Genomic DNA, 56403 nt, shown 5'->3' on the forward strand with positions numbered 1-56403 from the left:
TTAGTTAGTTGCATTAGACCCGAAACCGAGTGATCTAGCCATGAGCAGGTTGAAGGTTGGGTAACACCAACTGGAGGACCGAACCCGCATCTGTTGCAATAGATTGGGATGACTTGTGGCTAGGGGTGAAAGGCCAATCAAACTCGGAGATAGCTGGTTCTCCGCGAAATCTATTTAGGTAGAGCGTCGACCGAATACCCTCGGGGGTAGAGCACTGGATGGGCTATGGGGACTCACCGTCTTACTGATCCTAACCAAACTCCGAATACCGAGGAGTACTAGTCGGCAGACACACGGCGGGTGCTAACGTCCGTCGTGAAGAGGGCAACAACCCTGACCTCCAGCTAAGGTCCCCAAGTCATGGCTAAGTGGGAAAGGATGTGAGGATCCCAAAACAACCAGGATGTTGGCTTAGAAGCAGCCATCATTTAAAGAAAGCGTAACAGCTCACTGGTCTAAATAAGGGTCTTTGCGCCGAAAATGTAACGGGGCTAAAGCCATGCACCGAAGCTGAGGATGTGGATTTATCCACGTGGTAGCGGAGCGTTCCGTAAGTCTGTGAAGGCATATCCGTGAGGAGTGCTGGAGATATCGGAAGTGCGAATGTTGACATGAGTAACGATAAAGAGGGTGAGAGACCCTCTCGCCGAAAGACCAAGGGTTCCTGCTTAAAGTTAATCTGAGCAGGGTTAGCCGGCCCCTAAGCCGAGGCGGAAACGCGTAGGTGATGGGAACCACGTTAATATTCGTGGGCCTGGTGGTAGTGACGGATTGCGTAACTTGTTCACTCTTATTGGATTGAGTGGGCGGGGAAGCGGTTCCAGGAAATAGCTCCACCGTACAGACCGTACCCGAAACCGACACAGGTGGTCAGGTAGAGTATACCAAGGCGCTTGAGAGAACTATGTTGAAGGAACTCGGCAAATTGCACGCGTAACTTCGGAAGAAGCGTGACCCCTTTTTACGCAAGTATGAAGGGGTGGCACAGACCAGGGGGTAGCGACTGTTTATCAAAAACACAGGGCTCTGCGAAGTCTAAAGACGACGTATAGGGTCTGACGCCTGCCCGGTGCTGGAAGGTTAAGAGGAGAGGTGCAAGCTTTGAATCGAAGCCCCAGTAAACGGCGGCCGTAACTATAACGGTCCTAAGGTAGCGAAATTCCTTGTCGGGTAAGTTCCGACCTGCACGAATGGCGTAACGACTTCCCCGCTGTCTCCAACATAGACTCAGTGAAATTGAATTCCCCGTGAAGATGCGGGGTTCCTGCGGTTAGACGGAAAGACCCCGTGCACCTTTACTATAGCTTTACACTGGCATTCGTGTCGGCATGTGTAGGATAGGTGGTAGGCTTTGAAGCGGGGACGCCAGTTCTCGTGGAGCCATCCTTGAAATACCACCCTTATCGTCATGGATGTCTAACCGCGGTCCGTTATCCGGATCCGGGACAGTGTATGGTGGGTAGTTTGACTGGGGCGGTCGCCTCCGAAAGAGTAACGGAGGCGCGCGATGGTGGGCTCAGACCGGTCGGAAATCGGTCGTCGAGTGCAATGGCATAAGCCCGCCTGACTGCGAGACTGACAAGTCGAGCAGAGACGAAAGTCGGTCATAGTGATCCGGTGGTCCCGCGTGGAAGGGCCATCGCTCAACGGATAAAAGGTACGCCGGGGATAACAGGCTGATGACCCCCAAGAGTCCATATCGACGGGGTTGTTTGGCACCTCGATGTCGGCTCATCGCATCCTGGGGCTGGAGCAGGTCCCAAGGGTTTGGCTGTTCGCCAATTAAAGCGGTACGTGAGCTGGGTTCAGAACGTCGTGAGACAGTTCGGTCCCTATCTGCCGTGGGTGTAGGAATATTGACAGGATCTGTCCCTAGTACGAGAGGACCGGGATGGACATATCTCTGGTGGACCTGTTGTCCTGCCAAGGGCATAGCAGGGTAGCTATATATGGAATGGATAACCGCTGAAGGCATCTAAGCGGGAAACCAACCTGAAAACGAGTATTCCCTATCAGGGCCGTGGAAGACGACCACGTTGATAGGCCGGGTGTGGACGTGCAGCAATGCATGAAGCTTACCGGTACTAATAGCCCGATCGACTTCATCGTTCCCATTGACCATGCTCATCACGCGTCACAAGACGCGACGATGAAGCCAGACGTGTTCAATCAAGACCATCGCCAGCTTGTCTGGCTCCCGTGCTCAACAGAGCGCCGGGCAGCCATACAGGCCAAAGGCCGTCGCCAAGCATTTGGCGGGCCGTCCGCAGGGCAGCAGCCGGCAGGCTGCGATCAGCCCGCCAGGACAAGATCAGGCGATGAACAAATCCAGCTTCTCAACACATGCCAACAGAAATGTTGGTTCATTGCCCTTAATTGACCTGGTGGTCATGGCGGGGCGGCCGCACCCGTTCCCATTCCGAACACGGCCGTGAAACGCCCCAGCGCCAATGGTACTTCGTCTCAAGACGCGGGAGAGTAGGTCGCTGCCAGGTCTATTAAAGGCAATGCCATCACAAAAAGATGGATCCCAATCTTCTCGAACACCAACACTCCCTCACGGGCCATAAACCCGAAACAAAACAATATCGCGGGGTGGAGCAGCCCGGTAGCTCGTCAGGCTCATAACCTGAAGGCCGCAGGTTCAAATCCTGCCCCCGCAACCAATCTCAAAAAACAACTCCCGGACCAAATCGCACGCGTAGATGCGTGACGGCCGCTGTGCAGGCAAACTCCTCAGGCGCAGAACCTGAAGGGTTCAAACGTGCCGGACTAAAAATGAGAGACACCTCATCAGCCCCTTATGGGGCTTTCTGCGTTTCGGCTAGCGCTTCCGATATCCCAGTACGGGTCTAGGCGCCCTGAGTGGCGGACCGAGTCCAACCTTGATGTCATCACCGTGCTGCGCCTCACCCTCGCATCGAGTCTCTCGTGGGTGCTCGCCGGACCTAACGGTAGTTCAAGCCGGCGGCCGGGTGCCCGCGGAAAAGGTTGCTGCAGGGCAGCCGATGTTGTCGAGATAGAACAGATGATCTGCAGCGAGGCAGTAATGCCGGTAGCCAGCTTCGATATCACGTACGGCTAACGACGTCGTCACCTTGAGCCGCATGCTTCGCCTCGTTAGGCTGCCACTTCCGCCAGCAGGCACGGGAGGAGCAAGGCATTGAACGGGTTCATCTTCAACACCACAAAAAGCATCATCTTTCGCGCAGGCGCGGCTGGGGAGATCGGGGACCTCTGCCGGCCGGTTCTTGGCGCTCGCGTGCTTGTTGTCACGGATGCGGGAATCCGGCGGCTAGGGTTGCTTGACCCGGCACTGGAGTCAATGAGGAAGCAAGGTGCCGAGGTCACGGTGTTCGATGCGGTAGAAGCCGATCCTTCGCTGCAGACGCTGATGAACGCCGTTGCGGCAGGACGCGAGTTTGGCGCCACCGCGGTCGTTGGTTTCGGCGGCGGGTCATCCATGGACGTAGCCAAGCTCGTGGCGCTGCTGCTCGGCTCGGGTGAGACGCTGGATGATGCCTGGGGTGTGGGAGATGCCAAGGGCCCGCGACTTCCGCTGGTTCTCGTGCCGACAACCGCGGGAACTGGATCTGAAGTAACCCCGGTCGCCATCATCACCGTGGGCGATGAAGAAAAACGCGGTGTCTCCAGTCCTCTCCTGCTGCCTGATGTCGCGCTGCTTGATCCTGACCTGACGCTTGGCCTGCCGGCGGCAATCACCGCGGCAACCGGCGTTGATGCCATGGTGCATGCGATCGAGGCTTTTGCCTCAATCAACCCCAACAACAACCCCCTGTCCAAGATGCTGGCCCGTGAGGCGCTGCGGCTTCTCGGCGCCCATATCGAGAAGGCTGTCCTTGATGGCCGGGACCGGCACGCGCGCGGCGCGATGCTGCTCGGTTCGATGCTGGCAGGCCAGGCCTTTGCGAATTCGCCCGTGGCTGCCGTGCATGCGCTTGCTTACCCGATCGGCGGCAGCTTCCACATCCCGCATGGCTTGTCGAACGCGCTTGTGCTCCCGCACGTGCTACGCTTTAACGCGGAAGTCGCATCGCAAGTCTATGCGCAGATCGCGGCGGACGCCTTTCCGTCGCTCGCAGAGGTATCCTTGAGTGCCCGCTGCGGGGCCTTCATCAACGAACTCCGGCAACTCGGTGCTCGGCTTGGATTGCCGCCGCGGCTGCGGGATGTTGGTATCCCCGAAGACGCGCTTCCCAAGATGGCGACCGATGCGATGAAGCAGCAGCGCCTGCTCGTCAACAATCCCCGCCCGGTCGGCGAAGAGGACGCGCTGGCGATCTATCGCGCCGCCTGGTGAGAGGAAGACCCGGCTCCGTCTCGTAAATTGGTCTATGTTGGCGTTCTTTGGTTTCCTCCGCAGCCTTCAGGCGCTAGATAAACCTCAAGCGAGCACCGGGAGTGATCATGCGCGCAGTTCTGGGTGAAGTAGAAAAGCGTCGTGCCGAGGCGCGGCTTGGCGGCGGCAAGCGCCGGATTGATGCACAACATGCCAAGGGCAAGCTGACGGCGCGCGAGCGCATTGAAGTGCTGCTGGACGAAGGTTCCTTCGAAGAGTTCGACATGTATGTCACCCACCGTGCGGTGGACTTTGGCATGGCCGAACAGAAAGTCGCCGGCGATGGCGTGGTGACCGGATGGGGCACGATCAACGGCCGCCAGGTCTATGTCTTCTCGCAGGATTTCACCGTTCTCGGCGGCTCGCTGTCTGAGACCCACGCGCAGAAGATCTGCAAGATCATGGACATGGCGGTGCGGGTCGGGGCGCCGGTGATCGGGCTCAACGACTCCGGTGGCGCGCGCATCCAGGAAGGTGTCGCGTCGCTTGCCGGTTATGCCGAAGTGTTCCGGCGCAATGCCGAAGCCTCGGGCGTCATCCCGCAGATCTCGGTGATCATGGGGCCTTGCGCCGGCGGCGCGGTATATTCGCCCGCCATGACCGACTTCATCTTCATGGTGCGTGACAGCTCCTACATGTTCGTGACCGGTCCGGATGTGGTGAAGACGGTCACCAATGAAGTGGTTACCGCGGAAGAGCTGGGCGGTGCGCGTACGCATACCCAGAAATCCTCGGTGGCCGATGCTGCCTTCGAAAATGATATCGAAGCACTGGAAGCAGTGCGCCAGCTTTTCGATTTCCTGCCGGCAAACAATCGGGCCAAGGCCCCTGTGCGTCCCTTCTACGATGATCCGGCGCGGATCGAGAACCGTCTCGACAGCCTGATCCCGGACAGCGCCGCCAAGCCCTACGACATGAAGGAACTGATCCTGGCGATCGCCGATGAAGGTGACTTCTTCGAGATCCAGGAAGCCTATGCCAAGAACATCATCACCGGCTTCATCCGGCTCGAGGGCGAAACGATCGGTGTCGTCGCCAACCAGCCGATGGTACTGGCTGGCTGCCTGGACATCGATTCTTCGCGCAAAGCAGCCCGCTTCGTGCGCTTCTGCGATGCCTTCTCGATCCCGATCCTGACGCTCGTCGATGTCCCCGGCTTCCTGCCGGGCGTGGCGCAGGAATATGGAGGCGTCATCAAGCACGGTGCCAAACTGCTTTTCGCTTATTCGGAAGCGACCGTGCCGATGGTGACGTTGATCACCCGCAAGGCCTATGGCGGCGCGTATGACGTCATGGCGTCGAAGCATATTGGCGCCGACATCAACTATGCCTGGCCGACGGCCGAGATCGCCGTGATGGGGGCCAAGGGCGCAACCGAGATCCTTTACCGCTCTGAACTTGGTGATCCGGAAAAGATCGCCGCGCGCACCAAGGAATATGAGGAGCGGTTCGCTAATCCGTTTGTCGCCGCTGAGCGTGGCTTCATCGATGAAGTCATCATGCCGCATTCCTCACGCCGCCGCATTGCCCGCGCCTTTGCTTCGCTCCGCAACAAGCAGGTGACGACGCACTGGAAGAAACACGATACGATTCCCTTGTAAGGGATGGAGAAGCATTCATGGCCAATCTTCCCGAGATGACCAAGCATCGCGGCTTTCCGGGCGGCATGCCGGGGACGGGCATCCAGTTCACCATCCGCCGCGCCAATCCCAAAGGTGTGACGCCACTCAAGGCCCTGCCGCGCCGCTCGCGTCCCGGCTCAAAGGAACATCTGGTCGATACGGCATTCCTGCATGCGCTCTGGCATCATTTCGGTGACGAGCCCTTCGAGCGAGGCAATCTGGATGCCGCGCGGCTGAACCTTCTTTTCGGACGCGAGGTCATTCCGGCGGAGAAGGATTTCGATCCGCTGTCCTACCAGGCGCTGCTGGTCATCAACGAAAAGGTTGCGCGCCAAAGCTTCCCCGAAGCCTTTGAAGACGTGCTGGAGGTCTGAGCATGGCGATCCGCAAAATCCTCATTGCCAATCGTGGCGAAATCGCCTGCCGGGTGATCAAGACGGCAAAGAAGATGGGGATCGCAACCGTTGCGGTCTATTCCGATGCGGACCGCGACGCACTGCATGTGCGCATGGCCGACGAGGCGGTGCATATCGGTCCCGCGCCGTCGAACCAGTCCTATATCGTCATCGACAAGATCCTCGACGCCATTCGCCAGACGGGCGCGGATGCGGTGCATCCCGGTTACGGCTTCCTGTCGGAGAATGCGGCCTTTGCGCAGGCGCTTGAGAAGGAGGGCGTCGCCTTCATCGGGCCTCCGGTCAAGGCCATCGAGGCGATGGGTGACAAGATCACCTCCAAGAAGCTTGCCGCGGAAGCCGGTGTCAGCACCGTGCCGGGGCATATGGGGCTGATCGAAGATGCCGAGGAGGCGGTCAGGATTTCCGCCTCGATCGGTTACCCGGTGATGATCAAGGCGTCGGCAGGCGGCGGCGGCAAGGGCATGCGCATTGCCTGGAACGACGAGGAAGCCCGCGAAGGTTTCCAGTCGTCGCGCAATGAAGCCAAGAGCTCCTTTGGTGACGACCGTATCTTCATCGAAAAATTCGTCACGCAGCCGCGCCATATCGAAATCCAGGTGCTGGGCGACCAGCACGGCAACACGTTCTATCTCGGCGAACGCGAATGTTCGATCCAGCGGCGGAACCAGAAGGTCATTGAAGAAGCGCCATCGCCGTTCCTGGATGAGGCGACCCGCAAGGCGATGGGTGAGCAGGCCGTCGCGCTTGCGAAAGCCGTTGGTTACTTCTCCGCCGGCACGGTGGAGTTCATCGTCGATGGCGAGCGCAACTTTTACTTCCTCGAAATGAACACCCGCCTGCAGGTGGAGCATCCGGTCACCGAACTCATCACCGGCATCGATCTTGTCGAACAGATGATCCGGGTTGCCGCCGGCGAGGCGCTTTCGTTTGGCCAGGCGGATGTGAAGCTCAACGGCTGGGCGATCGAAAGCCGGCTTTATGCCGAAGATCCCTATCGCAGCTTCCTGCCGTCGATCGGGCGGCTCACGCGATATCGCCCGCCGAAGGAAGGTAACCGTCCCGACGGCCAAGGGAGAGAGGTCATCGTTCGCAACGACACCGGCGTCTTCGAAGGCGGCGAGATCTCGATGTATTACGACCCGATGATCGCCAAGCTCTGCACCTGGGCCGAAAACCGCACGGCGGCGATCGATGCCATGGGCCGGGCGCTTGATGATTTCGAAGTCGAAGGCATCGGCCATAACCTGCCGTTCCTGTCGGCGGTCATGCACCAGGAACGCTTCCGCTCCGGGAATCTCACCACCGCCTATATCGCCGAAGAGTTTCCGGATGGCTTTTCCGGTGTTTCGGTGGACGAGGCGGCGGGGCACAAGCTGGCGGCCATCGCTGTGTTCGCCAACCAAGTAATCCAGGAACGGGCGGTGCAGATCTCCGGCACCATCGGCAACCACCGTCGGGTCGTGGGCAAGGATTGGGTGGTAACGCTCGCAGGCTCCGAGCATGCTGTTTCGCTGGAACGTGGGCCTGCCGGCGCTGATGCCGTGTTTGCCGACGGAACGCGGATCTCGATCGGCAGCGGCTGGTTGCCGGGCCAAAGCCATGCCTCCTTCCGTGTCGGGGACGAAACGATTGGCGTGAAGATCGACCTGATCGGCTCTGCCATCCGGCTCCGCTGGCGCGGTACGGATGTCACTGCACGGGTCCGCTCGCCGCGTGTCGCCGAACTGGCGCGCCTGATGCCGGTGAAGTTGCCGCCGGATACGTCGAAGATGCTGCTTTGCCCGATGCCGGGTGTTATCACCTCGGTCGCCGTCAAGGCAGGCGACCGTGTCGAAGCGGGCCAGACGCTCGCGACCGTCGAAGCGATGAAGATGGAAAACGTGCTGAAGGCGGAAAAGCAGGGCGTGGTGAAGCACGTGGCGGCCGCAGCCGGCCAGAGCCTGGCGGTCGACGAACTGATCATGGAGTTCGAATAGAGGCGGGAAGACGCGGAAGATGCAACGCAGCTTCCGCGCTCCGCTAACGTGGATTCCAAGCCACCGCGGAGCAATTCGCGTGTGAACAGAGGCGTATCGAGGAGCGACCGATGTCGGAGAAGACCCTGAAGGATTGGGAACAACTGGCCGAGAAGGAACTCAAGGCCTCTCCCGAGACCCTGACCTGGCACACGGCGGAAGGGATAGACATCAAGCCGCTCTATACGGCGACCGATCTCGAAAGCGTTGATCATCTCGATTCGTTACCGGGCATGAAGCCTTTCGTGCGCGGCCCGCGCGCCACCATGTATGCGGGCCGGCCCTGGACGATCCGCCAATATGCCGGCTTCTCCACGGCGCAGGAATCGAACGCGTTCTACCGCCGCAATCTCGCAGCGGGGCAAAAGGGCCTTTCGGTCGCCTTCGACCTTGCGACCCATCGCGGTTATGATTCCGACCATCCCCGTGTCGAAGGTGATGTCGGCAAGGCCGGCGTGGCGATTGATTCGGTCGAGGACATGAAGATCCTGTTCGACGGCATCCCGCTGAAGGAGATGTCGGTGTCGATGACCATGAATGGTGCGGTCATCCCGATCCTCGCCTCCTTCATCGTTGCCGGTGAGGAACAAGGCTGTTCGCGGGCCGAGCTCTCTGGCACCATCCAGAACGACATCCTCAAGGAGTTCATGGTCCGCAACACCTATATCTATCCGCCCGAGCCTTCAATGCGGATCGTTGCCGACATCATCGAATATACGGCAAAGGAAATGCCGCGCTTCAACTCCATCTCGATCTCCGGTTACCATATGCAGGAGGCAGGTGCGACGCTGGTGCAGGAACTGGCTTTCACATTGGCAGACGGACGCGAGTACGTGCGCGCGGCGCTCGCCAAGGGGCTGAATGTTGATGACTTCGCCGGCCGGCTGTCCTTCTTCTTTGCGATCGGCATGAACTTCTTCATGGAAGCGGCAAAGCTGCGCGCTGCGCGCCTCCTTTGGGCGCGGATCATGGAAGAGTTCAAGCCGCAGAAGCCCGGCTCGCTGATGCTGCGCACGCACTGCCAAACCTCCGGCGTCTCGCTGCAGGAGCAGGATCCTTATAACAACGTCATCCGCACCGCTTATGAAGCGATGTCCGCGGTGCTCGGCGGCACGCAGTCGCTGCATACCAATGCGCTCGACGAAGCCATGGCCCTGCCAACGGACTTCTCTGCGCGTATCGCCCGCAATACGCAGCTCATCCTGCAGCACGAGACCGGCGTCACAAAGGTCGTGGATCCGCTTGCTGGGTCCTATTACGTCGAGAGCCTCACAAAGGAGCTTGCCGACAAGGCCTGGGCTCTAATCGAGGAAGTGGAAGCCATGGGCGGCATGACCAAGTCCGTGGCCGAAGGTTTGCCGAAGCGTCTGATCGAAGAGGCCGCGACGCTGCGACAGGCGAAGGTCGACCGCGGCGAGGAGATCATCGTCGGCGTCAACAAGTACCGGCTGGAAAACGAGGAGCCGATCGACATCCTGGCAATCGACAATACCGCGGTCCGCAATGCTCAAATCAGGCGGCTTGAGGAAGTTCGCAGGCAGCGTGATCCGAAGCGCGTCGCGGCAGCACTCTCCGTTCTTGAACAGGCAGCGGAAACCGGCGAGGGCAATCTGCTGGAAGTCGCAATCGAGGCAGCACGCGCCCGCGCTACCGTCGGCGAGATTTCCGATGCCATGCGCCAGGCCTTCGGCAGTCACTCAGCCCAGCCGACGGTGGTGGGCGATATCTACGGCACGGCTTACGAGGACGATCCGGAATACCAGACGATCGTGAGCCGGCTGAAGACTTACAGCGCCGCATCCAGCAAGCCGAAGGTCATGGTCGCCAAGCTCGGCCAGGACGGCCACGACCGCGGCGCTAAGGTCATTGCCTCGGCTTTCGGTGATATCGGTTTTGAGGTTCTGGCCGGTCCCCTGTTTCAGACGCCGGAAGAGGCGGCTGACCTTGCCATTCGCGAACAGGTGCAGGTGGTCGGCATGTCCTCGCTTGCCGCGGGCCACAAGACGCTGGCACCCCAGCTTGTCGAGGCACTGAAGGCCCGTGGCGCCGGCCACATCATTGTCGTGGTCGGTGGAGTCATCCCGCGGCAGGATTACGATTACCTGCTGCAAAATGGCGTCGCCGCCGTTTTCGGTCCCGGCACCAATGTGCTCGATGCCGCAAACTCGATCATCGATATCCTCGAAGGCAAGCGACGCAATATCTGAGCGTTGGCGCCCGCAGCTAGATCTTGAGCAGCCTGCGGGCGTTTTCCTTGAGGATCAGCGGGCGAACCTCATCCTTGATCGCAATGCCAGCAAAGTCTGTGAGCCAACGATCCGGCGTGATCGCCGGCCAGTCGGAGCCGAACAGCATTTTATGCTTCAGCAGCGAATTGGCGTACTGCACGAGGATCGGCGGGAAATACTTCGGCGACCACCCGGACATGTCGATATAGACGTTCGGCTTGTGGGTGGCGACCGATAGCGCCTCTTCCTGCCAGGGGAAGGAAGGATGCGCCAGGATGATCGGCATGTCGGGGAAATCCGCAGCGACATCGTCCAGGTAGATCGGGTTTGAATATTTAAGCCGCATGTTCATTCCGCCGCGCATGCCGGCACCAACCCCTGTCTGGCCGGTGTGGAAGAGCGTGATCGCGCCTTCTTCGGCAATCGCTTCGTAAAGCGGGTAGGCCATCCTGTCGTTCGGGTAGAAGGCCTGCATGGTCGGGTGGAACTTGAAACCCTTGACGCCAAACTCCCGCACGAGCCGCCGCGCTTCCCGCGCACCCATCTTGCCCTTGGCGGGGTCGATCGAGGCAAAGGGGATCATGATGTCGCTGTTTTCAGCAGCGATCATCGCCACTTCTTCGTTGTTGTAGCGGCGAAAGCCGGTCTCGCGTTCGGCATCGACCGGGAAGATAACGCAGCCGATCTTGCGTTCCCGGTAGTAGACGGCTGTCTCGTTTACCGTCGGCAGCATACCCTTGTGGCCGGCCGGGTTCTTGAAATATTTGGCCATGCCGGCCTGGAAGTCGTCATAACCATCGTCGCGCGGCCCGCAGCACGGCTCCTCGGCATGGGTATGGATGTCGATCGCGATCAGCTCGTCGATGTTCAAGATGGCTCCTCCCGGCTGGTTTCAGTTCAGTCCGACAATCTTCCTGAGCAGCAAGGTCAGCTGCTTCTGTTCGGCCGATGAAAGGTTGTTGCCGACAGCATCCTCGAAATCGAAGAACCATTCTGCGGCTTTTTCCACCCGCGCCGCCGCTTCCGGCGTCAGCGTGATCTCGACCGCGCGACGGTCTTCATCCGGCACACGTCGCGTCACCAGACCCCTGTCCTCAAAACCGCGGATCAGCTTGGTCATGTGGGCCCGCTTGATCATCAGCCGCTGGCCTAGCACGCTCTGGCGGATGCCGGGATTGCGGGAGATGACCCAAAGCACTGAAAACTCACCGGGCTTCAGGTCCTTGTCGCCAAGCGTCTCGAAGAAGCGCTCATAAACCTTCAACTGGGCCATGCGCAGAAGGAAACCAAGCGCCGAGTCCAATCGTCCCAGATCTACGTCATCTGCCACTCGGACCGGCATATCCATCTTCGCATGCTCCTCAACTTGAACCAGGCGCCTTCAGGCGCGCAGCGCGCTTCTCGAGGAAGGCGCGCAGGCGCTCTTCTGCCTCAGGGCTCGTCGCAGTGAAAGAGGAGATGAAGGATTCAACGAACAGGCCGTCCTCCTTCGCCATGTCCTGGATGCGCGGCAGCGCATTGATGACAGCGTAGTTCGAGATTTCGGCATTGCTGGCCGCAGCTTCCGCCAGCTGGTGCGCCTTTTCGCGCGCCTGGCCGGCATCGACGATGTACTGCACCAGGTTCCAGCGCTCTGCCTCTTCGGCAGAGGCGACACGGCCGGTCAGCATCATGTCGGTCATGCGGGCCGTACCGGTCAGGCGCGCAACGCGCACCGAGCCGCCGCCGCCAACGAAGATGCCGCGCTGGCCCTCGGGAAGCGCAAAGAAAGCAGACTTTTCCGCAACGCGGATATGGGTGGATGCCGCAAGCTCAAGGCCGCCGCCAACAACAGCGCCATGCAGCGCGGAAATCCAAGGGATCGTGCCATGCTCGATACCGCCAAACACTGCATGCCAGCGCCGTGAACCGCGAACGCCTTCGATCGGTGTCTTCTTCACGTGTTCGGCAAGGTCCAGCCCGGCGCAGAAGTGATCGCCGTGGCCAAACAGGACAACGGCCTTTGCCTCGGCTTCCGCACGTGTCACGGCTTCGGCGATCATCTCGATGAAGCGGTCGCTGATCGCGTTGCGCTTTTCCGGACGGTTGAGGCCGATATGCGCGATCTTGCCGCGGAGTTCATAGGTGACGAAGCTGCTTGCCGCCTGATCGGCCATGGTTTGTGTCTCCTCCGAAAAGAGCAGGCGTCGAGAAAGAAGCGGTTTGCCCGCCTTCTTGGTCCTTTGGCGGCCGCTCCCATCGGCTACCTGAAGTGATTGATCGTTTACAGAGAGATTGTTTCTTTGTAAACAAAATTTGGGAGCTGAGGATGCTGCATCTGGGAGGATGGTATGGCTGGCAAAGCCGTGCGTGATGTAAAGCTATGGTCGCCAACCGTGCGATGGGAGGAGCGGCCGAATGGCGAATTCGTCATCTGGCGCGAAGATCCGTTGGGGCCTTACCCCGACAAGATGAACGAGCGTCTTCTGCACTGGGCAAGGGTGGCGCCGGACCGGACTTGGATGGCAGACCGCGAGGGAACCGGCGAGTGGCGCCGGGTGAGCTACCGCGAAGCGGTCGATGCCGTCGAACGGATTGCGCAATTCCTGCTCGATCTTGGCCTGTCACCGGAAAACCCGCTGGTCATCCTCTCCGAAAACTCGATCGAACACGCCTTGATGGCGCTGGGCGCCCAGCATGTCGGCGTTCCTTCCGCAGCGGTGGCCCCGACCTATGCCACGATCTCCGCAGACTTCGGCAAGCTCCACGACATTGCGCGTCAGATCACGCCTGGTCTTGTCTTCGCGGACGACGCGGCCGCCTTCCGCAAGGCGGTCGATACGGCATTTGGCGCTGATATGCCGTTCGCGGCGATGCGCAACATCCCGGACGACCGCGCGCAGATGTTCCGCTTCGATGACATCCTGAAGACCACGCCCACGGATGCCGTGACCGCAGCCTTCGATGCCGTTGGGCCCGACACCGTCGCGAAATTTCTCTTCACCTCCGGCACGACCGGTTCGCCGAAGGCGGTCATCCAGACGCAACGCATGCTGTGTTCGAACCAGGAACAGGTGGCGGATTGTTACGCCTATTTCCGCGACGAGCCGCCGATCCTGGTGGATTGGGCGCCCTGGAACCACACGGCGGCAGGCAGCAAGTGCTTCAACCTCGTCATCTACAACGGCGGCACCTACTATATCGACCGCGGCAAGCCATCGCCGGCGTTGATCGGCCAGACCATCGCCAACCTGCGCGATGTAGCCCCCACTTGGTACTTCAACGTGCCGGCCGGCTACGAGATGCTGATCCAGGCGATGCGCGAGGATGAAGCGCTCCGCAAGAACTTCTTCAAGGACCTGAAGATGCTGATGTATGCCGGTGCCGGCATGGCCCAGCATACGTGGGATGCGTTGCTCGACCTCTCAGAGATGACGATCGGCGAGCATGTGCCGCTCGCAACCGGCATCGGATCGACGGAAACCGCGCCTTTTGCGCTGTTCTGCACCGATCCGCAGGACAAGCCGGGCAATATCGGTATTCCCGGCCAGGGCGTGATCATGAAGCTGGTGCCGATCGACGAGAAATACGAGCTGCGCCTGAAGGGACCAAACGTCACCCCCGGTTACTGGCGCAACGAAAAGCTGACGCGCGAAGCCTTCGATGACGAAGGGTTCTATCGCATCGGGGACGCGGTAAAATTCGCCGTGCCTTACGACCCACGCAAGGGCTTTTACTTCGACGGCCGCATTGCCGAGAATTTCAAGCTGCAGACAGGCACCTGGGTCGCGGTCGGCGTGTTGCGCGCCCAGATCGTCAACCAGTTCGGCGGCCTGATCCGTGACGCGGTGATCACAGGCGAAAACCGCGCCGAGCTCGGGGCACTTGCGGTGCCGTTCATGCCGGCGCTGCGCAAGCTCTTGGGCGGTGCGGATGACCTGACGGATGAGCAGGTCGTTGCCCATCCCCAGGTTCGCGCCGCCATTGCCGAGCGCCTGAAGGAACACCAGGCGCAGGCGAGTGGCTCGGCAACGCGCGTCATGCGCATCATGCTGATGACCGATCCGCTGCGTTTCGAAAAGGGCGAGGTCACGGACAAGGGGTCCATCAACCAGCGGGCGGTTCTGGCGCATCGTGGGGATCTGGTGGAGGCGCTTTATGCCGATGTGCAGGGCGTGATCAAGGTTGGAAAGGAACTGGCGGCATGAGGATAGAGGGTTCGAGCGCGCTCGTGACCGGTGGCGGATCCGGGCTGGGAGAGGCGACGGCACGGCTCCTGGCCAGTCGCGGCGCCGTCGTCCATATCTTCGACAGGAACAAGGAGGCGGCCGAAAAGGTGGCGGCCGAGATCGGCGGTGTGGCACTCGCGGGTGACGTGGCGAGTGAAGACGATGCATCGTCTGCTTTGGATGTCGCGGCAAAGGCCGGCGACGGCCTGCGGATACTCGTCAATTGCGCCGGCATCGCCACCGCCGGCCGCATCCTCGGTCGCGAGGGGCCGCTGCCGCTCGCGGAATTCGAGAAGGCGATCCGCGTCAACCTGATCGGCACCTTCAACATGATGCGGCTTGGCGCGGAGCGCATGGCGCACGCTCCGGAGCGCGAAGACAAGGCGCGGGGCGTCATCATCAACACGGCATCGGTGGCGGCCTTCGAAGGCCAGATCGGCCAGGCAGCCTATTCGGCTTCCAAGGGCGGCATCGTCTCGCTCGGGTTGCCGGCGGCACGCGAGTTCTCCCGCTTCGGCATCCGGGTCAACACCATCGCACCGGGCCTATTCTTTACCCCGCTGCTCAAGGCCCTGCCACAGGAGGCGCAGGACAGTCTGGCGGTTGCAATTCCCTATCCGGCCAGGCTCGGGGATCCGGCGGAGTTTGCCGAAACGGTGCGCTTCCTGGTCGAGAACAGTTACGTGAACGGCGAGGTTATCCGGCTCGACGGGGCGCTCCGGATGCAGCCGAAGTAGTCGCATGTCGTTTACAGATCAGGCACGGCGGACGCTTGATATCCTGGCTCTGACGCCAGGATGGCAGGAGTTGAAGACGCTCCGAAGCGATTGCGACGACGAAATGGTTGCGGCGATCCTCGAAGAGGCGGCGTCCTTTGCCGAAGGTGTACTTGCGCCGCTGAACACGGTCGGCGATCGCATCGGCGCGAGCGTCGTGAATGGTCGGGTCAGGACACCGCATGGGTTCGCAGATGCCTTCCGGCGTTATGGCGAAGCTGGCTGGCTCGGCATGGATGTCGCCGATCATCTGGGCGGCCAGGCCTTGCCACTGACACTGCATGCCGCCTGTGCTCCACTTTTCGAACGCGCTTGCGTGGCGCTGATGATGGCTGCGGGCTCCACGCGCGCGGCGGCGCATCTTCTCGCCGAAGCGGCCGACGAGGCGGTGGCGGGCGAGTGGGTGCCGAAACTTGCATCCGGCGAATGGGCGGCGACGATCTGCATCTCCGAGCCCGACGCCGGTTCCGATGTCGGGCGTCTGCGCACACGGGCGACAGGGCAGGGCGACCAGTGGCTGGTCAGCGGCCAGAAGATCTGGATCTCGTTTGGTGACCACGACATGGCAGGCCGCATCGGCCATTGCCTCTTGGCTCGCACCGATGATGCGCCGGGCACCCGCGGGATCAGCCTGTTCCTCGTGCCGAACCATATCGACGGTGTGGCGAACCATATCGACGGTGTGGCGAACGGCATCACGCTGGAGCGGATCGAGGAGAAGATGGGCTTGTACGGTTCGCCTACCTGCGCGCTCCGATTCGAAAACGCTCGCGGCATCCTGATCGGGCAGGAGGGGCGGGGGTTGCCGCAACTCTTCACGATGATCGAACTGATGCGGCTGCTGACCGGCTGCCAGGGCCTGGGACTTGCATCGGCAGCTATCGATATTGCCGAAACCTATGCCGCTGACCGCAAGCAGGGAGGCCGGCCGGACCAGCCGCCGGTGCCGATCAACAGCCATCCGGATGTGAAGCGTCAGCTATGGGAAATGCGGGTGGCGACGGAAGTGGTGCGCGCGGCCGTCCTTGAGATCGCCACCGCCATGGATCTCGCCAAGCTCAAACAGGATGAGGAGCTCGATCAATTCACCGGCTGGATGCTGCCGCTCATCAAGAACTTCGGCGCTGATCTTGGCTTCACGGTCGCGAGTGGCGCGATGCAGGTGCTGGGCGGAGCGGGCTACACGCGTGACTGGCCGCTCGAACAATATCTGCGCGATGCGCGGATCATGACGATCTATGAGGGCACCACGGGCATGCAGGCGCTCGACCTTTTGACGCGTCGGCTCTGGCGCGACGACGGCAAGGGGCTTTCGGTCTTCCTAAAACGGGCACGGGTCGAGGTTGCGTCAGCCGGGGAGGGTGAGACTGTGCAGGCGGTTTTGGCGCTTCTCGATGAATTCGAACAGCTGAGCGGGCGAATGAAGGCTATGCAGTCCGATGCCGATGCCGCGCTCTGGCGGGCCGACGCCTATATGCGCGCTGCCTGGGCGGCGGTCTCGGTCTGGATGGCGCTGCGCCTCGGCTTGCGGGAGGCGGTGCCGTTCTACACCGCCCAGTTCACCTACCAGAGCCTGCGCTGCCGCTGATCAGGCAGCCTTCACGAAGCGCTCGGAGAGCGGTTTGCGATGGTAAAGCGGGACGCGCTTGAGCATCTCCAGCGCAAAGAGCCGGGCGTTCTGGCGGGCCTTGTCGAGATTGCTGACGCGCGCTTCGTCCATTGTGTAGAGCGTGCCGCCAATATCGAAGATGTCGCGGAAGGCGGCACGTTCGATGATCGGCGTGTTGAGCACGTCGACATTGCGCTCGGCGAGCAGCATCTTGACGGCAAGCAGCGCACGGGTCGTCACCATCGAATTGACGCGGGTCAGCACGACGGAATGCGGAACCCGCAGGTTCGCCTTGTCTTCCAGGTAGCGCAGCAGTTCCAGCACGTTCGCGCCACCCTGGGCATCCATGGCGCAACCCTGGATCGGGATCAGCACATGGTCGGACATCCCGATTGCCTTGGCGAGCAGCGGGCTCTGGGCACCTGGCAGGTCGAGCACGAAATAATCCGTCCGGTGCCGGTTCTCAGAGATATGGCGGTCGATGGAGCTCGCGGTGACATAGGAAATCACGTGGAGGTTCGGGTTCGGCGGCGAGAGCATATGCCAGCGGCTGATCCAGTATTGAGGATCGGCGTCGAGAATGGTGACGCGATACCCCTGCTCAACGAGTTCCGTTGCGAGCAGAAGCACGGCAGTGGTCTTGCCTGCTCCGCCTTTGGTGTTGGCAAAGGTAATGACTGGCATCTTTGTTTCCTGTCCGGCTGCGAGCATCGATCGCTCTCACCGCACCCTCATGATGCGTCGGGGCGGATTTTTGCCAGACAGGGTTAATGGGCGGTAAAGATGCCGGTGGCAGATCTTACCGACGACGATCTGCCGCAAGGATCTCCCGGGCAATCTGTTCGAGCGGCACGATCTTGTCGACGCCGCCGTGGGCTATTGCTTCCTTGGGCATGCCGAAGACGACCGAGGTCGCCTCGTCCTGCGCCACCGTATAGGCGCCGGCCTGGTGCATCTCGTTCATGCCGCGCGCGCCGTCATCACCCATGCCGGTCATGATGACGCCCATGGCGTTGGCGCCGGCAGAGCGGGCGGCAGAACGGAACAGCACGTCGACGGAGGGTCGGTGGCGGCTGACCAATGGGCCGGCACGAACGGACACTTCGTAGCGTGCGCCGCGCCGCTCCAGCAGCATGTGCTTGTCGCCCGGCGCGATCAGCACGTGGCCGCGCAGAACCGGATCGCCGTCCTGTGCTTCCTTCACTTCCACCTCACAAAGCCCGTTGAGGCGCTTGGCAAAGGCGGCGGTGAACTTTTCCGGCATGTGCTGAACGATGACGATGCCGGGGGAGTTCGCGGGAAGCGCCTCCAGCATTTCGCGAAGCGCCTCGGTGCCGCCGGTCGACGCGCCGACGCAGACCACCATCTCGGTGGTCTTTGCCATGGCGCCGATCTTCGGCGGAGGCAGCACGGCGTCGGCCGTCAGCTTGGTGTTGATGGTGCCGTCCGCGACGCGGGACGCGCGCAGCTTGCTCACCCGTGCCCGGGCGGCTGACTTGACCACCGTACGGATGCGTTCCCCAGACTCGGCAAGATGGTCGGCAGCGCCGATCTTCGGCTTGAGGATGATGTCGACTGCGCCCGCTTCGAGCGCCTGCATCAGCGTTTCCGATCCGCTTTCGGTCAGCGACGAGCACATCACCACCGGAATTGGATGCTGCACCATCAGCTTGCGCAGGAAGGTGATCCCATCCATCTGCGGCATCTCGACATCAAGCGTGATGACGTCCGGGATCTGCTCCTTGATCTTGCGGGCAGCCATGAAGGGATCGGTCGCGGCCCCCATGACTTCAATCTCGGGATCGGCCGAAAGAACCGCCGTCAATGTCTGCCGTACGCTGGCAGAGTCGTCGATGATGAGGACGCGAATTTTCTGGGACATGTTATCAGATCCGTTTGAACACGGTGTTCGCGACCTGCTTGATCGGGAGATCAAAGCCGGTCGCGGTTTCGGAATGCCCGATGAACAGGTAACCGCCGGGCAGGAGGTTGTCGCAAAGCCTTGAAAGCACATGGTTCTGCGTCGGCTTGTCGAAGTAGATGAGCACGTTGCGGCAGAAGATCAGGTGCTGCGGCTCGCCGACCGGATATTTGTCATCCATCAGGTTGAGCCGCGCAAAGCCGACCTTCGACCGCAGTGTCGGGTGGATGCGCATTTCGCTGCGCCGCTTGTCGGCGGGCTGCATCACATATTTGCGCATCATCTCGGTGGGCACCGGGGCCAGGATATCGCTCTGGTAGATGCCACGCTGCGCCTTCTGCAGCACGTCGGTCGAGAGATCCGTGGCGAGAATGAAATAATCCCGGTCCGGCGCGTGCGCGGCGATATATTCGTTCAGCACCATCGCCATCGTATAGGGCTCTGCGCCGGTGGAGCAGGCCGAGCTCCAGGTGCGGATGCGGCGGTCGCCGAAACTCGCCACGATATCCGGCAGGGCCGACTGGATCATGTATTCGAAATGCTTCGGCTCGCGGAAGAAGTCGGTCTTGTTGGTGGTTACGGCATCGATCAGGAAGATTGACTCGCTTTCAAGCCCACCTTGCTTGAACAGGTAGTCGCAGTAGCTGTCGAAGCTCGGGAGCCCCGTGACCCTCAGGCGGCGCCGCAGCCGACCCTCGAGCATCGTCATCTTCGTGTGCGGCATCTTGATGCCGCTGTAATCATAGATGTATTTCGCAAGCAGGTCGAAATTGCGCTTGCTCAGCTGGTCATCCAGCGACTGGCTTCTGACTGCCATGTTCATGGGGCACCCCGTACGGAAGACTTGTCGGTTGGGCGATGGCTCATGGAGGCGTCACGCAACGCGCGCAGGCGTTTCAAGACTCGCCAATGCAGAGCCTGAATCGGAGAAGAGTCGCGCGAGATCGATGATGACAACAAAGCCGCTCTCCCGCCGCACCACGCCGGCGATGTAGTCCGAGCGCCAGCGGACGCCGATATCCGGCGCCGTCTCAACCTGGCTGCGGTTGAACGGCACGACCTCGTAAACCCGATCTGCGACAAGGCCTAGGGCCAGCACGCGGTCGGCCACCGGAACGTCGAGCACCAGGATGCGTGTATGCGGCGTCTTTTCGGTCCGCGTCATGCCGAGCCGCAGCCGAAGGTCGATCACTGGAACACCATGACCGCGCACGTCGCGCAGGCCGAGCAGGTAATCCGGTCCATGCGGGATCTTGAACGGCTCTTCATGGTCGAGGATTTCGCGCACCACCTCGACAGGCACGGCGAAGATTTCCTCTCCAAGGCTGAAGGTCACGAACTGTGCTTCGGAAGATGAACTTGCCATCACGCGGCCTCCTCGGGCATCCGGTATCTAGGTTGGACTGGCAGCGCCGAGCTTAACGAAGCCCAGCGCCGCCATGGCCGATTCAGGCACTTTCGCGGAAGTCCGCGTCGTCTGCATCGGGGCCACCCATCGAGAGGTCAAGCGCAAAGCCTTTCACGCGCTGCTGCTGTGCCGCAACGGAATTGAGGTTCGAGCGCGGTGCCGTCGGGCGCTGGGCCGGCTTGGCGGTAGGCTGGTGGCTGAATGTTGCCGGAGCACGCTTTGCCTGCTTCTTGGCGCCGGACTGGTCGACCCGGAAGAAGGCGATCGACGCCTGCAGTTCTTCCGCCTGGGATGCCAGCTCTTCCGACGTGGACGACATTTCTTCCGAGGCGCTGGCGTTTTGCTGGGTCACCTTGTCGAGCTGCTGGATCGCTTCGTTGATCTGGCTCGCACCGATATCCTGCTCGCGGCAGGCGGCCGAGATTTCGGAGACAAGTTCCGCCGTCTTCTGGATGTCAGGCACCAGCCGGTTCAGCATTTCACCGGCTTCGGTGGCAACCTGGACAGTGTCGCCGGAGAGCGCGCTGATTTCCGCAGCGGCGGCCTGTGAGCGCTCGGCGAGCTTGCGAACTTCCGATGCGACGACCGCAAAGCCCTTGCCATGCTCACCGGCGCGTGCGGCTTCAACCGCAGCATTGAGCGCCAAGAGGTCGGTCTGGCGGGCGATTTCCTGCACGATCGAGATCTTCTCGGCGATCACGCGCATCGCGGTAACGGCGCGGCTGACGGCTTCGCCGGAAGCTTCTGCATCCTTGGAAGACTGGCGGGCGATCTTCTCGGTCTGGGCCGCGTTGTCGGCGTTCTGCTTGATGTTGGCGGCCATCTCTTCCATCGAAGCAGAGGCTTCCTCGGCGGCAGACGCCTGTTCGGTTGCACCCTGGGACAGGGTTTCCGAGCTTGCCGAAAGTTCCTGGCTGCCCGAAGACACGTTGTCGGAGGCCGACAGGGCATCCGTGACGACGCCGCGCAGGCGCTCGATCATGGTGTTGACGTAACCCAAGAGTTCGCCGATCTCGTCCTTGCTGGTGATCGTCGCAAAGCGCGTCAGGTCGCCTTCGGCAACATTCTGGACGGCCGCGACGGCATTGCGCAGGCCACGGTTGATCGACAGCGCGATCCAGAAAGCTGCAATGATGGCAACCAGAACGGCCACGCCGGCAACCGCGATCATGATCATGCGGGTCTGCTCGTAGGCGATGTCTCCAGCCTCCTCGGCTTCGACCAGACGCGTTTCTTCAAGCTTCACGATTTCGGACAGGAGGGCGTCGATGTCGTTGGTGACGACACGCGCCTCATTGTTGGAGATGTTGATCGCGGACGAGGTGTCGCCGGAAAGCATGTAGGCGCGGATGCGGTCGTCCTGCTTGCGGAACTCGGCGGTCAGGCCGGCGAGACGTGCCCAGTTCTTCTTGCCCTCCTCGGTGGCAAGCGCCTCAACCGACTTGAACATCTGGTCGAAGTTGGCGCGGGCGTTGTCGCTCTTGGCGATATATTCCTGCTTTTCTTGGCCGGTCGTGGACATCAGCAGGTTCTTCTGCTGGCGTGTCTGCTGCAGCTGTTCGCTGTTCAGGCTCTGTGCAAACTTCAGCCGTTCGACAGGCCCTGTGAGCACATGCTCAAGCGTGTCGTTGATCTGGCTCAGGCTGAGAATGCCGTAGCCGGCCGTTCCCACCAGCATGAGAATGACGAAGCCGAAGGCGAGGGCCAGCTTCATTTTGATCGAGGCGCGCATTTTACGTCTCCAATAAATGGCTAATCAACCGTGCGTGTTCGCGGTCGCGGAACGGTCATGTTGTGCAGAAAATATGACCTGGAGATTGGGGATGATGATGAACTCACTTCCCCGCTTGACCAGGCAGTCGATAAAGTCGGGCCGCCAGCGCATGCCGACACTGGGAGGCGGTTCGCCTGCAGCGCGGGACAGCGTGGTGACCTCGTGCACCTTGTCGGTGCGGATCCCGGCGAGCACGGGCTCGCCGTCGATCGTGATTTCGATGACGATGATCCGGCTATCGATCGTCGATTTGGTCGCATCCATGCCAAAGGCGAGCCGGATGTCGGCAAGCGGAATGACCTTGCCGCGGAAGTTGATGACGCTGCCGACAAAGGCCTTGGCACCCGGCACCGTCGTTTCCGGCAGGAGATCGAGGATTTCCTGCACGATGAAGGCTTCCAGTGCGAACATCTCGCCGGCGATGTCGAAGGTGAGGACTTCGAGTTCCTCGCGGCCGTTCCAGATATTCTCGGAGATCTTGCTGACCGCTTCCATCATCCCGCCGCGCGCAGATGCGCCTCCTGTTGTTGTCCCTCGGCCACCAGGTGTCCGACATCGAGGATCAAAGCCACGTCACCATCGCCGAGGATCGTCGCACCCGAGAAGGTCGCCACGTCGTGATGCAGCTTCGACATGGCCTTGATGACGGTCTGGTGGTCACCAATGATCTGGTCCACCACGAGGCCGACGCGTTCCGAACCGGTCGATATGACGACGACCTTCTGGAAGGGGTCCGGCTTGGTGCCGGTGCGGAAGAGATCTCGCAGGCGCAGGAAGGGCACGAGGCTGTCTCGCAGCGAGATGAAGCTGCGGCCGCGCGAACGCATGTCCTCCTCGATCGAAAGCTCGAGGCATTCTTCGACCGCCGAAAGCGGGATGACGTAGCGGCCGGTGCCGACACGCACGAGCAGGCCATCGATGATGGCAAGCGTCAGCGGGATCGCCAGCGAGATCTCCGAGCCCTCCCCCGGATGGCTGGCGACGTTGATGGTGCCGCGAAGCGCGTCGATCGTCCGCTTCACCACATCCATGCCGACACCACGGCCGGAGAGGTTGGTCACGGTCTGGGCGGTGGAGAAGCCCGGTTGGAAGATCAGTTGGTAGAGTTCCTGGTCGGTCAGGTTGGCATTCGGCTGGATGAGCCCGGAGGATTCGGCCTTGGCGCGAACGCGATCCTTGTTGATACCGCGGCCGTCGTCCTTGATGGTGATGATGACTTCGCCGGCCTGCTGGCGTGCCGAAAGCAGGATGTGTCCGGCTTGCGTCTTGCCGGCGGCGAGCCGCTCTTCCGGCGTCTCCAGGCCGTGGTCGCAGGAGTTGCGGACCAGGTGCACGAGTGGATCGGCCAGGCGCTCGATGACGCTCTTGTCGACTTCCGTCGTTTCACCCTCGGTAATGAGTTCGATCGTCTTGCCGGTCTCGTTGGCAAGGTCGTGTACCAGGCGGCGGAAGCGGCTGAAGAGATGTGCCACCGGCACCATCCGAAGAACCATCATCGTGTCGCGCAACTCGCCCGAAAGGCGCTCGACGTCTTCGGAGACAGCGCGCAGCTGCAGGTCGCCGCTGCCGCCCGCAAGCTGTGAGAGCCTCGACTGGGCAATCACCAGCTCGCCGACGCGGTCCATCAGTTCGTCTAGCTTCTCGGCCGGCACGCGAACGTTTTCAGCAGCCTTGTTCGGCTTGTTATCGGTCAGCGCCGCCGGGGCAGGGGCTGCCACCTTTGGGGCAACTGCTTCCGGTTGGGCAGCTTTGGGAGCCTCTACAGGTGCTTCCGCGGCGGCCTTGGGTGCTTCCGGGTTTATTTCCGTCACCTCGAGCTGCATCTCGTCCATGACAAAGATGAAGACGTCATCAATGGCCGAGCGCGGCTGCGTCGTCAGGAGTTCGACCTCCCAGTAAAGGTAAAGGTCGGTCGGCGCGAGGAGATCGAGTGCCGGAATGGCGGAGCGGTCGGCCACGATCCGGCACTCGCCGAGGTCGCGCAATTCGTCCAGCAGCGGCAACGGATTGGTGCCATTCGCCATCGCGTTCTGCGGCAGGCTGAAGCGGATCTTGAAGAGGGTGCGGTTATCTGCCTTCGCGGCAGCAGGGGCGGCGGCAGGCACGCCTGTTCCGTCAACGGCTGCGCGAAGGTTGGTCAGGAGACGTTCGCTTTGCGCCTCGTGATCGCCGTTCGGCGTCTCCATCAGCGCGCGCATGTGGTCCTTGGCTTCAAGGACGGCGGTGACAAGCGCATGCGTTGCTGGGACCTCGCCCTTGCGCACGCGGTCAAAAGCGGTTTCGCAATGGTGGGTAAAGGCTGCGAGGGCCTCGAAGCCGAACATGGCACCGGAGCCCTTGAGGGTATGAAGGCCGCGGAAAACTGCGTCCACCTGATCCTTGTCGCCAAGGTTTACATTGAGGTCGAGAAGACCCGCCTCGATCTGTTCCAGAAGCTCTGCCGCTTCCGTTCTGAAAACCGCGATAGGATCAGGAAAGCTCATCTACCGAGAACCTTCCGGACGATCTTGACCAGGCTTTCCGGGTCGAAGGGCTTGGTGAGCCAGCCCGTGGCGCCGGCAGCCTTCGCCTGCTGCTTGATCTCGTTGTCCGACTCGGTTGTGAGAAAGATTACCGGCACGCCCATGTGCGCCGGCATCTTGCGCAGTTCGCGGATCATAGTCAGGCCGTCCATGTTCGGCATGTTGAGATCGGTGACGATCAGGTCGAACTGGCCGGCGTTGAGCTTGGCAATGCCATCCATGCCATCGACAGCTTCTGTGACCTGATAGCCGGCATTGCTCAGCGCCACGCGGGTGGTGAGACGAATGCTGGCGGAATCGTCGACGGTAAGGATCGTGGCGCTCATTGTATTACCTCTTGGTGGAGCCAGAACTGCTGGTCGGCAGCGGAAAAGCCTTCCAGGAGGCCGCTGCGCTGCAAGACATCGAGCGTCGGACCACTGGCGGGGCTGGCGAGCGCAAGATATTTTCCGGCTGTGTTTGCGTAGATTCGGGCCGCTTCCATGACCTGCAGGAAGCTGATGTCCACCTGGCCGTCTTCCGGCAGTTCGATGGTGGTGGACGTGTTCTTGTCGATAAATTGCAGCATCTCCTGCTGCAAAGCTGAAATTGCCCGCACTGTCAGGTTCTGCGGCAGTTGCAGCACGGCATCTTGATTGTCGGAAACTGGCATTAACTGCTCTCGAGCAAATTCGAAAAGGCTGAAATAGCTATGTGAATCTCGGCTTTGCGTGCTTAACGAGGGGTTAAATAGTTCCAGCCACTTTTCGTGAAGCAGTAATGACATGCGGATTCTCACAGTCTCCGCGCATCCGAAAATTAACTACGAGTTTCATTTTAGCAGGGGTGTTCGGCAGCCATTAACGTCTGCGCCCGCAGTTTCCTCCTCGCGTGTGACAGAGCCGGGAAACCTCCAGCTCCCAGCTGTCACGATCCAGAAGAAGAGGCGAGGTCATCGCCGTCGCGAGCAGGAAGAAGGCCCACCGGGCCGAAAGGTGATACGAAGTGGCTCTCAGGGCACCCATTTTTGAATTTGCGGAAGCAGCCGCGGATGTCTCTCCCTTTGTCGATCGTCTCGAGACGGCACGGTCGCGCATCGAAGAACGGTTTCTTGACGGGGGTGCAGCCCTTCTTTCCATCCTGGACGTCCTGAACAAGCTTACCAATGCACTAGACCAGCTCACCGGGTCGCTGGACGAGACCACTGCCAATGCCACCATGGCGGAGCTGAAAAGCACGGTCGAAAGCCTGTCGCAGCTGACCACCTTCGAATCTGACCGCCAAGCTGGCTTTGCCGAAATCGCCAAGACCGAGCGCAAGCTGCAACCGCATATCGAAGTGATGCAGGAAACGCTGCGTTACCTACGCACGTTTGCGGTGACGGCGAAGATCACCGGTGCCGGCATCTCCGACTTTGCCGGTTTTGCCGAGGAAATCCTGGAGCGCATCCAGGAAGGAAGCCGCCAGGTCAACGAGTTCGCCCGCAAGCTCTCGACGCTGGGGCAGGGGCTCGGGCCGGTGATGAGCAAGGGCAAGACGATCCTTGCAAGCTACGAGGAGACGGTCCCGCAGATCGTTGAAGGCCTGTCGACGGGTGCAGCCGAGATCGGCAACCATCGTAAGCTTCTGGTGGAGCGGGCGGCCCGCGTTCGTGGCGTCGCAGGCGGTATCCAGTCCAAGCTCGCCGCAACGCTTTCGGCCATGCAGGTGGGCGACATCACACGCCAGCGCATCGAGCACTGCCAGTCGAGCTTCCAGCTCCTGGAGGAATATCTTGCATCACCCGCCGGTGCCGAGTTGACGCCGGAACAGGCAAACAGCCTCTCGAACATCATTCGCAACCTAGTGTTCCTGCAACTCGACGCAACGATCGTGGACTTCGAACGCGATACGGCGAAGATCGTCTCCACCGTCGCGAGCTTCAAGGCCGACCTTGCCGAGATCGAAGCCCTCCGCGCCGATATGGCGAGCGGCGGCGACACGCAGAACGACAATGCCATCCGTCAGCTCGAGCATGGCGTTGCCGCCGCCCGAGGTGCCGTGCGCGAGATCGAGGAAGTCGCTCGGGAAGCAGGTGTCTTGAGCCGCTCCACGGCCGAAACTGCCGTCGACCTGCTGAACGGTATCGGCATCATCCGCGCCGTGCGCACCGACATTCATTACATGGCGCTCAACACCAACCTTCGCTGCGGCAAGATCGGCGAAGAAGGCAAGGCGATCAACGTCGTCACCGCCGAGCTGCGCAACTTCGCCGCCCAGCTGGATGAGACCGCAGAAAAGATCCTCACCGAACTGCAGGCGCTGGAAACCGCGTCCAACAAGCTCGTAGCCGCTCAATCGGGGCAGGTTGAGGGTTCACTCGACGGCCGTCTTGAGAAGGCAATCAACAACATCCGTGCCGTGGGCGACCGCATGGATGCGCAGATGCTGGAGCTTGGCGAACAAAGTTCAGTCGCCGTGCGGGAAATGGACGTTTCGCTCGCCCGGCTGAACTTCAAGGCCGAACTCGGCGAGGTCCTGCGCCACTGTGCCGACGAGATGATGCTCGATGATGAGCCGGTCCAGGTGCCGGGCATCGAGGATGCGCTGGCGGATCTCGGTGGCCAGATCGTCAAGCTCTACACCATGGTGTCCGAACGCGAACTTCATTCCGCCGTTCTGGGGACACCTGCGCCGGTGGAAACAGCGGTCGTGGCCGCCGTGATGACGGACGACGATATCGAAGACGCCCTGTTCTAAAGCCCGCAGTCGCCTGACGCCGGGCTCCGCTCGCTCGGCTCAGACCGGTGACGTCAGCCCGTATCTTTGGGCTAGCCTTGCGAACGCATCCTGGGTGGCCGGATCGAGCGGGATGCCTTGTCGGTCCCGTTCTTCCGCCACAAGCCATTCCCGATCACCGGGTGCCATCACCTTCGAGCCTTCGCGGGCGGGCGACGAGCGCAGCACCTCGAGATACCGCCGCATGCCGGCCTCAAACACATCGTCCGGCACGAAGGCCCCGGGCTTCATCGCCATCACGAAGGCGCCAAGCCCGCGGGGTGTCGCAAAATCCGGACCGTTCATCGGCAAGAGGTCGAAGCTAAGCTGCATGCCGGACAGGACCGCGCTCAGGATCTCCACGAGCCCCGCCAGTCCCGCGCCCTTGAAGCCGAACTCGCCCCCGAGCGGCGCGAGCATCTCTACCAGTGTCGGATCCTTGATGTCCTGGCCATTCGCATCCGAGGCGACGCCATCCGGCAGTTCCCGCCCAAGGCTTTGGTAAAGCTTGACGCGGTTATAGGGGATGGCGCTTGTCGCCATGTCGAACAGCCATGGGTGCTGGCCCGGCACGGGTGCCGCAAAGGAAATCGGGTTGGTGCCATGGAAGCGCATCGCACCATCGTGCAGCCGCACGAAGCTGTCGGAATTGCAGAACGCCAGCCCGATATAGCCCTGCTGCGAGGCATGCAGCGCATAGGCGCCGGCCGCCCCGAAATGCGAACTGTTGCGGATTGAAACGGCGCCGATGCCGCATGTCTCGGCAAGCTCCATCGCCCGGTCCATGGCACGATAGGCCGCAAGCGCTCCATGACCGTGGTCGGCGTCGAGCGAGGCCACCGCACCAAAGGACTGGCTGATCCTGATGTCGGGGTGGCCATTGACCCGCCCGCCGGAGATCGCGGCGATGTAGTGGTCAAGCAGCCGAACCCCGTGGCTGTCAACGCCGAGCCGCGACCCATGCATCATAGCCCTGGTTGCCGCATCGGCCGTCGCCTCGTCGGCACCGGCGGCGACAAAAACATCCCGGCAGAATTGCTCCACTTCGCCCGCCGGGGCAAAGGCCACATCATCGTCGGCCTGCATCGCAGTCATGGTGTTGCGCCTCCCTCGCCAGACCGTACGACAGTGTTTCTACGCTAACCGGAAAATAGGGTTTGGCAAGCGGTTGCAGCGGTGCGAAATCAACTCGAATTGCGCGCCTTTCGACGCGCTTGCTGTCGCTTGCGGCCGGTCCGGACGGCATTTCCGCCTTGACCTTTGAGGCCGGCTGAGCCATTTGGACCGCCTTTACTTGATGTGGCGCCTGTCCGGGACGAACCCCGACGGCGCCCTGGAAGAGAAACACGATGACCAAGGCTACCTCCTCGGCGCCCTCCCAGCGCATGCTTCGCGTTGGCGAACAGGTTCGCGCCGCCATCACCCAGGTCCTGCAGCGCGGCGAAGTGCGCGACGACCTGATCGAAAAGACCGTGATCTCCGTGTCCGAAGTGCGCATGTCGCCGGACCTGAAGATCGCCACCGCTTACGTCACGCCGCTCGGCCTGTCGGACCACACGGCGGTCATAGAGGCGCTGAACCGCAATGCGAAATTCATCCGCGGCCGCCTCGGCGGCCAGCTCCGGCAGATGAAATACATGCCGGAAGTGCGCTTCCGCGACGATACGAGCTTCGACAACTACAAGAAGATCGACGATCTGCTCCGCTCGCCCGAGGTTCAGCGGGATATTGCCGCAGACGACCAGACTGAAGAATAACAAGAGATAGCATGTCCAAACCACGCAAACCCAAGGGCCGGTCGGTTTCCGGCTGGCTGATCCTCGACAAGCCGTTGGATTTCGGCTCAACCGAAGCCGTGTCGAAGATCAAGTGGCTCTTCAACGCACAAAAGGCCGGACACGCCGGCACGCTCGACCCGCTCGCCTCCGGCATGCTGCCGATCGCGCTGGGTGACGCCACCAAGACGGTTCCTTATGTCATGGACGGCCGCAAGATCTATGAATTTGCTGTCACCTGGGGCGAAGAGCGCTCCACCGACGACCTTGAAGGCGAAGTGACCGCAAGCTCCGACAAGCGCCCGACGGAAGAAGACATCCGTGCGCTGCTGCCGAACTATACCGGCACGATCAACCAGACTCCCCCGCAGTTCTCCGCAATCAAGATCGCCGGCGAACGCGCCTATGATCTTGCCCGCGATGGGGAGACGGTCGAGATCCCCTCACGTGAGGTGGAGATCTTCCGGCTGACGTTGCTCGGCGTTGATGCCGACAAGGCACATTTCGAAGTCGAATGCGGCAAGGGCACCTATGTCCGCGCACTTGCCCGCGATTTTGGCCGCGACCTCGGTTGCTACGGCCACATTTCCGAACTCCGCCGCACTTTCGTGGCACCGTTTGCGGAAGAAAAGATGGTGCCGCTCGCCGAACTCGTTGCTCTCGAAGAGATCGAGGATCGTGATGAACGGCTTGCTGCACTCGACGAGTTCCTGATCGATACGGCCGAGGCCCTGTCCAGCCTGCCGCATCTGCCGGTCACGGAAGATCAGGCCCACCGCATCCGGATGGGCAATCCGATCATCGTGCGGGGTCGCGACGCGCTCGTGGCAGAGTCGGAAGCCTATGCCACCTCGCGCGGCAAGCTGATAGCGATCGGCGAAATCGGCCAGGGCGAGTTCCGTCCGAAGCGCGTCTTCGCCTGAATACTGGGCCCGCGCTTTGCCTTGGCGAAGCGGCGGGCCTTTCCTTTTGGCGAAAACTCGTTTATACGCCGCGCCAGCACTCGCTCCCGAAATGGGGCACGTTGCTTTCATGGCCTAAGCTGGACGACATCCCGGCTTGAGGCGTCCCTTACTCCTCTTCCATAGAAAGGATCGTCCGATGTCGATCACTGCAGAGCGCAAGGCAGCTCTTATCAAGGAATACGCGACCGCCGAAGGCGACACCGGTTCCCCCGAAGTTCAGGTTGCAATCCTTACGGAGCGCATCAACAACCTGACCGAACACTTCAAGGACCACAAGAAGGACAACCACTCCCGTCGTGGTCTTCTGACGCTGGTTTCGAGCCGCCGCTCGCTTCTTGACTACCTCAAGAAGAAGGACGAAGGCCGTTACACGAAGCTGATCACCAGCCTCGGTATTCGCCGCTAACAAATTCCGGCGGGCCTGGAAACAGCGCCCGCCGGTCTCTTTCCGGGTGTCATGAATTTGATCGCCCTGGACATGCTTCTGCCGCGTATCTCTGATGAAACATGGCGGAAAAGGGCGGGACCGGATGGGCCGGCGCCGTCAACAACCACTGGCCTCTCATGGGGCAGGATTGCTGGATGCTTTAGACCTTAGCCTGGATCTTCAGGCTTTGGTCAGGTTCTCGGAAGAGGACCTTAACGAAGAAGAAGCCTCTCGTTGTCTTGCCCGTGATTGAGTCACAAATCGCGTGCCCCGCGCCTGCGCCGCAACCGGCGACGCGCGAGTGCCGCATCGAAGGACAAGATATGTTCAATACTCATTCCGTTGAAATCGAATGGGCCGGCCGCCCGTTGAAGCTGGAAACGGGCAAGATCGCCCGTCAGGCTGACGGCGCCGTGCTTGCGACGTACGGTGAAACCGTTGTTCTCGCCACCGTTGTTTCGGCCAAGGCGCCGAAGCCGGGCCAGGACTTCTTCCCGCTCACTGTCAACTACCAGGAAAAGACCTACGCAGCCGGCAAAATCCCCGGCGGCTACTTCAAGCGTGAAGGCCGTCCGTCGGAAAACGAAACGCTCGTTTCCCGCCTGATCGACCGCCCGATCCGCCCGCTTTTCCCGGAAGGCTACAAGAACGACACGCAGGTTGTCGTGACCGTTGTCCAGCATGACCTGGAAAACAACCCGGATGTTCTGGCCATGGTTGCCACCTCGGCAGCGCTTACCCTCTCCGGCGTTCCGTTCATGGGTCCGGTCGGCGGCGCGCGCGTCGGCTACATCAATGGCGAATACGTCCTCAACCCGCATCTCGACGAGATGGACGAGTCGACGCTCGACCTCGTTGTCGCCGGCACCCAGGACGCCGTCCTGATGGTTGAGTCCGAAGCCAAGGAACTCAACGAAGGCGTCATGCTCGGCGCCGTCATGTTCGGCCATCGCGGCTTCCAGCCGGTGATCGACGCGATCATCAAGCTCGCCGAAGTGGCTGCCAAGGAGCCGCGCGAATTCCAGCCGGAAGACTATTCCGAACTGGAAGCCGAAATGCTCAAGCATTTCGAAGCTGAACTGCGCGAAGCCTACAAGATCACTCAGAAGGCTGATCGCTACGCTGCCGTTGACGCCGTGAAGGCGAAGGTGAAGGCGCACTTCCTGCCGGAAGAAGGCGAAGCCAAGTACACGGCTGAAGAAGTTGGTGCGATCTTCAAGCACCTGCAGGCAAAGATCGTTCGCTGGAACATCCTCGACACCAAGAGCCGCATCGACGGCCGTGACCTCGAAACCGTTCGCCCGATCGTTGCTGAAGTTGGCATCCTGCCGCGCACGCACGGTTCGGCGCTGTTTACCCGCGGCGAAACGCAGGCGATCGTTGTTGCCACCCTCGGCACCGGCGAAGACGAACAGTATGTCGACAGCCTGACGGGCATGTACAAGGAGCAGTTCATGCTCCACTACAACTTCCCGCCTTACTCTGTCGGCGAAACCGGCCGCATGGGTTCCCCGGGTCGTCGCGAAATCGGTCACGGCAAGCTCGCATGGCGTGCGATCCACCCGATGCTGCCGACGCCTGAGCAGTTCCCCTACACGCTCCGCGTGGTCTCGGAGATCACCGAGTCGAATGGCTCGTCCTCGATGGCAACGGTTTGCGGCACTTCGCTCGCTCTCATGGACGCTGGCGTTCCGCTGGCAAAGCCGGTTGCCGGTATCGCCATGGGCCTCATCCTCGAAGGTGACCGTTTCGCGGTTCTCTCCGACATCCTCGGCGATGAAGACCACCTCGGCGACATGGACTTCAAGGTAGCAGGTACGGCCGACGGCATCACTTCGCTGCAGATGGACATCAAGATCGCCGGTATCACCGAAGAGATCATGAAGGTCGCGCTCAGCCAGGCACAGGGCGGTCGCAAGCACATCCTCGGTGAGATGGCCAATGCCATCACCGAAAGCCGCGGCCAGCTCGGCGAGTTCGCTCCTCGCATCGAAGTGATGAACATCCCGGTCGACAAGATCCGTGAAGTCATCGGTTCGGGCGGCAAGGTTATCCGCGAAATCGTCGAAAAGACCGGCGCCAAGATCAACATCGAAGACGACGGCACCGTGAAGATCGCCTCCTCGTCCGGCAAGGAAATCGAAGCGGCCCGCAAGTGGATCCACTCGATCGTTGCTGAGCCGGAAGTCGGTGCCATCTACGAAGGTACCGTTGTGAAGACTGCCGACTTCGGCGCCTTCGTCAACTTCTTCGGCGCCCGTGACGGCCTCGTCCACATCTCGCAGCTTGCTTCCGAGCGCGTGGCCAAGACCTCGGACGTCGTCAAGGAAGGCGACAAGGTTTGGGTCAAGCTGATGGGCTTCGATGAGCGTGGCAAGGTTCGCCTGTCCATGAAGGTTGTTGACCAGGCCACCGGCCAGGAAATCCCGCAGGAAAAGAAAGAGAAGAAGGCTGACGGCGAAGCCGCCGAGTAAGCTTCCTTCCTCCTTCGAGAGTAACGAGGCGCGGGAGCTTTATTCCCGCGCCTTTTCTGTATCCGCCAAGATTGCTCGATACCGCCACAAGCCCGCTACCAGTCCGCAAGAGAGACACCATGAGCCGCGACGCGCTGAAAACCCTCTTCCACCCCTTCGCCATCGATGCCGTGCCTGTGCCTGGGGCTGGTGAGCGGGTTCTTTTCCTGGGCGCAGAAGGTGGCCAGGCGCTTCCCGAAGGGTTTGAGGCTGAGCTTACCGCCGTCCAGCCGTTCCGGCCGCTGTTTCGCACGCTGCGCGACGGCGCGTTTCCTCAGGCCGAGGGCAGCGACTATGACGCAGCCCTCGTGCTCTGCGGCAAGCATCGTGGCGCCAACGAGAACCGGATTGCCGAGGCGCTGGAGCGAGTTCGCGTTGGCGGTACGATTGTGATCGCAGGCGGCAAGGAAGATGGCATCCAGACGCTGCGCACGGCGCTCCTGAAACTCAATGTCCAGCTCGACTACACGCCGAAATACCATGGGGTCGCCATCTGGTTCGCGCGGCCGGAAGCGGCGGATGAACTGATCAAGGCTTTTCGAAAGCCGACTGTCACCGTCGAAGGCCGCTTCACGGCGGCTCCGGGCATGTTCTCGCATGACCGCATCGACGCAGGCTCCGAGCTTCTCGCAAGCCGCCTGCCGACCGATTTCGATGGCAACGCTGCCGATTTTGGCGCTGGCTGGGGTTACCTCTCGGTGATGCTTGCCGAAAAGTCACCGCGGGTGAACCGCATCGACCTGTTCGAGGCCGATTACGAGGCGCTGGAGTTCGCCAAGAAGAACCTTGCCGAGAACTGCCCGGACCTCAACGCGCGCTTCTTCTGGCAGGACCTCGGCAGCGAGCCGCCGAAGGAAAAATACGACCTCGTCATCATGAACCCACCCTTCCATGAGGCACAGGCCGCCGATCCGGAACTCGGCAAGGCGATGATCAAGGCGGCAGCCGGCGCGATCCGCAGCGGCGGGCGGTTGATGCTTGTGGCCAACCGCGGGCTGCCTTACGAGCCGGTTCTGGCCGAAGGTTTCCGCGAGCACGGTGAAACCTGCCGCAATGCCCGCTTCAAGGTGCTCTGGGCTCGCAAGTAAACGCCGCGCTCGAATAGAAAAAAGCCCGCCGCTCGACCTCACGGAGGCAAGCGGCGGGCTTTTTGTTTGAGCCTTTGGCCGACTATTCGGTGTCGGCGTTGCGCAGCCGTTCCAAAGTCGGCAGGGACGTGATGTTGTATCCCGCATCCACATAGTGGATTTCGCCGGTGACGCCGCGCGACAGGTCCGACAGAAGGTACAGTGCCGATCCGCCGATGTCCTCAATGGTGGCGGTGCGGCGCAGCGGTGCGTTCTTCTGGTTCCAGGAGTAGATCGCGCGTGCGTCGGAAATACCGGCGCCGGCAAGCGTACGGACGGGACCGGCGGAAATCGCGTTGACGCGAATATCCTTCGGACCATAGTCGGCCGCCAGGTAACGCACCGAGCTTTCGAGAGCCGCCTTGGCAACGCCCATGACATTGTAGTTCGGGATCACCCGAACCGATCCGCCATAGGTCAGCGTCAGCATCGCGCCGCCATGCGGCATCAGGTCTGCAGCACGCTTGGCAATCTCCGTGAAGGAGAAGCAGGAAATCACCATGGTGCGGCTGAAGTTGTCGCGCGTCGTGTCCGCGTAAAGGCCCTTCAGCTCGTTCTTGTCCGAAAAGCCGATTGCGTGGACGACGAAGTCCAGCGTGCCCCAGCGCTCCTTGATGGAGGCAAAGGCCGCGTCGACAGATTCGATGTCTTCCACGTCGCACGGCAGGACGAAGTCGGAATTGACTTCGGCGGCCAGTGGCTTCACCCGCTTGCCAAGTGCCTCGCCCTGATAGGTGAAGGCCAGTTCTGCGCCCTGCGCTGCAACCGCCTTGGAGATACCCCAGGCGATCGAGTGGTTGTTGGCGACCCCCATGATCAGGCCGCGTTTCCCCTGCATGATACCGGTCATGGATTTATCCGTTATAGCGCTGGAAGACGAGCGTGGCGTTGGTGCCGCCGAACCCGAAGGAGTTGGAAAGAACCGTGTCGATCTTGGCGTCGTCGATGCGCTTGCGGACGATCGGCACGCCTTCGAATTCCGGGTCGAGATTGTCGATATGGGCGCTTTCGCCGATGAAGCGTTCCTGCATCATCAGAAGGCCGTAAATCGACTCCTGCACGCCGGCAGCGCCAAGCGAGTGCCCGGTAAGCGACTTGGTCGACTGGATATGCGGGATCTTGTCACCGAAGACGGTGCGGATCGCGCCAATTTCCTTGGAGTCGCCAACCGGCGTCGAGGTGCCGTGGGTGTTGATGTAGTCGACATCGCCCTTAACGGTGGACAGCGCCTGGCGCATGCAGCGGACAGCACCTTCGCCGGACGGGGCGACCATGTCGTAGCCGTCCGAGGTCGCGCCGTAGCCGACGATTTCGGCATAGATCTTGGCGCCGCGCGCCTTGGCATGCTCGAGTTCTTCGAGAACCAGCACGCCCGCACCACCGGCGATGACGAAACCGTCACGGTCGGCGTCATAGGCGCGCGAAGCACGGCCCGGATTATCGTTGTTGTACTTGGTGGACATGGCGCCCATGGCGTCGAACAGGTTCGACATGGTCCAGTCGAGATCCTCGTGGCCGCCGGCGAACATCATGTCCTGCTTGCCCCACTGGATCATTTCAGCAGCATTGCCGATGCAGTGTGCCGATGTCGAGCAGGCCGACGATATCGAGTAGTTGACGCCGTGGATCTTGAACCAGGTCGCAAGCGTGGCAGACGCCGTCGAGGACATCGCCTTCGGCACGGCAAACGGGCCGATGCGCTTCGGGCTGTTGTTCTTGATGGTGATCTCGGCAGCCTCGATCAGCGTGCGGGTGGAGGGACCACCCGAACCCATGATGATGCCCGTACGCTCGTTCTCGGCGTAGTCCTTTTCCTCAAGGCCGGAATCGGCAATCGCCTGCTTCATCGCCACATGGTTCCATGCGCCGCCCTGGCTCAGGAAGCGCATCGCCCGACGGTCGACAAGGTCGGTTGGATCGAGATCGGGTTTCCCCCAGACCTGGCACTTGAACCCGTGCTCGGCGAAGTCCGGCGAAAAGGAAATACCCGTCTTCGCCTGTCGCAACGATTCGGTCACTTCAGTTGCATCGTTACCGATCGAAGACACGATACCGAGGCCCGTGACAACTACCCGTCTCATCTGATCAAACCCTTGTTGTTTCCACCAGTCACCTGAATTGGCTTCAGGCCGTCTTTTCCTTGGACAGACCGACGCGCAGGTCAGTCGCCTGGTAAATGGTTTCGCCGTCGGCCTTCAGCCAGCCGTCGGCGGTGCCGAGCACCAGCCGGCCGCGCATCACGCGCTTGAAGTCGATGCCATATTCAATGAGCTTGGTATGCGGCCGAACCATGCCCTTGAACTTCACCTCGCCGGTGGACAGGGCCATGCCGCGGCCTTCCTCGCCAAGCCAGCCGAGGAAGAAGCCGGTCAGCTGCCACATGCCGTCGAGGCCCAGGCAACCCGGCATGATCGGGTTGCCTTCGAAGTGGCAGGGGAAATACCAGTCATCCGGACGCACGTCATATTCCGCCCTCAGGTAACCCTTGTCGAACGCGCCGCCGGTTTCGGAAATGTCGGTGATGCGATGCACCATCAGCATCGGCGGCAGGGGCAGCTGTGCGTTGCCGGGGCCGAAGAGCTCTCCATGAGCGCAAGCAATGAGTTCGTCATACGAGAAGCTGGACTGTCTGGGTGCCATTAGTTTCCGGTTCCCCCGCGTGTTTAAACCTATCTGTCCGACGCTGCAGCTTTAGTGCAAGACCAGCCGGATTTGAAGCTATGGGATGCTCCTCGTGCCTTGCCTGGGGACGGCAAGGCGCTGGAACATCACGATGATCAGGTTCGCATATAGGAAGCCTAGGGCGCAAACCAGAGGCAAATGCCTTGAACATGCTATTTTACCGGCCCTGAAAGCGGGCTTCCATGAGAAACTATTGAAAGTCCTTGCAGTAAAAGTTATATCGCGCAGTCAAGATACCGAAGGCGGTTCGAGACCGCAGGAGCTGCAGCACACATGGCGCAAGCCGCAAGGGACATCGAGACGAGACTGCGCGACTTTGGTCTGCGCCCTACGCGTCAGCGCGTTGCCCTGGCCGACCTGCTATTCGCCAAGGGCGACAGGCACCTCACCGTGGAAGAACTGCACGAGGAAGCGGAAGCTGCCGGCGTGCCAGTTTCGCTGGCAACGGTCTACAACACGCTTCACCAGTTCACCGAGGCGGGCCTGATCCGGGTTCTCGCGGTTGAAAGCGCCAAGACTTACTTCGACACGAACATCTCCGATCATCACCATTTCTTTGTCGAAGGACGCAATGAAGTCCTCGACATCCCGGTCAGCAATCTGCAGATCGGCAACCTGCCGGAAGCGCCGGAAGGAATGGAAATCGCCCATGTGGACGTCATCATCCGCCTGCGCGAAAAGAAGAAGTCCTGAGCTCTCAGTCCTCCCGCTTCTTTCCCCTTAACGCCTCTTCTGCGTCCCGGCCGGGCCGCGGACGATAGCGCGGCAGCGTCCAGCCATAGTGGATCGCGCCGCCACGCAGCGCAAAGGCGATGCAGACGCCGAGCGCAGAGCTCGTCCATAGGCCGAATTCCAGTGAGTAGGCCGCGGTATAACCGGCAGCGCCCGCCAGCGCCGAGGTGATGTAGATCTCCGGCCGCAACAGCACCGAAGCCTCGTTGGCGAGAAGATCACGCAGGATACCGCCGAAGGTCGCCGTCATCGCTCCGGTGACGATCGCGATCGTCGCAGAACCGGTCGCGTCAAGACCCTTGGCGGCGCCCAGCACGCTATAGGCGGCAAGACCGATCGCATCGAGCCAGATCAGCAATCGGTAGCGCCATTCGATGCGATGGGCGGTAAAGAAGACGATGACGCCAACCATCGTCGCGACCAGGATATAGGTCGGGTCGAGCACCCAGAAGACCGGCGTGCGGCCGAGTACGAGATCGCGCAGCGTACCGCCGCCAAGTCCGGTGGCAGCCGCGAAGAACAGAAAGCCGATCAGGTCGAGCTGCTTGCGCGAGGCCGCAAGCGCACCGGTTGCCGCAAACAGCGCAACACCCACATAATCCAGCATCATCATCAAGGTCATTCGCCGCTCCCGCCCTGCGCGCCCGTTCCAGCGTCGCGCAAGTGCCCGTTGTTAGCATAGCCCTTGATGATTGCGCGCGTCATCTGCAGCCGTGCGCAGGACATGATGATTCTAAGAAGGTGAGACCGTGAACAAGCTGCTGATCATTCTCCTGCAGGTCGTTGCGCTGCTGGCCGTGTCGAGCCAGGCGTTTTCGCAAGCCAAACTGATCAGCGACCCGGAGATCTACGAGAAGAACCATTTCCGCAGCGAATGCAAGATCGCCCAGTTCGATCCGGATTTCATCAAGCGTTTCGACATCAACAACGACGGCATCATCGACCTGGTCTCCGACCACAGCAAGCTCGTCTGTGATGGCAAGCGTGGTCCTGCCTGCGATGCGGAAGGCTGCGTCAACAACTTCTATGTGCAGGTGAAGGAAGGCGGCTACATCATGGTCGCTACCGCCAAGCTCTACAGCTACGAGTTCGTCCAGTATTTCGGCAACATGGTCTTCAACCTGACCATGCACCCGCGATATTGCGGCCGTACGGATGCCACGCCCTGCCAGATGCGGGCGCGGGTGCGCGGGCTCGACTTCAACATCCTGTCGAAGAAGTGATGCAGCCCGCTTACCGCGGGAACTATGTGTCGATGCGACCGGCAAGGTAGTAGGCCGTGAGGCTCAGCCACTCGCGAACGGCCGTCGTCGTCAGCTGTGCATTCAGCGCCGGTTGGGTGAAATCGAACGACAGCCTGGCGATGCCGCTGGTTCTGTAATCCACCGGCCACGGCATGACTTTGATCCCTGCCTTGGTGAACAACCCAACCGAGCGGGGCATGTGGAAGGCCGAGGTGATCAGCAGGCAGTCCTGGAAGCCGTGGGAGCTCAGGAGTTCCGCCGTGTTGCGGCTGTTTTCATAGGTTGTGCGCGAGGCATTTTCCTTCACGAGGCGCAAGGCCGGAATGCCGAAGGCGGTAAAGAAGCGCTCGGCCGTCACTGCCTCGCCCTCGTAGTCGGAACTGATCGATCCATCGCCGCCCGATACCAGGATGCGCGCTTCCGGGTAATTGCGCGCCAGCCGCAAGGCTTCGACGAAACGATCGGCTGCCTGGTTGAGCTCAATGCCGCCTCGCGCCGTGTTGATCTCGTTGTCGAAGGCGCCACCGAGAATGATCATGCAGGAGATTTCGGCGGGGTCAGACGCAGGCTTCTGGATGCGTTCCTCAAGCACCTGCAGTGCGACCGTTCCCGTGGAAGTAAACAGCGTCACGAACAGCAGGAGCGCCGCGACAAAAGCCGAGGACGCGGCCAGCCGATGCCATCCGCCAAACCCAAGGAGTGCGGCCAAGAGTGATAGCACGAACGCGATCGACAGCGGTTGCGCAAATACCCAGAACAGCTTTGAGAGCAGAAACATGCCTTCTCCGGATCGTCAGGCGCGTCGTCCTCGGTGAATGGGCTGCTGGAAATGCAGATGGAGCGGACGCGGCAGGAGGGCGGTTGCAAGTGCAACTGCCAGTGACAAGCCAGATACAGCCCAGAGCGCCCGATCGCCAGCATAATTCGTGAGGAAAGCGCCCGAGACAGCGCCGCAGGCCATGCCGGTCCAGGGCACGGTCTGGATGATCCAGCCCGTTGGGTTGCGGTCGCCCATCAGCCAGCGGCCGATACCGCGCCCGAAGCGTGAAAGCGCGCCGGTGACATAGGTGAGGCCGATTGGTAGCCCTTCGATATGCTCGACGGTGGCGTTGATCATGCCCATACCAAACACGATCAGGTAAAACTGCACGCGGGCGTGGCTGCTATCCGGGAGCAATGCCGCCACGGCGAGGATGGTGGCGACCGCTGTCAGCACCACGAAGGAACGTCGGGCCGAAAGGCTATGGGCAAGCACGATGCCGGCAGCGTTGCCGAAGATGAAAACCCAGAGCGCGCCAAACAGGATAATGGCGTGCGAATAGTCGCCGCCGGCAAAGGCAAGTGCGGCTTGTGTCGTGTTGCCCGTCATGAAGGATACGAAGTCGCCGCAAAGCATCAGCCCCACGGCATCGGCCATGCCCGCGATAAAGGAAATCGCAGCCACCAAAGTCAGGCCCGTGAAAGTGCGCCGCTTCTTGACCAGGCGCCGTCGTCTAATCCAAGTCATCTACCGTCACCTCAAGCGCGTGCTCTAGGCGAAACAGCCGGAGCATGCCTTGATCAGGAACAATGACCGAGATTGGCAAATAAGTGGCTAAGAGGATTTTTCCGTGTCGGTACCTACAAAGGCCTGCACGCCCTGTGCGGCAGCCCGACCGGTGGCAAAACAGGCGGTGAGGAGATAACCGCCGGTCGGCGCTTCCCAGTCGAGCATCTCGCCGGCTACGAAGACGCCCGGTAGCGTGCGGATCATGAAGCCGTCGTCCAGCGCATCCAGAGCCACGCCGCCCGCCGAGGAAATGGCTTCCTCGATCGGCCGCGGCCGCAGGACAGCGAGCGGAAGCGCCTTGATGGTTCGGGCAAGCTCTTCCGGCGCCAGGCGGTTGGCAGCAGGCACGAGTTCACGCAACAGCGCCGCCTTGACGCCTTCGAGGCCAACACCCTTGCGCAGCCGGTTCGAGAAGCTCGCCTTCGCATCCTGCCGCGCGAGATCCCGGGTAAGCCGCTCCTCAGTCCGCCCCGGCGCCAAGTCGAGCACCAGCACCGCCCGGCCTTCAGCCTCAAGCTGCTCCCGCAGTGCGGCCGAATGGGCATAGACAAGGCTACCCTCGATCCCATGCCGGGAAATCACAAATTCACCCTGGTGGCTGCCGGCGTCCGACGTGGTCAGCACAGACTTCACCGGATGGCCCGCGAAGCGTCCGCGAAAACTCTCGCTCCAGTCGACATCAAAGCCGCAGTTCGCCGGGCGGAAGGGGTTGATTGCGACGCCTTTGTCCTGGAGCCACGGGACCCAGGCGGCATCAGAACCCAGCCGCGGCCAGCTAGCGCCGCCAAGCGCCAGCAACGTCGCATCGGGTTGAACCATGGTCTCGCCCGCAGGCGTGGCAAACCGAAGGCGGTTGCCGTCGAAACCGGTCCAGCGATGCCGTGTCTTGATCTCGACGCCTTGTGCTTCCAGCCCCTTCAGCCAGGCGCGCAGAAGCGGCGACGCCTTCATCGCGGTCGGGAAAACCCGCCCGGAGCTTCCAACAAAGGTTTCCGTGCCGAGTTCCGCCGCCCAGGAACGGATATTGGACGGCGTGAAGGCTTTGATAGCGTCCGATAGCGCGCCCGAGGCCGCGCCGTAGCGGGTCAGGAACCGCTCGAACTCTTCCGAATGGGTGATGTTGAGGCCCGACTTGCCTGCGAGCAGGAACTTGCGGCCGCAGGTCGGCATCGCTTCATAGACCGTCACGCGGTGGTCGCCGGTCGAAAGCACCTCCGCCGCCATCAGTCCCGCGGGTCCGCCGCCAATGATCGCTATCGTCTTCTGGGCCATGAGCCGCCTCCATCGCGGGCGGCTCATAACACGGCCGGAGCCGTTACGTCAGCCGTGTTAGGTTAACCGGCTCCGCCGACCGGTGTCACCACCTTGCCGGTGCCATCGCAATCGGGGCAGGCCTCGCCATCCACCCTGCCGGTGCCGGCACAGTGTCGGCAGAGGTTTTCGCCCGCATTAGGTGTTCCCGGCGGAACGGCATCCGGGTTATGTATCGCATTGCCTTTGCCGGCATCGTTTGCGGCCATGTCCGATCTCCTCTCATTTGCTGCAAGAGGAACCGGACACGGCATCACCATGTTCCCTCAAGCCGCTCCGAAACCACCGGCCGTTGGCGTTTGCACGGTGACCGCTTCGCCGGCATCGATGATCGTCTGGTCGCAGCCAGCCAGTTCTTCGATCGTGCCGTCCAGGCGGCGTACGGTTGTGCGGCCCATTTCGCCCGCTTCGCCGCCGGCCAGTCCATGCGGCCGGATCGTCCGGTGCGAGGAAAGGATCGCGCAATCCATTTTCTCGAGGAATCGGATCGTCCGCTTCGTACCGTTGCCGGCGCTGAACTTGCCCTTGCCGCCGGAATTGTCGCGGATGTGGAAGTCTTCCAGCAGCACCGGATAACGCGTTTCCAGGATTTCCGGGTCCGTCAGGCGCGAATTGGTCATGTGCACATGCACCGCATCCGTGCCGTCAAAACCGCTGCCGTCGTTGAAATGCCCGGCCGGCGAACCGGAGCACAGCGTTTCGTAATACTGGTAGGTGTCATTGCCGAAGGTGAGGTTGTTCATCGTGCCCTGGCTTGCGGCGAGCGCGCCCAGCGCACCGAACAGCGCGTTCGTCACATGCTGGGAGGTTTCCACGTTGCCGGCGACGACCGCGGCCGGGTACTGCGGCTTCAGCATCGAACCCTCGGGAACGATGATGCGGATCGGCTTCAAGCAGCCGGCATTCATCGGGATCGAGCTTTCCACCATCACCCGGAAGACATAAAGCACGGCCGCACGCGTTACCGGTTCCGGCGCATTGAAGTTGTTCTTCTTCTGCTCGCTCGTGCCGGTGAAATCGACGGTCGCTTCACGCTTTTCCTTGTCGACGCTGATCTTCACCTTGATCAGGCTGCCCTGGTCGGTCGGGTAGGTGAACTCGGCGTCGTTCAGCTTTTCCAGAACCCGGCGCACGCTTTCTTCGGCGTTGTCCTGCACATGGCTCATATAGGCCTGCACCACATCGAGCCCGAACTGCGCGATCATCTTGCGCATCTCGTGCACGCCCTTTTCGTTGGCGGCGATCTGGGCACGCAGGTCGGCGACATTCTGCGCCACGTTGCGGGCAGGGTAGCGGTGCTCGGAGAGGAGCTTTGTGATGCCGACTTCATCGAAGCGGCCGCGGTCGACGAGCAGCACGTTGTCGAACAGCACGCCTTCTTCATCCACGGTCGTCGCAAGCGGCGTCATGGAGCCCGGGGCGGTGCCGCCCACGTCCGCATGGTGGCCGCGCGAAGCGACGTAGAAGAGGATCTTTTCTCCCTTTTCATCGAACACCGGCGTGACGACGGTGATGTCCGGCAAATGTGTGCCGCCATTGTAAGGCGCGTTCAGCGCAAAAACGTCGCCGGGGCGGATCTTGCCCTTGTTCGCTGCGATCACCGTTTCGACCGAGCGGTCCATGGAGCCGAGATGCACCGGCATATGCGGTGCGTTCGCCACAAGCGCGCCGTTTTCGTCAAAGACCGCGCAGGAGAAGTCCAGCCGCTCCTTGATGTTGACGGAGGAAGCGGTGTTCTGCAGCGTCACGCCCATCTGCTCCGCGATCGACATGAACAGGTTGTTGAACACTTCCAGCAGCACCGGATCGGCCTGCGTGCCGACAGCCTTGGCGCGCGACAGTTCGGCAACGCGCTTCAGCACGACATGGTTGAGGCGGGTGATCTCGAAGGCCCAGCCGTCTTCGACCACGATCGTCTGGTGCGGCTCGACGATCAGGCAGGGGCCCTTCGCACGCGCACCCGGGCCGATGTCGGATCGGCGGTAGACGGGGGCATCGCGCCACGCGCCGCCCGAGAAGAATTTTGTCTGTTCCCCAGCCTGGGGAATTGCGACATCGAGATCGAATTCGGGTTCGGAAGAATCGGCTCCGCCACCGATCGCCTCGACCTCGTAGGCTTCGAAGATGATGTCGCGGTTTTCGAAGATGAAGCCGAACTGCTTCTTGTGGGCTGCCTCGAAGGCGGCGGTCATGTCTGCAGCATCGGTGACCGCGACGGAAAGCGTCGTGTCAGTGCCCTGATAGCGGAGGTGGGCGCGATGCAGCACGTCGGCATGCTCACCGGTGACGCCTTGCGACGCCATTTCTTCCAGCACGCTCGCCGTCAGCTCATCGCGCACCGGCGCAAGCTCCGCCAGGGCGGCCGCGAGCGGCGCCGAAACAGTGCGCTGGCGCGTGGCGCGGATATCGGCAAGCCCCATGCCATAGGCCGACAGGATGCCCGAGAACGGATGGATGAGCACGGTGGAGATGCCGAGCGCATCGGCGGTGAGGCAGGCATGCTGGCCGCCTGCGCCGCCGAAGCAGGTCAACGCATAATGCGTCACATCATACCCGCGCTGCACGCTGATCTTCTTCACGGCGTTCGCCATGTTCTCGACCGCGATCGCCAGGAAACCGTCGGCCACGTCTTCCGGGGTGCGGCCGTCGCCCACCACCTTGGCCATTTCTTCAAAGGCGGCGCGCACGGCATCGGCATCGAGCGGCTGGTCGCGGTTTGGGCCAAAGATCTTCGGGAAGAGCTCGGGCGAGAGCTTGCCGAGCATGACGTTCGCGTCTGTCACCGTCAGCGGCCCGCCACGACGATAGGCCTTGGGGCCCGGATTGGCCCCCGCCGAATCAGGCCCAACCCGGAAACGCCCGTTCTCGAAATGCAGGATCGAGCCGCCACCGGCCGCCACCGTGTGGATCGACATCATCGGTGCGCGCATCCGCACACCCGCGACCTCGGTTTCAAATGAGCGCTCGAGTTCGCCGTCATAGTGCGAGACATCGGTCGAGGTGCCGCCCATGTCGAAGCCGACCATGCGCTCGAAGCCGGCGAGCCGGGAAGTTTCCACCGCGCCAACGACGCCGCCGGCGGGGCCGGAAAGGATCGCGTCCTTGCCCTGGAACAGCCGTGCGGCTGTCAAGCCGCCAGAGGACTGCATGAACATCAACTGAGGACCGCCTTCGCCATCGGCGCCAAGTTCGCTCGCCACCTGGTCGACGTAACGGCGCAGGATTGGCGAGAGATAGGCATCGACCACCGTGGTGTCGCCACGACCGACGAGCTTGATCAACGGCGAAACTTCATGGCTGACGGAGACCTGCGTGAAGCCGATCTCGCGGGCGATGGTGGCCACTGCCTGCTCGTGGGCCGGGTAACGATAGGCATGCATGAAGACGATCGCGACAGCGCGGAAGCCGGCATCATACTCAGCCTGCAGGTCGGCGCGAACGGCTGCCTCGTCCGGTGTGGCTTCAACCGTGCCGTCGGCGCGAACGCGCTCATCCACTTCGACCACGCCGCTGTAGAGCAGTTCCGGCTTGATGATCTTCTTGGCGAAGATGTCGGTACGCGCCTGGTAGCCGATCGCCAATGCATCGCGGAAACCGCGCGTCGTGACGAGCAGGGTGCGTTTGCCCTTGCGCTCCAGGAGCGCGTTGGTCGCAACCGTGGTGCCCATCTTCACGGCGCCGATGAGGTCGGAGGGGATGGGATCGCCAGCGTTCAGCCCCAGAAGCTCGCGAATGCCCTGCACGGCGGCATCACGATAGGCTTCCGGATTTTCCGAAAGAACCTTGTGCGCCACAAGCGTCCCGTCCGGCCGGCGACCGACGATATCGGTGAATGTGCCGCCGCGATCGATCCAGAAATCCCACTTGCCGTTCGTCATGTTCCGCCCCTTCAGGATGTGCTTTGCACCAACGAAAACATTTCGTCGATAAAACGTCAATGATAAGTTGACAGGAAATTGCCTGTTGCTGCATCATGTTCAAACGAAGGGCACCGGCCGCCAAGAGCCTGGCCCCAGCTGGCAACCGAGGGGAGCCAAATGACGCTTATCCGCACCTCAGCGCGGAGGACCTGCCATGTCCACGGCTGATCCTCGCCACAGTGTTTTTCCCGAATGGCTTCGCAAGGGCCTGGATGCCCTTTACCTCGGAGCCGGATATCTCGGCGGCATCTTCCTTGTCGCGATCTTCGTCATCATGCTGTCGCTCTCGGCCGGTCGCCCGTTGGGCATCGATATTCCCGCCGGTGATGACTTCACGGCCTGGTGCATGGCCGCCTGTGCCTTCCTGGCACTGGCACATACCTTTCGCTCTGCGGAACTCATTCGCATGGGGCTGGTGATCGACCGCCTGAACGGTCGCGCCCGGCACATCGTGGAGATCGCCTGCACCGCCATCGGCACCGTCGCTGTCTCCTATTTTGCCTGGTACGCGATCGACATGACCTGGACGTCGTGGAAGTTCAACGATGTCTCGCAGGGCGTGATCGCGGTGAAGCTGTGGATCCCGCAGATGGCAATGGCAGTGGGCCTTGCCCTGCTCGCATTGGCCTTTGCCGATGAACTCATCCATGTCCTCTTCGGCGGCAGCCCGCGCTACGAGAAGCCTCCCGTCAGCAACGATGAGGAATTTATCGAGCGCATCATGGAAAGCGGGGCCTGACCATGGACGCGAGCCACCTTGTCGAAGTCTCCGGCCTGATCCTCGGTTCCCTGCTTCTCCTCCTTGTCGGAGGTGTCTGGATCGGCGCAGCGCTGCTGATCTGCGGCTTCATTGCCATGCAATTCGCACCGGCGGGCATCCAGCTTGGCGCGGCACTTGCCACCAATGCTTGGAGTGGCGCCGCCTCATGGAGCCTTGCCGCGCTGCCGCTCTTCATCTGGATGGGAGAGATCCTGTTCCGCACGCGCCTGTCGGATGAGATGTTCCGGGGCCTCGCACCATGGCTGAACTGGCTTCCGGGTCGTCTCGTGCATGTCAACGTGCTGGGCTGCGGCCTGTTCGGCGCGGTCTCCGGATCCTCGGCCGCGACCACGGCCATGGTCGCAAAGATCACCCTGCCGGAACTGAAGAAGCGGGGTTATAACGAACGCATTGCGCTCGGCTCGCTCGCAGGCGCTGGCACGCTCGGCTTCCTCGTCCCGCCATCGATCCCGATGATCGTGTATGCCGTAGCGGCCAATGTCTCGATCATCCAGATGTTCATGGCGGGGCTCCTTCCCGCAGTGATCGTCATGGGGCTTTACATGGGCGCCATCGTCGTCTGGCACCTGATGAACAAGGACCAGAGCCCGCCGCCAGAGCCGCGCATGCCCTTCCGGGCAAAACTAAAGGAAACGCTCAACCTCATTCCGCTGGCGCTTTTAATCCTCACCGTCTTCGGCGCGCTGCTGCTCGGCTGGGCAACAGCAACCGAATGTGCGGCCTGGGGTGTGCTGGGCGCGCTTGTCATCGCGCTGTGGCAGCGGGCACTCACCTGGAAGACCTTCATCGACAGTATCATGGGCGCCACCCGCATGACGTCGATGATCATGCTGATCCTGACCGGCGCCGGCTATATGTCGATTGCCATGGGCTATACCGGCATTCCGAACGCGCTTGCCTCCTGGGTCGACAGCTTCCAGCTCAGCCCCTACGCGCTGATCGCGGTCCTGACGATCATGTATGTGTTGCTCGGCTGCGCCATCGATGGTCTGTCGATGATCGTGCTGACCACGGTGGTGGTCCTGCCGATGATCCAGCAGGCGGGCTTCGACCTGGTCTGGTTCGGCATCTTCCTCGTCCTGATGGTCGAGATGGCGCAGATCACGCCGCCGGTCGGCTTCAACCTCTTTGTTCTCCAGACGATGAGCGGGCGCGACAGCCTGACCGTTGCCAAGGCCGCGCTTCCGTTCTTCTTCCTGCTTCTGGCAGCAGTTGCAGTCCTCACGATCTTCCCGGACATCGTGTTGGTTCTGCCACGAATGGTTTATCCGGGTTAATGTTCACAACAAGGGGAATGGAAATGCATAAAACGATATCCCGCCTCACACGGATGGGCATTGCCGCCGCCGCCATTCTGGCAGCTTCGGGGACCGCTTGGGCGCAGACAGCCTGGGTTCTGCCTTCTGCCTATCCGCCGGCGAACTACCATGTCGAAAACCTGATGCAGTTCGCAAAGGACGTCGACACTGCTTCCGGTGGTAAGCTGAAGATTACCGTTCACCCGAACGCGGCGCTCTTCAAGGCCCCCGACATCAAGCGTGCCGTCCAGACCGGACAGGCCCAGGCCGGCGAAGTGCTGATCTCGCTGCACGAAAATGAAAACCCGGTCTTCGGCATCGACGTCGTGCCGTTCCTTGCAACCAGCTTCGAGCAGTCGAAGAAGCTTTACGAAGCATCCAAGCCGGCGATCGAAAAGGCGCTCGATGAGCAGGGCCTCAAGCTGCTTTATGCAACGCCGTGGCCGCCGCAGGGTGTCTTCACCAAGAAGGACGTCAACAGCGTTGCCGACCTCAAGGGCCTGAAATGGCGCGCCTACAACGTCGGCACCTCGCGCATCGCAGAACTCGTCGGCGCCCAGCCGGTCACCGTCCAGGCCGCCGAACTGCCGCAGGCGCTCGCAACCGGCGTCGTCGAAAGCCTGATGACCTCGAGCGCAACCGGCGTTGACTCCAAGATCTGGGAATCGCTGACCCACTACTACGACACCCAGGCCTGGATCCCGAAGAACATCACCTTCGTCAACAAGGCTGCTTTCGAAGCCCTCGATCCGGAAGTCCAGAAAGCCGTCACCGATTCCGCGGCTGCCGCTGAAGCGCGTGGCTGGGAGCTCGGCGTGGAAAAGACCAAGGCCTACATGGAGACACTCCAGAAAAACGGCATGCAGGTCGTTGAACCGAGCGAAGAGCTGAAGAAAGGCCTGGCTGACGTTGGCGCCAAGCTGACCGAAGACTGGTTGAAAAAGGCTGGCGCAGACGGTGCTGCCATCCTTGACGCCTACAAGAAGATGTAAGACCAGCATGCGCCGCGAGCTTCATGGCTTGCGGCGCATTGTTTTCGGAGGGAACGCCATGTCATCGGACAAGAACGAGTTCGGGCCGATCGTCTCATCGGGTCATCTTGCAACCGGTGCCTTGCCGGCGCTTTCCGAAATCGAATTCGGCATGATCATGCTGCATCATGCCTTCAATCGCTGGATGGTCCGCTGCATGGCAGCCTCCGGCGTGCCGGATCTCTCGCCGATCGACGTTCTGGTGCTGCACCACATCAACAGCCGCAACAAGCCGAAGACGCTGGCGGACATCGCGCTCGTCCTCAACATCGAGGACACCCATGTCGTCACCTATGCGCTGAAGAAGCTGGAGCGGCTGAAGCTCATCAAGTCAGGCCGGCGCGGCAAGGAAAAGCTGGTGATGATCACCCCGATGGGCGCCGAATCCTGCGCAAAATACGCTGCCATGCGCGAGGCGCTTCTGGTAAAGTCGGTCCTGGCAACGGAAGTCTCCGGCGAGACGCTGTCGGCCATGGCGTCGCGCCTGCGTGCCCTGTCTGGCCACTACGACCAGGCTGCCCGCGCCGCTGCCTCGCTCTGATCGCTAACCGCGCTCCCATCATCGTTGCCACCGCCGGGCGCGCGTAAGCCGGAACGAAAATATTACAAACTTAAAGTTTCTCTCTTGCAACCGTGAACGAGCGGTGCTTTTCTGCGCGAAAGGCACAAAGCCGCATAGAATAAAAAACACTTGGGAACGAAAAGCATGTTGGGACCCTCAGGCCACCAGGACACGTTTGCCCGCGACAATCTTCCGCCCTTTGACCAGTGGCCGGAGATCAAGGTGGGAGACTTTCAGTATCCGGAATGGCTGAATGCCGGGGTCGAGCTCACCGACCGCATGGTCGAAAAGGGCTTCGGCGATCATACCGCGCTTATCGGCAACGGCCGTCGCCGCACCTACAAGGAACTGGCCGACTGGACAAACCGCATCGCGCGTGCGCTCACCGAAGACTACGGCCTCAAGCCGGGCAACCGCGTCCTGATTCGCTCCGCAAACAATCCGGCCATGGTGGCCTGCTGGCTTGCCGCGACGAAGGCTGGCCTCGTGGTGGTCAACACCATGCCTATGCTGCGCGCTGGCGAACTGGTGAAGGCGATCGAGAAGGCGGAAATCCAGCTGTGCCTCTGCGACACCCGCCTCATGGAGGAGATGGTCGCGGCCGCCAAGGAGAGCAAATACCCGACGCTCGTCGTCGGCTTCGATGGCACCGCCAACCACGATGCAGAACTTGACCGCGCTGCGCTGAACAAGCCGGTGCGCTACGAGGCCGTAAAGACCGGTCGCGACGATGTTGCACTGCTCGGCTTCACCTCTGGTTCGACCGGTGTGCCGAAGGCAACGATGCATTTCCATCGCGACCTGCTGATCATCGCCGATGCCTTCGCCAAGGAAGTCTTGAACGTCACGCCCGACGACGTCTTCGTCGGTTCGCCGCCGCTTGCCTTCACCTTTGGCCTCGGCGGCCTGGCAATCTTCCCGTTGCGTTTCGGTGCGGCCGCAACCTTGCTGGAGCAAGCAACGCCGCCGAAGATGATCGAGATCATCGAGACCTACAAGGCGACGATCAGCTTTACCGCGCCGACCGCGTACCGCGCGATGCTGGCGGCCATGGACGGCGGCGCCGACCTGTCCTCGCTGCGTGTTGCGGTGTCGGCCGGTGAAACGCTTCCCGCGCCCGTGTTCGAGGAGTGGGTGAAGAAAACCGGAAAGCCGATCATCGATGGTATCGGCGCAACCGAGATGCTGCACATCTTCATCTCCAACCGGATGGACGACTTCAAGGCCGGCTGCACCGGCAAGCCGCTCGCCGGCTACGAAGCCATTGTCGTCGACGACAACATGAACGAGGTGCCGCGCGGTACGGTTGGGCGGCTCGCGGTCAAGGGGCCGATCGGCTGCCGTTACCTCGCCGACGAGCGGCAGAAGGACTACGTAAAGGACGGCTGGAACCTCACCGGCGACAGCTTCGTGCAGGATGAGGACGGCTACTTCCATTTCGCGGCCCGCTCCGACGACATGATCGTGTCGGCTGGCTACAACATTGCAGGTCCCGAAGTCGAAGCCGCGCTCCTCAAGCACGATGGCGTGCTCGAATGCGCCGTCATCGGCGTGCCCGACGAGGAGCGCGGGACGATCGTCCAGGCGCATGTCGTGCTGGCCAAGGGCCACGAGCCGAGCGATCTGATGGTCAAGATCCTCCAGGATCACGTCAAGTCGGTGATCGCGCCCTACAAGTATCCGCGCTCCATCATCTTCACCGACGCCTTGCCCAAGACCGAATCCGGCAAGATCCAGCGCTTCCGGCTGAAGCAGAAGCTGTCGGCGTAACCATAGTGCGCATTGAATAGTCTCCGGCATCGGGGCCGGAGTGGAAGTTTCCACGCAAATGTGGAAGACAGAAAGAGACCACGGCGGGACACCTCCGCCGCCGGCATCTGGGAACGATACAAACAACAACAATTGGGAGCTTGTTAGATGAAGAAAATGCTCGCTGCGGCCACGCTCGCGCTTAGCCTGAGCGCCTCCGGCCTTGCCTTCGCCGATCCGGTGAAGATCGGCATGATCACCACCCTTTCGGGCGGTGGCGCTGGTCTCGGTATCGATACGCGTGACGGCTTCATGCTGGCCATCAAGAATGCTGGCAACAAGGACATCACCGTCGTTACTGAAGACGATGCACAGAAGCCGGAACTGGCCGTGCAGATCGCCGACAAGATGATCCAGTCAGACAAGGTGGACATCCTCACCGGCATCGTCTGGTCGAACCTGCTGATGGCGGTTGCGCCGAGCGCGGTTGCCCAAGGCAAGTTCTACGTCTCGACCAACGCGGCTCCCGCACAGCTTGCTGGCGCGAACTGCCACAAGCTTTATTTCAACGCCGCCTACCAGAACGACAACCTGCATGAAGCCATGGGCGAATACGCCAACAAGGGCTTCAAGAAGATGTTCATCCTGGCCCCGAACTATCCGGCCGGCAAGGATTCGCTCACCGGCTTCAAGCGCTACTACAAGGGCGAACTGGCAGCCGAAGTCTACACCCAGGTCGGCCAGACCGACTACGCCGCTGAAATCGCCCAGATGCGTGCATCCGGTGCCGATGGCATCTTCGTCTTCCTGCCGGGCGGCATGGGCATCGCCTTCATGAAGCAGTTCGCACAGTCCGGCGTGAAGATCCCGGTCATGGGCCCCGGCTTCTCCTTCAGCCAGGACGTTCTGCCGGCAATCGGCGATGCGGCGCTCGGCGCCAAGGCTTCCGGCCAGTGGGCTCCGGACTTCGACAACGAGGCATCGAAGAAGTTCCTTGCCGACTTCCAGAAGGAATATAATCGCCTTCCGTCGATCTACGCCGTCCAGGCTTATGACGCAGCCCAGTTGATCCTCGCTGCCGCTTCCAAGGCCAGCGTTTCGGACGCCGATGCATTTGCAGCCGAACTGAAGAAGGCTGAGATCCAGTCGCCGCGTGGCAACTTCAAGTTCAACACCAACCAGCATCCGATCCAGGACATTTACCTGACGGAAGTCATCAAGAAGGATGGTGTGCTCACCAACAAGACCGTCGAGAAGATCTTCACCGATCACGGCGATGCCTACGCCAAAGACTGCAAGCTCTAAGGTCGCCACGTGACCATTGCACTTGCTCTGGAGCAGTTGCTGAACGGCATTCAGCTCGGCGTCATGTTGTTTCTCATGGCTGCCGGGCTGACGCTGATCTTTGGCGTCATGGGCCTCATCAACCTCGCTCACGGCTCGCTTTACATGGTCGGCGCATTCGCATGCGCCGCCGTGGCAGCCTGGACCGGATCGTTCTGGATCGGCCTCGTCGCCAGCCTCGTTGCGGCAGCGGCGGCCGGCGCGATCGTTGAGCTGGCCGTCATCCGCAGGCTTTACGACCGCGATCACCTCGACCAGGTGCTGGCGACCTTCGCGCTGATCCTGATGTTTTCAGAAGGCACACGCTGGCTCTTCGGCTCATTCCCGCTTTATCTCGACATTCCGCCGCTGTTGCAGGGCGCCGTCGCGCTTCCCGGTGGTACGGAATATCCGGTCTACCGGCTGGCCATCATTGCCGCCGGCGCGCTTGTTGCCTTCGGGCTCTACATGCTGATCTCCCGCACCCGGCTTGGCATGCGCATTCGCGCCGGCGAAAGCGACCGCGAAATGATCGGCGCGCTCGGCGTCGACATCCGCACGCTTTATACCGTCGTCTTCGCGCTTGGCGCAGCACTCGCTGGCTTTGCGGGCGCCATGGTCGGCGCCATCCAGTCCGTACAGGTCGGCATGGGCGAACCGGTGCTGATCCTCGCCTTCGTGGTCATCGTCATCGGCGGCATCGGCTCGATCAAGGGCGCGCTGCTCGGTGCTCTGCTGGTTGGCGTCACTGATACGATGGGACGTTTCCTGCTGCCCAAGCTGATGGTGCTCTTCGTGCCGCCGGCACAGGCGGGTGCCATCGGCGGCGCTGTTGCATCCATGCTGATCTACATCGTCATGGCCATCATCCTGGCCGTCAAGCCGCGGGGCCTGTTCCCGCCGGCGCATGCGTGAGGCTTCCGGTTCGATCATGATCCTGACCCGCGAAAACCTCATCAACCTCATCCTGGCCGTTGCTTTGCTGGCGATCCCGCTCATTGCCAATGCCGCCGGCCAGCCATTCTACATCACGCTTGCGACCCGCGTTGCGATTCTGGCGCTCGCGGCAACCGGCCTGAACCTGGCCCTCGGCGTCGGTGGTCTGGTTTCCTTCGGCCATGCGGCATTCTTCGGCATCGGCGGTTATGTCGCCGGCATCCTCGCCTCGCACAGCTTTTCGGGTGAACCGGTGCTCTTTGGCCTGTCGGGCACGAACCAGATGTGGATCATCTGGCTGGTCGCCATGGCGCTTGCCGGTTTCGTCGGTCTTGCCATCGGCGCCATCAGCCTGCGCACCTCGGGCGTCTACTTTATCATGATCACGCTCGCCTTTGCGCAGATGGTCTACTACTTCGCGGTGTCCTGGCCGGCCTATGGCGGCGAGGATGGCCTGTCGATCCTGGTGCGCAACCAGTTCCCCGGCGTCATGACCATGGTGCCGATGAACTTCTTCCTCATCTGCTATGTCATCCTGTTGGTCGGCATCGCGCTTTTCGCGGTAATCCGCGCCTCCCGCTTCGGCGCGGCCCTGCAGGCAGCCCGGCAGAACGAGGTGCGCGTCGCGACGGTTGGCATCCAGCCTTACCGCATCCGGCTGACGGGCTTCGTGCTGTCGGCCATGATCACGGGTCTTGCCGGCGCGCTGTTTGCCGATCTCAACCGCTTTGTCAGCCCTTCGATGCTCTCCTGGCACATGTCGGGCGAACTCATCGTGCTGATCATCCTCGGCGGTACTGGCAGGCTCTTCGGCCCGCTCGCAGGTGCAGCCCTTTATGTCGCGTTCGAATATGCGCTTGGCGGCATCACGGAACGCTGGCAGTTCTTCCTCGGCCTGATCCTGCTGCTCGTCGTGCTTTTTGCCCGCGGTGGCCTCGTTGGCCTGCTTGCCGGAAAGGCCAAACATGGTTGAGCCGATCCTCCAGATCTCGAACCTCGTCAAGAATTTTGGTGCCCTGCGGGCCACCGATGGCGTGACGCTTGATCTTCGCCCGGGTGAAATCCACGCGCTGATCGGCCCGAACGGGGCTGGCAAGTCGACGCTCATCCACCAGATCTGCGGCACGTTGCGCCAGGATTCCGGCAGCATCCGCTTTGCGGGCCAAGATGTCGGAGGCTTGAGTGTCGCCGAACGGGCACGGCTTGGGCTCGGCCGCACCTTCCAGGTGTCGTCGATTGCGCCGGAGTTTTCGGCACTGCGCAATGTCATGCTGGCCGCCCAGGCCAAGGAAGGTTCAAGCTTCCGCTTCTTCAACCCGGTGATGCGCGACCAGGGCCTGATCGACAAGGCAATGGCTATGCTGGAGCGTGTCGGGTTGACCGAGCGCGCCCGCATTCCCGCCGCTGAGCTCTCGCATGGCGAACGGCGCCAGCTGGAGATCGCCATGGCGCTGGCGCTCCGGTCGAAGGCCTTCCTTCTGGATGAGCCGATGGCGGGCATGGGCCCTGAAGGCTCAAAGGCGCTCACCCGTTTCCTCGATACGCTTCGCCAGGAAGCACCGATCCTGCTGGTCGAGCACGACATGGACGCCGTCTTCGCGCTCGCCGACCGTATCTCGGTGCTGGTCTATGGCCGCGTCATCGCCACCGGCACGGTAGACGAGATCCGGCGCGATCCGACCGTCCGCAGCGCCTATCTCGGAGACCACGACTGATGTTGCTCCAGGTCGAAAATATCGCCACCTTCTACGGCAGCAGCCAGGCGCTGTTCGGCGTCGATTTTGCCATGCAGGAAGGCGAGGCGGTCGCGCTGATGGGCCGCAACGGCATGGGCAAGTCGACAACGATCAAGTCGATCTGCAACCTCATGCCGCCACACTCCGGCCGGATCGTGTTCGGCGGCAAGCCGACCGATCGCCAGCCGCCGCACAAGGTGGCAAGGCTCGGCATCGGCCTGGTGCCGGAAGGCCGTCGCTGCTTCCCGAACCTCACCGTGCACGAAAACCTCGTTGCCGCTGCGCGCCCTGGGCAGTGGACCCTTGAGCGAGTCAACGATCTCTTCCCGCGGCTCAAGGAACGGCATGCACAGATGGCGCGTTCCTTGTCCGGTGGCGAACAGCAGATGCTGGCGATCGGCCGCGCACTGATGACGAACCCGCGCCTTCTCATCCTTGACGAAGCAACGGAGGGCTTGGCCCCGGTGATCCGCCAGGACATCTGGAGCGCCATCCGCAGGTTGAAAGATGAAGGCCTGTCCATTCTTGTAGTGGACAAGACGCTTTCGGAGCTTTTGCCGGTTGCAGACCGCTGTGTCATTCTGGAAAACGGAAAAAGCGCCTGGAGCGGCAAGCCGGCCGACCTGACGACCGAACTGCAGGATCGATATCTCGGGGTGTAAAGCGATGGATGGGGAAGTGGCGAGCGCCGATCTGGAACTGATCGTCCATGGACCACATGGCAAGAACAAGCCGGAAACCCGGCTGTGGCTGCGCATGCTTTCCACGACGAAGCTTATCACCACGGAAATTCGTCGCCGTCTGCGCAGCGAGTTCGGCGCCACCTTGCCGCAGTTCGACCTGATGGCGCAGCTCTACCGCGAAAAGGACGGCCTGCGCCTCGGCGAATTGTCCAAACGTACGATGGTCACCAACGGCAACGTCACCGGCCTCGTCGAGCGGCTGGAAGCGGACGGCCATGTCCAGCGCCTCACGCCGGAAGGCGATCGCCGCGTCACCGTTGCCATTCTCACGCCCGATGGCATCTCGCTCTTCGAGCGCATGGCAGCGGCGCATGAAGGCTGGCTGCGCGACATCATGGCCGATGTCGACCCAGCGATGATCGCCTCGCTCTGGACGGAAATCGGCGCGGTGAAAAGCTCCG

General features: G+C 61.5%; 50 protein-coding genes, 1 tRNA gene and 2 rRNA genes (2 of these 53 running past the window's edge). 30 read left to right on the forward strand and 23 right to left on the reverse strand.

Annotated features, from left to right (window positions below; translation table 11 throughout):
- The 3 genes from CYG48_RS15350 to CYG48_RS15360 form a co-directional block, all read left to right on the forward strand.
- Window positions 1-2109: ribosomal RNA gene (locus tag CYG48_RS15350) — 23S ribosomal RNA — on the forward strand (it extends 691 nt beyond the left edge of the window).
- Window positions 2110-2380: 271 nt separating this feature from the next.
- Window positions 2381-2495 (forward strand): 5S ribosomal RNA (gene rrf / locus CYG48_RS15355).
- Between the two features lie 94 nt (window positions 2496-2589).
- A tRNA-Met gene (locus tag CYG48_RS15360) sits at window positions 2590-2666 on the forward strand.
- Window positions 2667-2959: 293 nt separating this feature from the next.
- On the opposite strand, the gene CYG48_RS22550 is transcribed toward CYG48_RS15360, so the two are convergent.
- Complete coding sequence (locus CYG48_RS22550) at window positions 2960-3109, reverse strand: hypothetical protein (RefSeq protein WP_199925156.1); 150 nt, start codon at window positions 3107-3109, stop codon at window positions 2960-2962.
- Window positions 3110-3163: 54 nt separating this feature from the next.
- Between CYG48_RS22550 and CYG48_RS15365 the strand changes: the two genes are divergently transcribed.
- From CYG48_RS15365 to scpA, 5 genes are all read left to right on the forward strand, one after another.
- Entirely contained in the window at window positions 3164-4321 is a 1158-nt protein-coding gene (locus tag CYG48_RS15365) for an iron-containing alcohol dehydrogenase (protein WP_118851167.1), read from the forward strand.
- Between the two features lie 107 nt (window positions 4322-4428).
- On the forward strand, window positions 4429-5961 hold the full coding sequence (locus CYG48_RS15370; protein WP_118851698.1) for an acyl-CoA carboxylase subunit beta: 1533 nt from the start codon (window positions 4429-4431) through the stop codon (window positions 5959-5961).
- A gap of 17 nt (window positions 5962-5978) precedes the next feature.
- Entirely contained in the window at window positions 5979-6356 is a 378-nt protein-coding gene (locus CYG48_RS15375; protein ID WP_118851168.1) for a hypothetical protein, read from the forward strand.
- Window positions 6357-6358: 2 nt separating this feature from the next.
- Window positions 6359-8377 carry an acetyl-CoA carboxylase biotin carboxylase subunit gene (locus tag CYG48_RS15380; RefSeq protein WP_118851169.1) on the forward strand — a complete coding sequence of 673 codons (2019 nt, stop codon included), beginning with the start codon at window positions 6359-6361 and terminating at the stop codon, window positions 8375-8377.
- 110 nt (window positions 8378-8487) lie between these two features.
- Complete coding sequence (gene scpA, locus CYG48_RS15385) at window positions 8488-10623, forward strand: methylmalonyl-CoA mutase (RefSeq protein ID WP_118851170.1); 2136 nt, start codon at window positions 8488-8490, stop codon at window positions 10621-10623.
- A 16-nt stretch (window positions 10624-10639) separates the two neighbouring features.
- Here the strand turns inward: scpA and CYG48_RS15390 are convergent, their stop codons facing one another.
- The 3 genes from CYG48_RS15390 to CYG48_RS15400 are packed head-to-tail and all read right to left on the reverse strand — an operon-like array spanning window position 10640 to window position 12800.
- Window positions 10640-11515 (reverse strand): amidohydrolase family protein, encoded by an 876-nt coding sequence (locus CYG48_RS15390; RefSeq protein ID WP_118851171.1) that lies wholly within the window; start codon window positions 11513-11515, stop codon window positions 10640-10642.
- A 21-nt stretch (window positions 11516-11536) separates the two neighbouring features.
- Window positions 11537-11992, reverse strand: a complete 456-nt coding sequence (locus tag CYG48_RS15395) for a MarR family winged helix-turn-helix transcriptional regulator (RefSeq protein WP_118851172.1) — start codon at window positions 11990-11992, stop codon at window positions 11537-11539.
- A 13-nt stretch (window positions 11993-12005) separates the two neighbouring features.
- A complete protein-coding gene (locus tag CYG48_RS15400) occupies window positions 12006-12800 on the reverse strand; it encodes a crotonase/enoyl-CoA hydratase family protein (RefSeq protein ID WP_118851173.1) in 795 nt (264 codons plus the stop codon).
- A gap of 174 nt (window positions 12801-12974) precedes the next feature.
- Between CYG48_RS15400 and CYG48_RS15405 the strand changes: the two genes are divergently transcribed.
- The 3 genes from CYG48_RS15405 to CYG48_RS15415 are packed head-to-tail and all read left to right on the forward strand — an operon-like array spanning window position 12975 to window position 17216.
- Window positions 12975-14831: a feruloyl-CoA synthase gene (locus CYG48_RS15405; protein WP_118851174.1), complete on the forward strand. Its 1857-nt coding sequence runs from the start codon at window positions 12975-12977 to the stop codon at window positions 14829-14831.
- Entirely contained in the window at window positions 14828-15589 is a 762-nt protein-coding gene (locus CYG48_RS15410; RefSeq protein WP_118851175.1) for an SDR family NAD(P)-dependent oxidoreductase, read from the forward strand. The genes CYG48_RS15405 and CYG48_RS15410 overlap by 4 nt, the downstream gene beginning before the upstream one ends.
- Window positions 15590-15593: 4 nt before the next feature.
- On the forward strand, window positions 15594-17216 hold the full coding sequence (locus CYG48_RS15415; protein ID WP_118851176.1) for an acyl-CoA dehydrogenase family protein: 1623 nt from the start codon (window positions 15594-15596) through the stop codon (window positions 17214-17216).
- Here CYG48_RS15415 and CYG48_RS15420 read toward each other — a convergent pair whose 3' ends face one another.
- From CYG48_RS15420 to CYG48_RS15460, 9 genes are all read right to left on the reverse strand, one after another.
- Window positions 17217-17921, reverse strand: coding sequence for a ParA family protein (locus CYG48_RS15420; protein ID WP_118851699.1), 705 nt, complete (start codon window positions 17919-17921; stop codon window positions 17217-17219).
- 115 nt (window positions 17922-18036) lie between these two features.
- A complete protein-coding gene (locus CYG48_RS15425) occupies window positions 18037-19119 on the reverse strand; it encodes a protein-glutamate methylesterase/protein-glutamine glutaminase (protein WP_118851177.1) in 1083 nt (360 codons plus the stop codon).
- Between the two features lie 4 nt (window positions 19120-19123).
- The gene (locus tag CYG48_RS15430; RefSeq protein WP_118851178.1) at window positions 19124-19981 is read right to left on the reverse strand and encodes a CheR family methyltransferase; all 858 of its coding nucleotides are present in this window, start codon (window positions 19979-19981) and stop codon (window positions 19124-19126) included.
- A 51-nt stretch (window positions 19982-20032) separates the two neighbouring features.
- Window positions 20033-20524 (reverse strand): chemotaxis protein CheW, encoded by a 492-nt coding sequence (locus CYG48_RS15435; protein ID WP_118851179.1) that lies wholly within the window; start codon window positions 20522-20524, stop codon window positions 20033-20035.
- An 82-nt stretch (window positions 20525-20606) separates the two neighbouring features.
- The gene (locus tag CYG48_RS15440) at window positions 20607-22298 is read right to left on the reverse strand and encodes a methyl-accepting chemotaxis protein (RefSeq protein ID WP_118851180.1); all 1692 of its coding nucleotides are present in this window, start codon (window positions 22296-22298) and stop codon (window positions 20607-20609) included.
- A 24-nt stretch (window positions 22299-22322) separates the two neighbouring features.
- Window positions 22323-22838, reverse strand: coding sequence for a chemotaxis protein CheW (locus CYG48_RS15445; protein ID WP_118851181.1), 516 nt, complete (start codon window positions 22836-22838; stop codon window positions 22323-22325).
- Complete coding sequence (locus tag CYG48_RS15450) at window positions 22835-24823, reverse strand: chemotaxis protein CheA (protein ID WP_118851182.1); 1989 nt, start codon at window positions 24821-24823, stop codon at window positions 22835-22837. Before CYG48_RS15450 ends, CYG48_RS15445 begins: the two co-directional genes overlap by 4 nt.
- Window positions 24820-25188 (reverse strand): response regulator, encoded by a 369-nt coding sequence (locus CYG48_RS15455; protein ID WP_118851183.1) that lies wholly within the window; start codon window positions 25186-25188, stop codon window positions 24820-24822. Before CYG48_RS15455 ends, CYG48_RS15450 begins: the two co-directional genes overlap by 4 nt.
- The gene (locus tag CYG48_RS15460; RefSeq protein ID WP_118851184.1) at window positions 25185-25628 is read right to left on the reverse strand and encodes a hypothetical protein; all 444 of its coding nucleotides are present in this window, start codon (window positions 25626-25628) and stop codon (window positions 25185-25187) included. Before CYG48_RS15460 ends, CYG48_RS15455 begins: the two co-directional genes overlap by 4 nt.
- 218 nt (window positions 25629-25846) lie before the next feature.
- On the opposite strand from CYG48_RS15460, the gene CYG48_RS15465 reads away from it, so the two are divergent.
- Entirely contained in the window at window positions 25847-27580 is a 1734-nt protein-coding gene (locus CYG48_RS15465) for a type VII secretion target (RefSeq protein WP_118851185.1), read from the forward strand.
- Window positions 27581-27619: 39 nt separating this feature from the next.
- On the opposite strand, the gene CYG48_RS15470 is transcribed toward CYG48_RS15465, so the two are convergent.
- On the reverse strand, window positions 27620-28693 hold the full coding sequence (locus tag CYG48_RS15470) for an Ldh family oxidoreductase (RefSeq protein ID WP_199925158.1): 1074 nt from the start codon (window positions 28691-28693) through the stop codon (window positions 27620-27622).
- Between the two features lie 254 nt (window positions 28694-28947).
- Here CYG48_RS15470 and rbfA point away from each other — a divergent pair, with 254 nt between their 5' ends.
- The 5 genes from rbfA (at window position 28948) to CYG48_RS15495 (ending at window position 34366) form a co-directional block, all read left to right on the forward strand.
- Window positions 28948-29355 carry a 30S ribosome-binding factor RbfA gene (gene rbfA, locus CYG48_RS15475; protein ID WP_118851186.1) on the forward strand — a complete coding sequence of 136 codons (408 nt, stop codon included), beginning with the start codon at window positions 28948-28950 and terminating at the stop codon, window positions 29353-29355.
- A gap of 11 nt (window positions 29356-29366) precedes the next feature.
- On the forward strand, window positions 29367-30296 hold the full coding sequence (gene truB, locus CYG48_RS15480; RefSeq protein WP_118851187.1) for a tRNA pseudouridine(55) synthase TruB: 930 nt from the start codon (window positions 29367-29369) through the stop codon (window positions 30294-30296).
- A 178-nt stretch (window positions 30297-30474) separates the two neighbouring features.
- Complete coding sequence (rpsO, locus tag CYG48_RS15485; RefSeq protein WP_118851188.1) at window positions 30475-30744, forward strand: 30S ribosomal protein S15; 270 nt, start codon at window positions 30475-30477, stop codon at window positions 30742-30744.
- 344 nt (window positions 30745-31088) lie between these two features.
- A complete protein-coding gene (pnp, locus tag CYG48_RS15490; protein ID WP_118851189.1) occupies window positions 31089-33239 on the forward strand; it encodes a polyribonucleotide nucleotidyltransferase in 2151 nt (716 codons plus the stop codon).
- 119 nt (window positions 33240-33358) lie between these two features.
- A complete protein-coding gene (locus tag CYG48_RS15495; protein ID WP_118851190.1) occupies window positions 33359-34366 on the forward strand; it encodes a class I SAM-dependent methyltransferase in 1008 nt (335 codons plus the stop codon).
- Between the two features lie 82 nt (window positions 34367-34448).
- Here the strand turns inward: CYG48_RS15495 and fabI are convergent, their stop codons facing one another.
- Genes fabI through fabA form a run of 3 tightly spaced genes read right to left on the reverse strand, consistent with a single transcriptional unit; the run spans window position 34449 to window position 37045 of the window.
- Complete coding sequence (gene fabI / locus CYG48_RS15500) at window positions 34449-35255, reverse strand: enoyl-ACP reductase FabI (protein WP_118851191.1); 807 nt, start codon at window positions 35253-35255, stop codon at window positions 34449-34451.
- Window positions 35256-35259: 4 nt separating this feature from the next.
- Entirely contained in the window at window positions 35260-36486 is a 1227-nt protein-coding gene (fabB, locus tag CYG48_RS15505; RefSeq protein WP_118851192.1) for a beta-ketoacyl-ACP synthase I, read from the reverse strand.
- 43 nt (window positions 36487-36529) lie between these two features.
- Entirely contained in the window at window positions 36530-37045 is a 516-nt protein-coding gene (gene fabA, locus CYG48_RS15510) for a 3-hydroxyacyl-[acyl-carrier-protein] dehydratase FabA (protein ID WP_118851193.1), read from the reverse strand.
- Window positions 37046-37360: 315 nt separating this feature from the next.
- Here fabA and irrA point away from each other — a divergent pair, with 315 nt between their 5' ends.
- Window positions 37361-37780 (forward strand): iron response transcriptional regulator IrrA, encoded by a 420-nt coding sequence (irrA, locus tag CYG48_RS15515; protein ID WP_118851194.1) that lies wholly within the window; start codon window positions 37361-37363, stop codon window positions 37778-37780.
- Window positions 37781-37784: 4 nt separating this feature from the next.
- Here irrA and CYG48_RS15520 read toward each other — a convergent pair whose 3' ends face one another.
- A complete protein-coding gene (locus tag CYG48_RS15520; RefSeq protein WP_118851195.1) occupies window positions 37785-38441 on the reverse strand; it encodes a trimeric intracellular cation channel family protein in 657 nt (218 codons plus the stop codon).
- Window positions 38442-38568: 127 nt separating this feature from the next.
- On the opposite strand from CYG48_RS15520, the gene CYG48_RS15525 reads away from it, so the two are divergent.
- Window positions 38569-39042 (forward strand): hypothetical protein, encoded by a 474-nt coding sequence (locus tag CYG48_RS15525; RefSeq protein WP_118851196.1) that lies wholly within the window; start codon window positions 38569-38571, stop codon window positions 39040-39042.
- 22 nt (window positions 39043-39064) lie between these two features.
- Here the strand turns inward: CYG48_RS15525 and CYG48_RS15530 are convergent, their stop codons facing one another.
- The 5 genes from CYG48_RS15530 to CYG48_RS15550 all read right to left on the reverse strand — a co-directional run bounded on the left by CYG48_RS15530 (window position 39065) and on the right by CYG48_RS15550 (window position 45801).
- Window positions 39065-39841, reverse strand: coding sequence for a YdcF family protein (locus CYG48_RS15530; protein WP_118851197.1), 777 nt, complete (start codon window positions 39839-39841; stop codon window positions 39065-39067).
- 15 nt (window positions 39842-39856) lie between these two features.
- Window positions 39857-40570, reverse strand: a complete 714-nt coding sequence (locus tag CYG48_RS15535; RefSeq protein WP_118851198.1) for a YoaK family protein — start codon at window positions 40568-40570, stop codon at window positions 39857-39859.
- Window positions 40571-40657: 87 nt separating this feature from the next.
- The gene (locus CYG48_RS15540) at window positions 40658-41884 is read right to left on the reverse strand and encodes a TIGR03862 family flavoprotein (RefSeq protein WP_118851199.1); all 1227 of its coding nucleotides are present in this window, start codon (window positions 41882-41884) and stop codon (window positions 40658-40660) included.
- A gap of 62 nt (window positions 41885-41946) precedes the next feature.
- Window positions 41947-42132 carry a hypothetical protein gene (locus tag CYG48_RS15545; protein ID WP_118851200.1) on the reverse strand — a complete coding sequence of 62 codons (186 nt, stop codon included), beginning with the start codon at window positions 42130-42132 and terminating at the stop codon, window positions 41947-41949.
- 57 nt (window positions 42133-42189) lie between these two features.
- Window positions 42190-45801, reverse strand: coding sequence for a hydantoinase B/oxoprolinase family protein (locus CYG48_RS15550; RefSeq protein ID WP_118851201.1), 3612 nt, complete (start codon window positions 45799-45801; stop codon window positions 42190-42192).
- A 196-nt stretch (window positions 45802-45997) separates the two neighbouring features.
- Here CYG48_RS15550 and CYG48_RS15555 point away from each other — a divergent pair, with 196 nt between their 5' ends.
- From CYG48_RS15555 to CYG48_RS15605, 11 genes are all read left to right on the forward strand, one after another.
- Window positions 45998-46582 carry a TRAP transporter small permease gene (locus tag CYG48_RS15555; RefSeq protein ID WP_118851202.1) on the forward strand — a complete coding sequence of 195 codons (585 nt, stop codon included), beginning with the start codon at window positions 45998-46000 and terminating at the stop codon, window positions 46580-46582.
- A 2-nt stretch (window positions 46583-46584) separates the two neighbouring features.
- The gene (locus CYG48_RS15560; protein ID WP_118851203.1) at window positions 46585-47901 is read left to right on the forward strand and encodes a TRAP transporter large permease; all 1317 of its coding nucleotides are present in this window, start codon (window positions 46585-46587) and stop codon (window positions 47899-47901) included.
- A 23-nt stretch (window positions 47902-47924) separates the two neighbouring features.
- On the forward strand, window positions 47925-48914 hold the full coding sequence (locus CYG48_RS15565; protein WP_118851701.1) for a TRAP transporter substrate-binding protein: 990 nt from the start codon (window positions 47925-47927) through the stop codon (window positions 48912-48914).
- 58 nt (window positions 48915-48972) lie between these two features.
- Window positions 48973-49494 (forward strand): winged helix DNA-binding protein, encoded by a 522-nt coding sequence (locus CYG48_RS15570; protein WP_118851702.1) that lies wholly within the window; start codon window positions 48973-48975, stop codon window positions 49492-49494.
- 165 nt (window positions 49495-49659) lie between these two features.
- Complete coding sequence (locus CYG48_RS15575; protein ID WP_118851204.1) at window positions 49660-51285, forward strand: AMP-binding protein; 1626 nt, start codon at window positions 49660-49662, stop codon at window positions 51283-51285.
- 147 nt (window positions 51286-51432) lie between these two features.
- Window positions 51433-52569, forward strand: a complete 1137-nt coding sequence (locus CYG48_RS15580) for an ABC transporter substrate-binding protein (protein WP_118851205.1) — start codon at window positions 51433-51435, stop codon at window positions 52567-52569.
- A 9-nt stretch (window positions 52570-52578) separates the two neighbouring features.
- Window positions 52579-53502: a branched-chain amino acid ABC transporter permease gene (locus tag CYG48_RS15585; RefSeq protein ID WP_118851206.1), complete on the forward strand. Its 924-nt coding sequence runs from the start codon at window positions 52579-52581 to the stop codon at window positions 53500-53502.
- A gap of 16 nt (window positions 53503-53518) precedes the next feature.
- Window positions 53519-54496: a branched-chain amino acid ABC transporter permease gene (locus tag CYG48_RS15590; protein ID WP_245450352.1), complete on the forward strand. Its 978-nt coding sequence runs from the start codon at window positions 53519-53521 to the stop codon at window positions 54494-54496.
- Complete coding sequence (locus CYG48_RS15595; protein ID WP_118851208.1) at window positions 54489-55238, forward strand: ABC transporter ATP-binding protein; 750 nt, start codon at window positions 54489-54491, stop codon at window positions 55236-55238. Before CYG48_RS15590 ends, CYG48_RS15595 begins: the two co-directional genes overlap by 8 nt.
- A complete protein-coding gene (locus tag CYG48_RS15600; RefSeq protein WP_118851209.1) occupies window positions 55238-55921 on the forward strand; it encodes an ABC transporter ATP-binding protein in 684 nt (227 codons plus the stop codon). The genes CYG48_RS15595 and CYG48_RS15600 overlap by 1 nt, the downstream gene beginning before the upstream one ends.
- Before the next feature lie 4 nt (window positions 55922-55925).
- Window positions 55926-56403 carry the 5' portion of a MarR family winged helix-turn-helix transcriptional regulator gene (locus CYG48_RS15605; RefSeq protein ID WP_118851210.1) on the forward strand. The gene runs 38 nt beyond the window's last position, so the window shows 478 of its 516 coding nt (coding positions 1-478); the start codon lies at window positions 55926-55928; the stop codon falls past the right edge of the window.

Origin of the sequence: Neorhizobium sp. SOG26 (genome assembly GCF_003491345.1) — a bacterium.
GTDB classification, from domain to species: Bacteria; Pseudomonadota; Alphaproteobacteria; order Rhizobiales; family Rhizobiaceae; genus Neorhizobium; species Neorhizobium turbinariae.

Excerpts from the sequence above, each read along its gene's own strand:
- CYG48_RS15470 (WP_199925158.1), bottom strand. The coding sequence starts at position 28,693 with ATGACTGCGATGCAGGCCGACGATGATGTGGCCTTTGCCCCGGCGGGC.
- rpsO (WP_118851188.1), top strand. The coding sequence starts at position 30,475 with ATGTCGATCACTGCAGAGCGCAAGGCAGCTCTTATCAAGGAATACGCG.
- CYG48_RS15445 (WP_118851181.1), bottom strand. The coding sequence starts at position 22,838 with ATGATGGAAGCGGTCAGCAAGATCTCCGAGAATATCTGGAACGGCCGC.
- CYG48_RS15530 (WP_118851197.1), bottom strand. The coding sequence starts at position 39,841 with ATGTTTCTGCTCTCAAAGCTGTTCTGGGTATTTGCGCAACCGCTGTCG.
- CYG48_RS15570 (WP_118851702.1), top strand. The coding sequence starts at position 48,973 with ATGTCATCGGACAAGAACGAGTTCGGGCCGATCGTCTCATCGGGTCAT.
- CYG48_RS15595 (WP_118851208.1), top strand. The coding sequence starts at position 54,489 with ATGGTTGAGCCGATCCTCCAGATCTCGAACCTCGTCAAGAATTTTGGT.
- truB (WP_118851187.1), top strand. The coding sequence starts at position 29,367 with ATGTCCAAACCACGCAAACCCAAGGGCCGGTCGGTTTCCGGCTGGCTG.
- CYG48_RS15400 (WP_118851173.1), bottom strand. The coding sequence starts at position 12,800 with ATGGCCGATCAGGCGGCAAGCAGCTTCGTCACCTATGAACTCCGCGGC.
- CYG48_RS15420 (WP_118851699.1), bottom strand. The coding sequence starts at position 17,921 with ATGCCAGTCATTACCTTTGCCAACACCAAAGGCGGAGCAGGCAAGACC.
- fabI (WP_118851191.1), bottom strand. The coding sequence starts at position 35,255 with ATGACCGGTATCATGCAGGGGAAACGCGGCCTGATCATGGGGGTCGCC.
- CYG48_RS15520 (WP_118851195.1), bottom strand. The coding sequence starts at position 38,441 with ATGACCTTGATGATGATGCTGGATTATGTGGGTGTTGCGCTGTTTGCG.
- CYG48_RS15430 (WP_118851178.1), bottom strand. The coding sequence starts at position 19,981 with ATGAACATGGCAGTCAGAAGCCAGTCGCTGGATGACCAGCTGAGCAAG.
- CYG48_RS15380 (WP_118851169.1), top strand. The coding sequence starts at position 6,359 with ATGGCGATCCGCAAAATCCTCATTGCCAATCGTGGCGAAATCGCCTGC.
- CYG48_RS15545 (WP_118851200.1), bottom strand. The coding sequence starts at position 42,132 with ATGGCCGCAAACGATGCCGGCAAAGGCAATGCGATACATAACCCGGAT.
- CYG48_RS15440 (WP_118851180.1), bottom strand. The coding sequence starts at position 22,298 with ATGCGCGCCTCGATCAAAATGAAGCTGGCCCTCGCCTTCGGCTTCGTC.
- CYG48_RS15415 (WP_118851176.1), top strand. The coding sequence starts at position 15,594 with ATGTCGTTTACAGATCAGGCACGGCGGACGCTTGATATCCTGGCTCTG.
- fabA (WP_118851193.1), bottom strand. The coding sequence starts at position 37,045 with ATGGCACCCAGACAGTCCAGCTTCTCGTATGACGAACTCATTGCTTGC.
- irrA (WP_118851194.1), top strand. The coding sequence starts at position 37,361 with ATGGCGCAAGCCGCAAGGGACATCGAGACGAGACTGCGCGACTTTGGT.
- CYG48_RS15565 (WP_118851701.1), top strand. The coding sequence starts at position 47,925 with ATGCATAAAACGATATCCCGCCTCACACGGATGGGCATTGCCGCCGCC.
- CYG48_RS15600 (WP_118851209.1), top strand. The coding sequence starts at position 55,238 with ATGTTGCTCCAGGTCGAAAATATCGCCACCTTCTACGGCAGCAGCCAG.
- scpA (WP_118851170.1), top strand. The coding sequence starts at position 8,488 with ATGTCGGAGAAGACCCTGAAGGATTGGGAACAACTGGCCGAGAAGGAA.
- CYG48_RS15540 (WP_118851199.1), bottom strand. The coding sequence starts at position 41,884 with ATGGCCCAGAAGACGATAGCGATCATTGGCGGCGGACCCGCGGGACTG.
- CYG48_RS15555 (WP_118851202.1), top strand. The coding sequence starts at position 45,998 with ATGTCCACGGCTGATCCTCGCCACAGTGTTTTTCCCGAATGGCTTCGC.
- CYG48_RS22550 (WP_199925156.1), bottom strand. The coding sequence starts at position 3,109 with ATGCGGCTCAAGGTGACGACGTCGTTAGCCGTACGTGATATCGAAGCT.
- CYG48_RS15460 (WP_118851184.1), bottom strand. The coding sequence starts at position 25,628 with ATGTCATTACTGCTTCACGAAAAGTGGCTGGAACTATTTAACCCCTCG.
- CYG48_RS15580 (WP_118851205.1), top strand. The coding sequence starts at position 51,433 with ATGAAGAAAATGCTCGCTGCGGCCACGCTCGCGCTTAGCCTGAGCGCC.
- CYG48_RS15410 (WP_118851175.1), top strand. The coding sequence starts at position 14,828 with ATGAGGATAGAGGGTTCGAGCGCGCTCGTGACCGGTGGCGGATCCGGG.
- pnp (WP_118851189.1), top strand. The coding sequence starts at position 31,089 with ATGTTCAATACTCATTCCGTTGAAATCGAATGGGCCGGCCGCCCGTTG.
- CYG48_RS15590 (WP_245450352.1), top strand. The coding sequence starts at position 53,519 with ATGATCCTGACCCGCGAAAACCTCATCAACCTCATCCTGGCCGTTGCT.
- CYG48_RS15560 (WP_118851203.1), top strand. The coding sequence starts at position 46,585 with ATGGACGCGAGCCACCTTGTCGAAGTCTCCGGCCTGATCCTCGGTTCC.
- CYG48_RS15435 (WP_118851179.1), bottom strand. The coding sequence starts at position 20,524 with ATGGCAAGTTCATCTTCCGAAGCACAGTTCGTGACCTTCAGCCTTGGA.
- fabB (WP_118851192.1), bottom strand. The coding sequence starts at position 36,486 with ATGAGACGGGTAGTTGTCACGGGCCTCGGTATCGTGTCTTCGATCGGT.
- CYG48_RS15395 (WP_118851172.1), bottom strand. The coding sequence starts at position 11,992 with ATGGATATGCCGGTCCGAGTGGCAGATGACGTAGATCTGGGACGATTG.
- CYG48_RS15535 (WP_118851198.1), bottom strand. The coding sequence starts at position 40,570 with ATGACTTGGATTAGACGACGGCGCCTGGTCAAGAAGCGGCGCACTTTC.
- CYG48_RS15455 (WP_118851183.1), bottom strand. The coding sequence starts at position 25,188 with ATGAGCGCCACGATCCTTACCGTCGACGATTCCGCCAGCATTCGTCTC.
- CYG48_RS15370 (WP_118851698.1), top strand. The coding sequence starts at position 4,429 with ATGCGCGCAGTTCTGGGTGAAGTAGAAAAGCGTCGTGCCGAGGCGCGG.
- CYG48_RS15450 (WP_118851182.1), bottom strand. The coding sequence starts at position 24,823 with ATGAGCTTTCCTGATCCTATCGCGGTTTTCAGAACGGAAGCGGCAGAG.
- rbfA (WP_118851186.1), top strand. The coding sequence starts at position 28,948 with ATGACCAAGGCTACCTCCTCGGCGCCCTCCCAGCGCATGCTTCGCGTT.
- CYG48_RS15550 (WP_118851201.1), bottom strand. The coding sequence starts at position 45,801 with ATGACGAACGGCAAGTGGGATTTCTGGATCGATCGCGGCGGCACATTC.
- CYG48_RS15425 (WP_118851177.1), bottom strand. The coding sequence starts at position 19,119 with ATGTCCCAGAAAATTCGCGTCCTCATCATCGACGACTCTGCCAGCGTA.
- CYG48_RS15495 (WP_118851190.1), top strand. The coding sequence starts at position 33,359 with ATGAGCCGCGACGCGCTGAAAACCCTCTTCCACCCCTTCGCCATCGAT.
- CYG48_RS15405 (WP_118851174.1), top strand. The coding sequence starts at position 12,975 with ATGGCTGGCAAAGCCGTGCGTGATGTAAAGCTATGGTCGCCAACCGTG.
- CYG48_RS15375 (WP_118851168.1), top strand. The coding sequence starts at position 5,979 with ATGGCCAATCTTCCCGAGATGACCAAGCATCGCGGCTTTCCGGGCGGC.
- CYG48_RS15575 (WP_118851204.1), top strand. The coding sequence starts at position 49,660 with ATGTTGGGACCCTCAGGCCACCAGGACACGTTTGCCCGCGACAATCTT.